The sequence below is a fragment of the Paenibacillus qinlingensis genome (assembly GCF_031455095.1).
Lineage (GTDB): Bacteria > Bacillota > Bacilli > Paenibacillales > NBRC-103111 > Paenibacillus_E > Paenibacillus_E qinlingensis_A.
Genome location: NZ_JAVDSB010000007.1, coordinates 230,686 through 282,118 on the forward strand (window position 1 = coordinate 230,686; position 51,433 = coordinate 282,118).

The window sequence follows — 51,433 nt, forward strand, 5'->3', positions numbered from 1 at the left end:
TGGCTTGGTTTGAATTGATGAGCTGTTGAAGTTCTCCTTGAATTGCACTTAAGTATTTGACTTTAAATTCGTTATCTGTAATTCCGAATGAGCTGCTTCCGCTAAAAGCTTCAAACCCTAAGGAACCATTTTTATTTAATCCTTGCGATTCCACAGCAAGCTTTACATTAGCAACTTCACTTGTCGGTACTTCAATACTTTTACCGTCCGCACTCAAATGATATGGTATTTTGGCTGTATCCAGATATGATTTGATATTCGCAGCATCACTTGGCTGTAATTCTGTATATGCCAATGAATACTCTGTCTTCGACATATTAAAACTTATAATGGCAGCAGTCAAAATTAGTAAGAACACAGTTGCTATGAAAATAATTTTCGTCGTTCGATTATAACGATTCCAGTACTGCTTCACCTTTTCCCAGTACTGGAGCAGGTTCTCGTTCACTCTGTCACCTCATTGACCCAAATTTAGCAGCATCTCTATACTACAGCTGCATTCTCATGATTTCTTGGTACGCCTCAAGCACTTTATTTCTGACTTGAACGGTAAGTTCGAGCCCTAATGAAGCTTTCTCAGAGGCAATTGTCAATTGATGAACATCTGAAAGTTCTCCTTTAATGAAGCTTTCGTTCAATTGATCGACTTGCTTTTGTTGAACAGTTAGATTAGTCATGGCATCATTCAGGAATGAACCAAATTTCTTGCCAAGATCATCCGCACCCTCACCCGTATTATCCTTCGGAGTAACGGAACTCATTATATTTAACGGACTATAATTAATTTTATCAATCATCCTGCAACCTCCTATCTACCGATTTCCAGTGCTTTGCTAATCATCGATTTACTCGCATTTAATGCCGTAACATTGGCTTCATATGAACGCGTTGCCGAGATCATGTCGACCATCTCTTTGGCAATGTCAACGTTTGGCATATAAACAAATCCATTCGAATCCGCATCTGGATGTGAAGGGTTATATACTTGTTTTAATGGCGAGTTATCTTCAAAAATTTTATTCACTCGCACCCCTTCGCCCGTGCCATCTGCCATTGCTGAATTTAGTTTTTGAGCGAAACTCGGCTGCGATTTCGTCTCGAATGAAACTAACTTCCTCGTATACGGCACCCATTTACCATCCACAAACCTTGCTCGCGTTGTATCCGCATTGGCGATATTGGATGACACTACATCCATACGAAGCCGTTGTGCAGTCAATGCAGATGCACTGATGTCAAATCCGTTTGTAAGTCTCATCGTTTATTACCTGCCTCCAATGACCGCTCGAATTTTTTTGAAGTCGCTGTTCATCTGCTGAATCATCGTGTTGTATTTCAGTTGATTTTTTGCCATCAATGCCATTTCGTAATCCATATCTACATTGTTAAGGTTGGTGTTAATTGCTGTCGAATTATCTGATTTAATCTCAGCATTTGGTAATTTTGTTGATTTTCCAATAACAAAATGCCTTGGGTCTGTTCGAAAACCATCTATTGAGGGGGTACCCGCATTCATTTGTCCTTGTAAGAGTTCTTCAAATGCAACATCGGAACGTTTAAAGTTAGGAGTATCCACATTGGCAATGTTATTCGCTACCACTTTTTGTCTTAGCGTCGATGCATCCAGCGATCGCTCCATCATATTCCAACTAGGCTTGTCTAATAAAGACATAAACGATTCCCCTTCACTCTAAAATAATCAGATACTACTTCAACATCGTGAGAATTTAATCCTTTTTATTTCGACATTATTCTCATTTCCCGATACAAAATAGTTCTATATGTAGAAAAATGTAAACCTTTGACTGATAACTCTATCATCTAAGATATTAGGTTAAGTTACAATAAGAAAAAAGCCCTATCTTTTTACAAGATAGGGCCTTCCTATTTTTATAACTTAGACTTCATCTGTTCAATGCTCTGCATTAATTGTTCATTTAGAATACGGATATAAGTGCCTTTCATACCAAGTGATCGCGTTTCAATGACGCCAGCACTTTCAAGTTTACGTAGGGCATTTACAATAACTGAACGCGTTATACCTACTCGATCAGCAATTTTACTCGCCACTAACAAGCCTTCTTTACCATCTAGCTCTTCGAAAATATGTTCGACAGCTTCCATCTCACTGAAAGATAATGAGCCAATAGCAACTTGAACAACTGCTTTACTGCGGGCTTCTTCTTCAATTTCTTCCGCACGTTCTCTTAATATCTCCATTGCAATTACGGTTGAACCATATTCAGCCAGCACCAAATCATCATCAATAAAGTGCCCTTCGCTTCGACTCAAGATTAATGTCCCTAACCGATCTCCCCCGCCAATGATAGGCACTAAAGTCGTATGAGTAGCAGGAAACATATCTTTCATTTGATCCGTGTAATAGAAATACGGGCTATCAGGCTCCGATGTGGAGGAAGTCTCCTCAATTTTAAGTAACAAATTATTCGATTCAATAGGAAATCTGCGTTCAATTAGAATCGTTTGATTCATTTCAGGCGAAACAGGATCATTTGTTACCGCATAACCTAAGATTTTCCCCTTACGGCTCACAACGTAAATATTTGCAATAACTACATCTCGAAGAACTTCTGCCATATCCATAAAGCTAACCGCATTACCCGCTTCTTTTTGGAGTAATCGATTCAGCCTTCTTGTTTTATTTAATAAACTCATGTAACTGCCTCCTACTAACTGCAACCTGCTTGGTTCTTATAAAATATACTGACTTAAATCTCGATTCTGAACAATGCTGCTCAGCTTCTCGCGTACATAAGCCGGATTTATAACAATAGACTCTAATGTGATTTCCGGTGCTTCATAGGATAGATCTTCCAACAATTTTTCTAAAATTGTATGTAAACGACGAGCTCCGATGTTTTCTGTTTGTTGATTAACTTCTACAGCAATACGAGCGATTTCATGAATAGCTTCCTCCGCAAACTCAACAGTTATACCTTCTGTTTGCAATAAAGCTGTATATTGTTTAGTCAAAGCATTTTTAGGCTCCGTCAATATCGACACAAAGTCTTCTAACGTTAAATCGCTTAGTTCCACTCGAATGGGGAATCTGCCTTGCAACTCTGGAATGAGATCCGAAGGTTTAGCAATATGGAAAGCTCCGGCGCCAATGAATAAGACATAGTCAGTTTTGACAGGGCCATACTTCGTCACAACCGTAGAACCTTCAACAATTGGCAAAATATCTCTTTGAACACCTTCGCGCGAAATATCCGGCCCGCTTCCACCGCGGCTGTTACTTGCTATTTTATCAATCTCATCGATAAAAATAATGCCACTTTGCTCCGCACGGTTAATTGATTCCTGGATCACGTCATCCATATCAATTAATTTCTGAGCTTCTTCTTGTGTTAGAACTTTTCTCGCTTCTTTCACAAGTAATCTGCGTTTTTTTGTCTTTTTGGGCAGGAGACTACCGAACATTTCTTGCATATTCATGCCTGCTTGCTCGTTGCCTTGACCACCTAACATATCTAACATAGAAGGCGCAGTGTCTTCTACTTCAATTTCGACATGATCATTTTCTAATTTACCATTGGATAATTGCTCGGCGACTTGAGCTCTTTTAGAAGCCAGATTAGAATCAGGCGGCGTCTCTTCTTGCTCATCTTTATTTTGCCCGCCAAACAACATCTCAAGCGGGTTACGCTGCGTTTTCGCGCGAGTTGGACTTGGCGCTAATAAAGAAACTAATCGCTCATTAGCAAGCTTCTCTGCACGATCCTTGACCTTCTCCATACGTTCAGCTTTGACCATACGAACAGCCGTTTCAACCAAGTCACGTACCATGGATTCGACATCACGTCCCACATAGCCTACTTCGGTGAATTTCGTTGCCTCCACTTTAATAAAAGGGGCTCCAACCAACTTCGCAAGTCTGCGTGCGATTTCTGTCTTGCCCACTCCAGTTGGTCCAATCATAAGGATGTTTTTGGGAACAATTTCATCTCTCATGCTTTCATCGACTAGATTTCTCCGGTAACGATTTCTCAAAGCAATAGCAACGGATTTCTTCGCTTTCTTTTGACCCACAATGTATCGATCTAATTCATGGACAATTTGTTTAGGTGTTAGAGAGCTGTTTGCCATATGTGGTCCCCCCTTAAATGTAGGCTAAAGCCAATTGATCAATGATGAGCGCGTGCTCATTAACTTAGAAACAAACGTCCTAGTCTATTCAATTTCTTCTACAATAATATTATGGTTGGTAAACACACATATTTCAGCAGCTGTCGTCAAAGCCGCGTGAGCAATTTCCTTCGCACTTAGCTGAGGTGCATGCCGATGAAGTGCTCTACCTGCTGATAAAGCAAAACTCCCACCTGAACCAATAGCCAAAATGCCATCATCGGGTTCAATGACTTCTCCATTGCCTGAAAGCAGTAGTAATCCAGAAGCATCCATGACAATCATCATAGCTTCAAGTCTTCGTAAGACACGATCTTGGCGCCAATCTTTGGTCAGTTCTACAGCAGCCCGCTGAAGGTTACCATGATGTTCTTCCAGCTTTCCTTCAAACTTTTCAAACAGTGTGATCGCATCAGCTACGGAACCAGCAAAACCAGCAATGACTTTCCCTCTATGTAAACGCCGTACTTTTTTGGCCGTGCTTTTCATGATCATACTATTGCCAAATGTCACTTGACCGTCGCCAGCAATAGCTCCCTTACCTTGATGACGGATCGCAAATATCGTTGTCGCATGAAACGTAGCTTGATTGGGTTCCATTTCAATTCACCCCTCTATAAGTATCGTACCCGTTATGAAGATCTCACCATGCCTTTGAGTCGCAAAAATGAGAGAAACCTCTAGCGAGGTCTGAAAGTTAAGAAGACCGCATCTAGAGGTAAATGTATGATCAAACCAATGAAAAATGCAATAAAACATTAATTTATAGTAACATACCGGATCATCCGATTACAACTTATTCAACAACTGTTTTCACAAAATTCTGAATACTCTCCAATGCACGATTGGCGAGCATTTCATATTTTTCCTTTTTGTTACGAATCCGCTCTGGTAATGCAGGAAGCAATCCAAAGTTCGCATTCATCGGTTGGAAATGCTTGGAATCCGCTGTCGTGATGTACTGTGCCATGCTGCCTAAGGTCGTTTCAGCCGGCAAGACTATGCAAGCTTCACCTTTTGCCATTCGACCAGCATTAAGACCAGCTATCAAACCAGAGGCAGCCGATTCTACATACCCCTCTACGCCAGTCATTTGACCTGCAAAGAAAAGATTCTCGCGACGTTTGTATTGATAAGTTGGTTCAAGCAGCTTAGGCGAGTTAATGAATGTATTGCGATGCATAACCCCATAGCGAACGAATTCCGCTTGTTCTAGACCAGGGATCAGCTGAAGCACACGCTTCTGTTCCCCCCATTTTAAATGCGTTTGGAAACCTACTAAATTATACAAAGTACCTGCAGCATTATCTTGACGAAGCTGTACAACAGCATGAGGCATTTTACCCGTATGCGGGTTAATTAAACCTACTGGCTTCATCGGTCCGAATAGCACCGTCTGTTTGCCGCGTTTCGCCATAACTTCCAAAGGCATACAGCCTTCGAAATAAATTTCTTTCTCGAATTCCTTTAATTCTGCGACTTCAGCAGTAATTAGTGCCTCGTAGAATACATTGAATTCTTCCTCCGTCATCGGACAATTCAGATAAGCGGCTTCTCCTTTATCATAACGTGAAGCCAAATATACCTTATTCATATCGATGGAGTCTTTCTCTACAATAGGTGCAGCAGCATCATAGAAGTACAGATACTCTTCGCCCATTAATGCTTTTAGCTCCGCTGCTAAATCAGGAGAAGTTAGAGGCCCTGTAGCCACAACCGTAATACCCTCAGGAAGCGTCTGAAGCTCTTCATTGCGCACCTCAATTAAGGGGTGATTGCGCAACGTATTCGTCACTGATTGTGAAAATCCGTCGCGATCAACCGCTAAGGCGCCCCCAGCAGGCACTGCATGCTCGTCAGCGCAAGCTAGAATAAGAGAGTCCATTCGTCTCATTTCTTCTTTTAGAACACCAACTGCATTCGTTAAACCGTTAGAGCGTAGTGAGTTACTACAGACAAGCTCAGCAAATTGATCCGTGATGTGAGCTGGCGTTTTTCGTTTATTACGCATTTCATATAAAGTAACAGGCACGCCTTGACGGGCTATTTGCCACGCAGCTTCACTGCCTGCCAATCCTGCGCCGATGACTGTTACTCTTTGATTTTCTGGCAAAATCAGACACCTCAATCTTTCATATCATCTGTGTGATCGGAATCTTCAACTGCCTCTTCCTTATGATCACATTGTGTACATTGTATCATAACGCCATTTTTGCTCCGCTTCTCTATCATCATAGAACTGCAAACAGGGCATGGCCGATTGACGGGTTTATCCCAAGAAACGAAATCGCAGGTTGGATATTGATCACAACCGTAGAATACGCGCCCCTTTTTACTTCTACGTTCTACAATTTTCCCAGTGTGACAAGTCGGGCAAGTAACACCGATGTCTTTAATGATGGGTTTCGTATTCCGACAATCCGGGAAACCGGAGCATGCAAGGAATTTACCAAAACGTCCCATTTTATAGACGAGATGTTTGCCACATTTTTCACAAATCTCATCAGAAACTTCATCTTGAATCTCAATTTCTTTCATTTCTTCTTCAGCAAATTCTAATCGCTTTTCAAAGGAAGTATAGAAGCTATCCAGAACTCTTACCCAATCCTCTTTCCCTTCTTCGACAAAGTCCAACTCTTCTTCCATATGAGCGGTAAACTCGATATCTAGAATTTCCGGGAAAAACTCTTGCATTAATTGGATAACAAGCTCGCCTAGTTCCGTTGGTACGAATTTCTTCTCTTCGATCGCCACGTAACCACGTTTCTGGATCGTTTCTAATGTAGGAGCGTAAGTACTTGGACGCCCGATTCCCATTTCCTCAAGTGCACGAACTAAACGTGCTTCCGTATACCTTGGTGGTGGTTGCGTAAAGTGTTGCCTCGGCTCCACACTTTGTTTCGGCAATGAATCTCCTTTGGACAGAGGAGGCAGCAATTTATCTTCTTCTGTCGTTCCGTCATCATTGCTTTCTACGTACACTTTCATGAACCCAGCGAATTTCATCTTGGATCCGTTCGCTCTAAATATGGTCTCTCCTGCGTTTAAATCAATCGTCATCGTATCCAAGATCGCGGACGCCATTTGGCTTGCAACAAAGCGATCCCACACTAGCTTGTACAATCGGTACTGATCTTTACTCAAGAACGCTTTCATTTGATCAGGTTCACGAAGTACGGAAGTTGGTCGAATTCCCTCGTGCGCATCTTGTGCATTCGCATTTTTCTTCAAATATTGACGAGGTGTCTCAGGATAAAAAGTTGGTCCATATTTCGTCATAATAAAGTCTTTGGCTTCTTCTTGGGCAATTGGAGAAATCCGCGTAGAATCCGTACGCATATACGTAATTAAACCAACGGTACCTTCCTTACCCAAATCAATACCTTCATATAATTGCTGCGCCACTGACATGGTCTTGGATGCACGAAAATTAAGTTTTCGCGCTGCCTCTTGTTGCAAGGAGCTTGTAATAAAAGGAGGGGAAGGATTACGCTGGCGCTCTTTCTCTTTCACTTCTTTTACTGTAAACGGATCGTTACCCATTGCAGCAAGTATCAAATCAACATCTTGTTGCGAATTCAGTTCTTTTTTCTCACCATTATGACTATGATACTTAGCTTCAAATACGGTTTTGCCTGCATCAAGAACGGCTGTAATTGACCAGTACTCTTCTGGTTCAAAAGCTTTTATTTCATTTTCCCGGTCTTGAATCAATTTCACCGCGACGGATTGTACACGACCTGCTGACAGTCCTTTCTTCACTTTTTTCCAAAGTAACGGACTGATTTTGTAACCAACAAGTCGATCTAGTATTCGGCGCGCCTGCTGAGCATTCACTAAATCTTGATTGATCCGGCGAGGCGTTTTAAATGCATCCTTAACCGCTTCCTTCGTTATCTCATTAAAGACAACACGACAAAGCTCTTCTGGACCAACATCGAGGTAGTGTGCTAAATGCCATGCAATGGCTTCCCCTTCGCGATCCGGATCCGCCGCTAGATATATTTTTTTTACTTTTTTACTTGCGTCTTTGAGTTCTTTAAGGATCGAACCCTTTCCACGAATCGTTATGTATTTAGGCTCAAAGTTACGGTCGACTTCTACGCCAATTTGGCTTTTCGGAAGGTCGCGAATATGACCCATCGAGGCTTTTACGATGAACTTACTGCCTAAATATTTGCCGATGGTTTTGGCTTTTGCTGGTGACTCAACAATGACTAACGAATCTGCCATGGTTCGTCCTTCCTCCCCTCTTGGTTTCAAGGTAAAGTTTACTTGGCGAGAAGCAAAACTTCGTGATTAGCCTATGCTCGAATGTAAGTTGAACCCGGAAGCTGTTTAATCGCCTTTTTCAATACCAAAGATAACAGAACTGCATGCAAATGTCCAAACGTAAATTGACTGTCTTCTAATAAAGTGTCTATTGAGATTGGTTCATCTGTCAACTTTCGAACAATTTCGATTTCATCATCAGTGAGTTCGAAGCTCGGTTTATGCTGTAAGGCTACATTTATTTCATCCACATTGATCATGTGTTTATACTCTTCGACAATTTCCTCCACGCACGTGACTAATTTCGCGCCATCCTTCAAAAGTTTGTGTACACCACTGCTTTGGCGTGAGTGTATTGGCCCTGGAACGGCAAAAACATCACGTGAAGCATCTAATGCAAACTCAACTGTGATCAGTGACCCGCTATCTTTCGCAGCCTCAACAACGGTAACTCCCATGGATAATCCAGCAATAATACGATTCCGCTGCGGAAACATGCCCGGGTGCATGCTGGTGCCAATTGGGTATTCTGAAATAATGACGCCTTGCTGCTCGATATTGCGATATAACAGCGCATTTTCTCGTGGATAGATCACATTAATCGCACATCCAAGCACTGCTACTGTCTTCGCCTTACCTTGAAGTGCCCCTATATGAGCTTTGCTATCTATGCCTCTCGCTAATCCACTGACGATACCAAAACCTGCTCTGGAAAGTGAAGCTGCCCACTCTTCAGCGATTTTCTTCCCATAAAGCGTTGGCGTTCGCGTTCCTACAATCCCAAGTAATCGACCGTTTAAATATGACGGATCACCTTTCACATATAGCACCCAAGGTGGCTGAGCAATCTCCTTTAGGTTCAACGGATAATCCTCATCGTAAAGAGTCATTACTCGAATGGATTGACTTCTATATAAGTGTAGCTTTTGTTCAATAAAGTCAGGGGTTAATCGTGTCGCAATTAGTTCTGCGATAGCCGAACGTATTCCACAAGAAGCAATTTCACTTGCAGATCGTCCAATTAATGCACGAGGCTCAGAAAATCGATTTAAAAGCTGGTGTATAGTTTTCCACCCAACTCCCTCAAGCTCGTGCAAGCCAATTAAACAGTTGCGATTATCCATTAGTATATACACTCCTTCCATGAATGACAAATCTATGCATCTAAATAGAAATAAAAAAACCTCCCAATTCCCAATTAAGGGAAATGGAAGGTTGCTTACCTTCGTGAAACGAAGCTTATTTTTTAGTGATAACTTTATCAAGCATACCTTTTTCTTCAAGTACGCTAACAAGAGTTGAACCCATTTCGGATGGTGTAGCCGCTACGCGGATGCCACATCTTTCCATTGTTGCAACTTTCTCTGCAGCTGTACCTTTACCACCGGAAATGATGGCACCAGCATGGCCCATACGTTTTCCTGGAGGCGCCGTTTTACCACCGATAAAACCAACGACAGGTTTCGTCATGTTCGCCGCTACCCACTCCGCTGCTTCTTCTTCAGCCGTTCCGCCGATTTCACCAATCATGATAACTGCGTACGTATCTGGATCTTCGTTAAAACGTTTGAGGATGTCGATAAACTCGGATCCTTTAACAGGGTCTCCACCGATACCAACTGCGGAAGATTGTCCAATTCCACGAGTTGTCAATTGATGAACAGCCTCGTAAGTCAATGTTCCAGAGCGAGAAACAACACCTACGTGTCCTGGTGTATGGATGTAGCCTGGCATAATACCGATTTTGCACTCACCTGGTGTGATTACACCCGGGCAGTTTGGTCCGATAAGAACCGTATTCTTACCTTCTAGGTAACGCTTAACGCGTACCATGTCAAGGACAGGAATACCTTCTGTGATACAGATAACCAATTCAAGCTCAGCTTCAATCGCTTCGATGATGGATTCTGCAGCAAATGCTGGTGGTACATAAATAACGGATGCTGTTGCACCTGTTGCTTTTTTCGCTTCTACAACTGTGTTGAAAACAGGCAACTTAACAAGCTCGCCATTTTCCAACGTAATATCTACAGTAGTGCCGCCTTTACCAGGAGTTACGCCACCCACCATTTGCGTGCCGTAATCAAGACCGCCTTTGGTATGAAACAAACCCGTAGCGCCGGTAATCCCTTGAGTAATGACTTTTGTATCTTTATTGACCAAAATACTCATGATCGATTGTTCACATCCTTATCTATTATTAAAACCGCTCTGGTTTATTACTTTACTAGTGCAACGATTTTTTGCGCACCGTCAGCCATGGAATCAGCAGCAACGATGTTCAAGCCGGATTCGTTAAGAAGCTTTTTACCCAGCTCAACGTTCGTACCTTCAAGACGTACAACAAGCGGACGGGAAAGTCCTAGCTCTCTAGCTGCAGCGATAACGCCCTCAGCGATAACGTCACAACGCATAATACCACCGAAAATGTTAACAAAAATCCCTTTAACTTGCTCGTCAGAAAGGATGATTTTGAAAGCTTCAGTAACTTTCTCTTTCGTAGCACCGCCCCCTACGTCTAGGAAGTTAGCAGGGTCTCCGCCGTAGTGCTTGATAATGTCCATAGTGGCCATAGCAAGTCCAGCGCCGTTAACCATACAACCGATGTTGCCATCAAGTGCGATGTAGCTAAGGTCATATTTGGAAGCTTCGATTTCTTTTGCATCTTCTTCTTCAAGGTCACGAAGTTCAACGATGTCTTTATGACGGAAAAGAGCGTTAGAATCGAAGTTTAATTTCGCATCAAGTGCCATAACGTCACCAGAACCAGTAACAACCAATGGGTTGATTTCTGCAATGGAAGCGTCTTTCTCAACGAATGCTTTGTAAAGAGCAAGCATGAACTTAACTGCTTTGTTTACAAGTTCATTCGGGATGTTGATAGCATAAGCAAGTCTACGTGCTTGGAAGGATTGAAGACCGATTGCTGGGTCAACCACTTCTTTGAAAATTTTCTCTGGAGAGTGCTCAGCTACTTCTTCAATCTCCGTACCGCCCTCTTCGGAAGCCATTAATACAACGCTACCTGTTGCACGGTCAACAACAACACCTACGTAGTATTCTTTCTTAATGTCACAGCCCTCTTCGATCAAAAGGCGTTTAACTTCTTTACCTTCTGGACCTGTTTGGTGAGTGACAAGTACTTTACCTAGAATTTCGCTAGCATATGTACGAACTTCATCGAGGCTTTTGGCTACCTTAACGCCACCCGCTTTACCGCGACCTCCGGCATGAATTTGCGCTTTTACTACGACAACGGATGTTCCAAGCTCTTTTGCTGCTTCAACAGCCTCGTCAACTGTAAAAGCAACCTTTCCGTTAGGAACGCTGACTCCGTACTGTCTCAGGACTTCTTTGCCTTGGTACTCATGGATATTCATTTCCTAAATCCTCCTATCAGTATGGACTTTCTATACGTGCTATACAGGGAAAAGTGTAATTTCCAATTGACGTTGTGCACGAGAATATATCTTGCTACCGGAATTAGTATCACACTTCTTCGCAAGCCCTAACCATTGTAACACATTATTTTCGACAGTTTCTTTATTTTTTTCATGAAGCCCTTCAAATTTTCCTTTCACAGTGAAAAACTTTCCCTATCACTTCACAAAATAAAAAAACGTATTTTCCATTATCTGAAAAATACGTCGAACTTCAACTTAGCTAAAAAAACGAAGTTGGTGGCATATTGACCCGTGGTTCACGCTCTGCTTGTTTAATAAACCGCATTTCATTCGCAGAGAAGTTGCAAATTAAACACTGAATGGTTGGCTCTGGCTCAGGTATGACACCTGGATCATGGAATTCGGTAATATCCCCGGACAGTGCATCTTTCAGAAATGACTGCGAATAGCTCGTAATAACGTTAAATTTAATACGATTTGACCGACAATTGGGACAAAAATATGGTTTTTCCTGCATATCATCACCTCATCTTCCAGTATGTGCATGTCGAACATTTTTAAAACGTAAATATCTCTCGACACGATTTGCTTAAATTTACCATTTGCGATTATAATAAAAGTAATAAATAGGATCAATAAGGAAGCACCTTTTATCCCAATCGAACTCAGTTCTTGCGACTGTGAATTCTATGGAGAAGAAGGTGTTTTTTTATGTATGGCAAAGTCATGAGCGCTTGTTTACAAGGGATTGAAGGACGAACGATCGAAGTAGAGGTCGATATTTCAAGTGGCTTACCTCAAATAAATCTGGTAGGGTTACCCGACTCTGCGATTCGTGAATCCGTGGAACGCGTACGTTCATCAATTAAAAATGGTGGTTTCACCTTCCCTATGGACCGGATTACGGTGAATCTCGCTCCGGCTGACTTGCGAAAGGAAGGGTCATCTTTCGATCTTGCGATTGCTGTTGGTATTCTCATCACGACAGGCCAAGTGCATGTTGAAAGCTATGCAACCACATTATTTCTAGGTGAACTGGCGCTAGACGGCTCTCTTCGCCCTATTCCTGGGGTCCTTTCTATGGTTCATGCTGCTAAAAAGGCTGGGATTAAGCGTGTATTCCTATCAATGGCGAATGCGCAAGAAGCTACCCTTATTGAGGGAGTAGAGGTTTGTGTGCTAACGAATCTCTCTGACCTCAAGAAATCGAACACATGTTCTATTGACGAATTTATTTATCAAAATGAAGACCATGACACCAACGCCTTTCCCAACACCTTCAATAACTTCCCTGGTTATGTTGAAGATTATGCCGACGTTAATGGACAGCATCAGGTAAAGCGAGCCATGATGATCGCTGCCGCAGGCATGCATAATATCCTGCTTCTTGGTCCTCCAGGTACTGGAAAAACGATGCTTATCAAACGACTGCCTACCATTCTTCCTCCTTTAACTGACCGGGAAGCTCTTGAGGTTACGAAGATTTACAGTGCATCCGGTAAGTTAACTGACCGTTCCACACTGATGCGAGCAAGATCGTTCCGCGCCCCCCACCACTCTATCTCAGCTGCCGGCCTAGTTGGCGGAGGAACCATTCCCAAACCTGGTGAGGTGAGTTTGTCTCATCGAGGGATTCTTTTTCTGGATGAGCTGCCAGAGTTCACACGAAACGCCCTTGAAGTGCTCAGACAACCACTCGAAGATCGCTATGTCATGATTGCAAGAGCAAGGGCAGTGTATACGTTTCCTTCTCATTTTATTTTGGCCGCTGCTATGAATCCTTGCCCCTGCGGCTATTATGGAGCTGAAACAGAAGCTAATGCTTGCATCTGCAGTCCCTCCAAAATCGTCCAATATCGCTCCAAAATTTCCGGTCCTCTGCTTGATCGAATCGATCTCCATGTTGAAGTCCCAAAACCTAGCTACGCCCAACTCAAAGACAATGCTGCAAATCTATCATCTGGCGAAATGCGAAATCAGGTGATGCAGGCTCATATCAGACAGCAACAACGTTACGCTGGAACAGATATCCAGCATAACAATGAGTTAAGTGGTAGATTAATGCGAGAAATTTGTCGATTAACGCCTGAAGGAGAACAACTGTTGCGTAATTCATTCGAGGCATTGGGATTAAGTGCACGCGCACACGATCGAATTTTGAGACTTGCACTTACGATTTCAGATCTAGACGGCTGTGATCTCATTCTCCCTTCCCATCTTGCGGAAGCCATCCAATATCGAAATTTAGATAAAAACCAGCGCATGGATGAGATCGTGATATAGGTTCCCTTTATGGTGACATTACTGAACATGAAAAGCCCTTTGACGAATCATGGTTTACATGATTATCAAAAGGCTTCTTGTATATGTATGATTCTCGGATCCGGGTCACTATCCGACATTTCAACTGTGATAACGTCGAATTGAATGGATTGCTCATATTTGTGAAAGCGATGCATGTAAAATTGTGCGATCTCACGAACCTTTGCCTGCTTGCGGAAGTTCACGGATTCTACGGCTGTTCCGAAACGATTAGAAGGACGTCTCGTTCGTACCTCAACAAAAATGAGCTTGTTCGACTTCTCTGCAATGATATCGATCTCGCCCGAACGACAGCGCCAGTTCCGCTCGATAATCCGATACTCCTGCCGTACGAGATAATTGAAAGCCAGCTCTTCACCTTGTTTGCCCAGCATTTTACGATCATCTTTATGTAACTTGCTCATTCATCCATGCCTCGCGAGGGTCTCATCCGTTGATCGGATCGATAAATAAAACTAAGCACTTCCGCTACTAATTGATAAAGCTCTGGCGGTATTTCTTGATCTAGATCAAGCTTAGACAGCACCTCTACGAGCGATTTATCTTCTTGAATAGGAATGCCACTGTCTTTTGCTTTTTGCAAAATAGCTTCAGCTATGTGCCCTTTCCCTTTGGCAACTAGGGTTGGGGCTTTCTGTGCTTCTGGTGAATAGCGAAGCGCTACCGCTTTCTTTATTGGAGTAAACTTGGTTTCGTCAGGCTTATTATTAGGAGGGCTCATGCGCGAACATCAACCCCTTTGTAGGTTCTAGGTTGATACAGCTCCCTTAAATCTACGCGTCCATCTAAGGAGCCTAGTTTCGTCGCGTCTTCTTTACCTTCTTGCATGTCAAGCGGCTTGGGATATGGCGAACATTTTAATGAGATAAACTGATACCCCACACCATTCATAGCTGCTGCAATTTCTTCCTTCGACGCTTCCATTAATTCAGCTAGAGCTGGATGGTCATTGTGAATGTTCAATGAAACAATTTTGTTCACAACATGAACATCCAATAACGTATTTCCCATCACCTTCATTTGTAAATCAAATAAAAGCCTACAATTGCTCGCATCTACTTCGCCACGACTGCCTTTGCGGGATTGAATATGAATGGCTGCTGTTTGCTGACCCGAATTGTCCAGGAAGGGAACGAACATGGTCATTTGCGTAAACATAGCGTTCTTGTCATTCGTCAGCATTAACTGCTGCCCTGTAATTTGACTGACTGCTTGCTGGGCAGCTTCTTTCAGTGGCGCTGGCGTATCAGCAGATGTTGTGAGCTGAAGTAATAAGCTTTTCAGTGTCTCTGCAGTTGCTGGTTTTCCCGCTTCTCCTTTTTGATCAAACGTGTTGACCCCATTCTGCACAAACATATCCGCAGCGGCCTGTTGGCGTGCAGGCATTGGAACGCCACGCTCGTCCAGCTTGGCGGCAACTTGCGATTCATGCTCAATGCCAACAGCCTTGAGCATCTTGCTGATCCAGTTTGTCTCTGGATCAGCATTCTCGAGAGGCGCACTAACTTGCGCCTCTCGAGGGGCCAGCCCACCCTCCTGCTTCGCAGGGAGGGCTGGCACAGGCGCTGGCGAACCCGCTTGCAGCGGTTCGCCTGGCTTGACAGGCGCCGCGCCAGCAGCCGGCGCCACAGGTTCTTCGCCCGCTGCTGGCGCGGCGGGCACGGGGCTCCCTGCAGCGGCCGCAGGCACGCTGCCACGCTGCGCAGCCGCGGTAGTGCCACCAGCCTGCGCAGCTGCTGGTGTGCTAGGGGCCTGCGGCGGCGCAGCCGCAGGCTCGTCCGATGCGGAGGCTGGCGCAGCCGGCTCCGCAGGACGTACAGCTGCGGCCGTAGCGCGCAGCTCTTTGAGCAGCGACACAACCTGCTTGGCGGTATCCGCCGCAGGGTGTGTCGGGTCTTGCTCAAGCAGCGCAGTCGCTTGCTGCTCGAGCTTCTCTAACACCTGGCCCGCCGGAGGGCCGCTCGTTACTTGCTTAAGTGCATCCACGGTCGTCGGAGTAAGCGGTAACCCCTTCTTCGAAGCAAGTATAGCCGCTTGCAGCCACTCTTCTTTATTCGTACCCTGCGGCATTTGACTCATCACAACCTCAAATGCTTTTACATTTTCCTTCGATACAGGAATACCTTCCTGCTGTAATTGCTGAACCATTTGACGATTGCTTGCTGTATTCTTTACATCAAAGGCTTTAAGCAGATCTCCTAATGAATCATCAGCAATCCATACATCAGAAGCAACAAGTGGCTTCAGTATGATTTGTCCGGCTTTTGATTCTGGCTGAACCTGCAGCATCGTAACGTCACCTTGTTTAAGAGGTGTTTCCAATTTGGCACGCACTTGCGTGCCGCCTATATTAAGTAGTGCTTCCTGATCACTAAGGAGCTGAAGCACGACACCTTTAATAATTTGTCCAACCTTTAATTCGAGAATCTTTGGATCAGTTGCTGTTAAATCCCCAACCAAATTTCGAATTAATCCACTAATATTCAAACAGGTCACCTCAAATCTGATTACACGTATGTATATTATCGGCCTCAGATGCCTTTTTCGTTACATCTTAATGTTTAGATAAAGTCGAATAATAGCTGTTCGCTGTGCACTTCGTTCTCTTGCGCTTCAAGCTGAGCCATAATTTTGCGAATAAATAATTTCCTATGTAGCGGTGTAGGTCCGTATTTCAAAAGCATCTCTCTATGGTGTTTCGTCGCATATCCCTTATGTACAGCGATTCCGTAAGTTGGATATAACTCATCCCATTCCACACACTTACGATCTCTCGTCACTTTAGCAATAATGGAAGCTGCTGCGATGGATTGGCTTAATGCATCTCCATGTATAATGGCTTGTTGAGGTAGGTCTATCGCCACATTCTCTGCGTCTACGAGTAAATAGTCAGGCTTTAAAGCTAATTTTTCAACAGCTTGTTTCATCGCAAGTCTTGAAGCTTGTTTGATATTAAAAGCCTCAATGCCGTCGACATCTACAATGCCAATCCCAACCGAAATCGCTTCTTCCATAATCTGATCATAAAGCACTTCTCGCTTCTTTTCTGATAATTTCTTAGAGTCATTGATCCCCTCAAGCACATGTCCCATTGGGAGAATGACAGCTGCCGCCACTACATCCCCAAAGAGACATCCTCGACCAACCTCATCAATACCTGCTATCGCCGTGAAACCTTGGTCCCATAGGTCTTTCTCGTAATCTAGCACGTGTCTCGCCCCTTTTCCATGCCTTCATTATATAGGATCGACACTTCTTCAAGCCACACCCATTTATTTCTTCCTTTTTCTCCAAAAAAAAGAAAGACCCAAGGCTATGCCTCAGGTTCTTCCTGATTCAACGTATTAAAATGGTCTTTCCAAGGAAATTCGGCCCATTTTACCTGCTCTGAGATCACGAATAATAATGAGGGAAGCTTTATCCAGATCCACCTTGCCCCCACTTACTATGGCACCGCGCTTACGCCCGATCGCCTCCATGACTTTAACCATTTCCTGAATATTATCCATATCATCTGGCAGCTCTTGAACACCGAACCGTTCTTGAATGCCAGCACCATAATGCTGAACCATATATTTAATGGTAAACAAAGCGACATCATCTAAATGCAGAAGCTCTTCCTTGATGGCTCCAGTTGCAGCCAAACGCATGCCAACCATCTGGTCTTCGAATTTAGGCCACAAAATCCCTGGCGTATCCAGCAGATCCATTTCAGTGCCAACCTTTATCCATTGCTGGCCTTTCGTCACACCAGGCTTATCCCCAGTTGCAGCGATTTTCTTACCAGCCAACTGGTTAATCAAAGTGGATTTCCCTACGTTCGGGATCCCTACTATGAGCGCTCTAATTGCCCGGGGGTTGATCCCTTTACGGAGCATCGTCTCAATTTTATGAGCCCAGAGCTGTTTGACTCGAGGCAAAATCTCTTTCACGTGCGTTCCGTTGGCAGCGTCTATCGGCAAGGCAGGCAATCCTTGATCTGCAAAGTACTTCACCCATTCAGCTGTTACTTGTGGATCAGCAAGATCATTCTTGTTAAGCAATACGAGACGTGGCTTGCCTTTCAAAATCTCATCAACCATCGGGTTCCGGCTGGATAGCGGGATGCGGGCATCCAAGAGCTCAATCACGACGTCAATCAGTTTTAGCTTTTCTTCAATCTGTCTGCGAGCCTTGGTCATGTGACCGGGAAACCATTGAATGGTCATTTCTCTTCACCTCAAAAATGTATGAAACTAATTTTCTTCACCGGCCAGAAAATCACTTCTGCGCGGCCTACGATTTTATTGTAAGGTACGAAACCAACACTTTTCGTACGACTATCTTTGGAATTTGGTCGATTGTCACCAATGGCAAAAATCTCACCCTCAGGGACTTTCGTTTCAGGGAAATCCAGTAATGTATTGTACGGATGTCCTTCTTTCACTGCTTGATCGATCGCTTCTTGAATATACGGTTGAGCCAATTCTTCTCCGTTAATGTACACCTTGTCCCCTGTAACCTTCACGGTTTCTCCTGGAAGTGCAATGACACGCTTAATATAATCCTTGCCCTCAGGCGCATGGAATACGATGACTTCGCCACGCTTCGGATCACGAATATCGTACACAATTTTATTGACGATCAATCGCTCACCCGTAAAGAAATTCGGATGCATCGAATCTCCATCAACAATAAATGGGGAGAAGAGGAACCAACGAATAATAATAACAAGTACTCCTGCAATTACTAGCGCTTTAATCCATTCCCACGTTTCACTTTTTGTTTGCGCGGTCTTTGCTGGTGCAGCATTGATCGGCTGATTAGGTTGCATTTGATCGTTATGTTCCATCACTGACGGCCTCTCTTCCAGTTTTGGTATGATCTCTATTATGTCCTATTATGTACAGAAAAAATGAAAAGGAGACTTGACTGAACAAGCCCCCCATTTTACTATCGAATTTCTTTAATTCTTGCTGCTTTACCGCGAAGACCACGCAGATAATAAAGTTTCGCACGACGAACTTTACCACGGCGAGCCACTTCAATCTTGTCAATCTTCGGAGAATGGAATGGGAAAGTTCTTTCCACACCCACACCGTAAGAAATTTTACGAACTGTAAACGTTTCGCTGATTCCACCGCCGTGGCGTTTGATAACAACACCTTCGAACAGCTGAATACGCTCACGTGTACCCTCGATAACTTTTACGTGTACTTTAAGTGTGTCTCCTGGACGGAAATTAGGAATATCCGTACGGAGTTGCTCTTTCGTAATCTCTTGAATAAGATTCATAGTTGACTCCCTCCTTCCACACAGGTGTTCATTCCGCTAATAGTTAGTAAATCTAAGTTGTTATGCGTAGAGGACCACCAGACTCGAACTGTTGAAAAAATCACAACAGAATATATAATATCATAGTCCCAGAATTAATTCAATAGAGAAGTCTCCGAGAACTTATTTCTCTTGTTCCTGTTTCTGCTTTTTCCATTCAGCAGCCCAGACCTTTTCCTCTTTGGACAAAACACGCCCCTCAAGTAAATCGGGCCGGCGCTCCAACGTGCGGATTAGCGATTCTTTATTCCGCCATTTCTTCACATTGGCATGATGGCCTGACAGCAGCATCTCTGGTACTTCCCACTCTCTGAACTTAGCAGGTCTTGTGTAATGCGGATACTCCAGAAGCCCCGTTGAGAATGAATCCGTCACCGCAGACATCTCGTTCCCGAGCACACCAGGCAATAGCCTCACTACGCTGTCTATAATGACCATAGCGGGCAATTCACCACCGGTTAGTACATAATCACCAACGGAGAGCTCGTCCGTCACCAGGTACTGCCTAATCCGTTCATCATAGCCCTCATAATGACCACAAATAAATACAAGATGCTCTTCACCAGCTAGTTCTTCCGCTTTCTTCTGCGTGAAGGTCTCCCCTTGTGGGCATAACAAGATGACACGCGGCTTTACATCCACTCCTTCAGCGGTTTGATGCGTAGGCAACGCTTCGACGGCACCAAAAATCGGTTCTGGCTTCAGCACCATGCCCCCGCCGCCACCGTAGGGGTAATCATCAACTGTATTGTGCTTGTTCGTGGAATACTCACGGAAATTAACCGTTCCCAGTGAAACGATTCCCTTATCACGTGCTTTCCCCAGAATACTAGAAGAAAATACACCTTCAAACATTTCAGGGAACAAGGTTAAGACATCTATTTTCATTCCAGTAACCCTTCCATCAGATGAATCCGAATCGTTTTATTAGGAATATCAACTTTTAGAATGACATCATCGATCACAGGAAGTAATAGCTGCTTACCCTTAGGCAAAGAAACTACCCAGACGTCATTTGCTCCTGGCGTTAGGATTTCAGAGATCAGCCCCAGCTCTTGCTCATCTTCTGTAACGACTTTACATCCGATGATTTCGCGATAGTAATACTCCCCCTCCTCGAGCGGCTTTTGATTCTTAGCCTCAATTTTAATCAGGGAGCCTTTAAATTTCTCAACATCATTGATATTCGAGAATTGACTGAACAAGACAATAAATACATTCTTATGTAAGCGGGACGTTTTCACCGTCACCGGCGTTTGCTTATTTTGAGAGTCTACAATGATTAATGAATTTCCTACATCGAATCGCTCTGGAAAATCTGTTTCAGGCACGATTTTTAGCTCTCCACGAATCCCGTGGCTATTTACGACTTTCCCAACCGTCACTAATTTCTCCGTCATATGTGCTTGCCCAACCTCCACATTAAAATACCTTCATCTCTATATGCGAAAAAAGGCTAGGAATTGAATCCTAACCTCATTTCTTATGAAACGATTTCTACGGCTACCCGCTTCGTTTCTTTCACAGCTGCCGACGTGACAACTGTACGGAGCGATTTCGCAATCTTGCCTTGCTTGCCAATCACTTTACCGACATCGTCGGGATGAACAGAAAGCCTGTACTCGATCTTGTCCTCTTTCTCCACCACAGCGACACGTACCTCTTCCGGATGATCGACAAGAGCCTTAGCAATAACGGTGATAAGATCCTTCATGAACCCACCCTCCGAAAGATAACAGATTACTTCTGTAATTTCAGCTCGTGAAACTTAGTCATCAAACCTGCTTTTGAGAACAGGCTGCGAACTGTATCGGACGGTTGAGCGCCAGTTTGAAGCCATTTAAGCGCTTTTTCCTCATCAAGAACCACAGCTGCTGGTTCAGCAATTGGATTATAAGTACCGATTTCTTCGATAAAACGACCATCACGCGGGGAACGGGAATCCGAAACCACCACACGGTAGAAAGGAGCTTTATGAGCGCCTACACGTTTAAGACGAATACGTACTGCCATTGAAAAATCACCTCCTACTTAGAATAAACACCATTATTTAAAAGGGAAATTTAAATCCCTTGCCTAACTTCTTCATGCCTTTGGCACCTTTTGGCCCCATCATGCCTGAGAATTGCTTCATCATTTTGCGCATATCATCGAACTGCTTGATGAAACGATTGACTTCCTGCACCGTATTTCCGCTTCCCGCTGCAATCCGTTTGCGACGATTCGCATTCAGCAGCTCAGGCTTACGCTTCTCTTCGGTGGTCATGGATTTCACAATAGCTTCTACACGAGCCATTTGCTTTTCGTCAACCTTCATATCCTTCATACCTTTAATCTTGTTCGCACCAGGCAGCATATCAAGAATCTGGTCAAGTGGCCCCATTTTCTTCACTTGCTCCATCTGCTCAATGAAATCCTCGAAGGTGAATTCGGCGTTGCGCATTTTGCGCTCCATCTCTTTCGCCTTATCCATATCGATGCCAGCTTGCGCCTTTTCAATTAAGGAGAGCATATCGCCCATGCCGAGAATTCTTGATGCCATACGGTCAGGATAAAATGGCTCTAATGCATCCATTTTCTCGCCGCTAGCAACGAACTTGATCGGACAACCGGTTACCGCTTTGACGGATAACGCAGCACCACCGCGCGTATCTCCATCTAGTTTGGTTAACACAACGCCTGATAATTCAAGCTGTTGATGGAAGCTTTCTGCAACATTGACTGCATCTTGCCCTGTCATCGCATCGACAACTAACAAAATCTCATCTGGACTCGTAGCTTCACGAACTTTCTTGAGCTCGTCCATGAGGTTTTCATCAATATGCAAGCGACCTGCTGTATCGATAATGACATAGTCATTGCCGTTGTCCTTCGCATGTTGAAGACCTGCTTTGGCAATCTCGACAGGGTTCACTTTATCACCAAGTGAGAAAACCGGAACCTTCAGTTGTTCACCGAGCACTTCCAACTGCTTAATCGCCGCAGGACGATAAATATCACACGCAACAAGAAGCGGTCTGTGGTTCTGTTTCATCAACATTTTAGCTAATTTACCTGAGGTCGTTGTTTTACCAGCCCCTTGCAAACCAGCCATCATAATAACCGTTGGCGGTCGATTCGAACGCGCTAACTTACTTTGTGTACCCCCCATAAGGGCTGTAAGCTCTTTGTTCACGATATCGATAACAACCATGCCTGGCGTAAAAGATTTCAGAACTTCTTGTCCGATCGCTTGCTCTTTCACCTTCGCGATAAAATCTTTCACAACTTTAAAGTTAACGTCCGCTTCAAGCAGTGCCAATCGTACCTCGCGAAGCGCTTCGCCTACATCTTCTTCCGTCAGCTTACCTTTGCTTCTCAGCTTGCCGAACACATTCTGCAATCGGTTTGCTAATCCTTCAAATGCCATGCGCTTCACCTCCTGCTTCTAAACTAAGGTTTTAATCCATGCCTACTATTGTATCAAAAAGCTCTGTCACTTTCCTCTTTAGCGCTGGATCACAATCACTCAATCCAACATCTAAATCTTGACGCAGCTTCATGCGTTGTTCATGCTTATGTAACAGCTTTAACTTACTCTCATATTCCTGCAGTGTCAATTCCGCACGTTTGATATGCTCATAGACCGCTTGGCGGCTGATCGTAAAGTTCTCAGCAATCTCCCCGAGGGAGTAATCATCATGGAAATACAGTTCAAGAAATGTTCGCTGTTTATCGGTCAACAATGCTTCATAGAAATCAAACAGCAGGTTAATGCGATTCGTTTTCTCCAACATAGGATCGACAGTCATAATCTACCTCCGTAAAGGTTGCACACTTGACACCAGCACAACAGAACCTATCATACTGAATTCCAAGATGATTGTCAAGCATTATACCTTGTCAGTATTTTCACCTATCCATTTACCAAATAGCGCATGCACAAACTGCTCAGAATCGAACGCTTGGAGATCATCCATTTTCTCACCAAGCCCCACAAATTTAACGGGCAGAGAGAGTTCTTGACGGATGGCGACAACGATTCCACCCTTAGCTGTTCCATCCAATTTGGACAGTACTAAGCCTGTTAAACCTGTTTTATCACCAAAAAGCTTCGCTTGGCTAAGCGCGTTCTGTCCTGTTGTTGCATCTAGAACAAGAATAACTTCGTGGGGAGCATCCGGCACTTCGCGTTGAATCACACGATAGATTTTGTTAAGCTCCTCCATCAAGTTCACTTTGTTTTGCAATCGGCCCGCTGTATCGCATAAGAGAATGTCTACACCGCGTGTTTTGGCTGCTTGTACAGCATCATACATCACCGCGGCAGGGTCTGCACCAGATTGTTGCTTAATCACATCAACACCTACGCGCTCACCCCAAGTTTCAAGCTGCTCAATGGCGCCAGCACGAAACGTATCGCCTGCGGCCATCAACACCTTCTTCCCTTGCGATTTGAACATGTGAGCCATTTTACCAATCGTCGTCGTCTTCCCTACACCGTTAACGCCAACGAACAGGATTACGGTTAAACCGTTGGGATTGATGTTCAGTCCTGCATCCGCATCCCCTTTTAGCAACTCAATTAGTTTTTCCGAAAGAATCGGTTGCAGTTCAGCTGGATCTTCAATTTTACGTTTTTTAACCTCAGCACGAAGCTCATCAATCAATTTCAGAACCGTATTCACGCCAACGTCGGCGCCAATTAGAATTTCTTCCAATTCCTCGTAAAAATCTTCATCTATTTTCTTACGGCGGCTAAATAAATCATCGACACGATTCACGAACGCATCGCGCGTTTTCGTTAAACCTTCCTTAAATTTATTGGTTACTGCCTCAGCTTTACCTGAAATACTTTCTTTCAATCGTTTAAAAAAGCTCATAGTTCCTCCTGTTTAACTCCTATAATTTCACGCTATGATGCTGTCATTGTCGCTTCCTCATCCTCTAATCGGACAGAAACGAGCTTGGACACGCCGCCTTCTTGCATGGTAACGCCATACAACACGTCGGCTTCTTCCATCGTTCCCTTACGGTGAGTCACCACAATAAACTGCGTCATTTCCGAGAACTCGCGTAAATACTCAGCAAATCGAGATACGTTGGCCTCGTCTAATGCGGCTTCTACCTCATCCAGTACGCAGAATGGCACTGGTTTCACGCGGATAATCGAGAACAACAACGCAATTGCTGTCAACGCACGCTCACCACCTGAAAGCAGTTGAAGATTTTGCAGCTTTTTACCTGGTGGCTGTGCCACAATTTCAATGCCTGTGTCGAGCATGTTCTCAGGTTCAGACAGAATTAAATCTGCGCGCCCGCCCCCGAACAGCTTAGCAAAGACGACCCCGAAATGAGAGCGAATCGCATCGAACGTTGTTTTGAATCGCTTAGACATCTCCTGATCCATCTCTCGAATAACTTGATACAACGTTGTCTTCGCTTCGATCAAATCATCTTTTTGCGAGCTCAAGAACTCAAAGCGCTCCGATACACGTGCATACTCTTCAATCGCACCTAGGTTCACATCGCCTAGCGAAGCAATCTCGCGTTTTAGCTCACGCACCCTACTTTGCGTGCCTTGAATATCCTCAGGCACAGGGTAGCGCATTTTCGCCAGCTCATAGCTAAGCTCATATTCTTCGGCAAGCTTTTTGAGCAGATTTTCAAGCTCTACATCTAGGCGCGTCACTCGAACTTCCGTCTGATGGAGATTCTCTTCCACTTGTTTCAGCTGAATGCGCTGCGTTCGCGTTTCATTTTCGCCGTGTTCGAGCTTTTGTAACCAGTCTGTACGCTCTGCACGTTTGAAATCTATACTTTCGGAGCATTGCTGCTTCTTCAGTTTCAAATTATTTAACAGCTCAATCTGCCCTACAGTTTCTTGCTCAAGTGTTGCCATATCGCTTTCTAATTGTGTTAATAGACCGCGGTTGACTTCAATTTCACGTTCCACTTCGCTCAGATCCTGCTGCAAGCGTCTTTGTTGATCCTGAAGAGACTGCTTCTCTTGTGAAGTTGAAGCTACCTTGACTTTCAAATCCGTCAACTGGCTTTGAAGTTCTTCTTTCTCGGATTCACTCGCTTTTCGAGAACTCTCAGCATCCCGAATCGCTTGTTGCAAGGAGGCTTCCTCTTCTTGCAGCTGAGCGAGTGCAGCTTCACTTTCAACTTTTTTACGGCTAAATTCCGTTCGCTCTTCCAGTAGGGCTCCTCTGTCTTGACTATCCAGCGTAAGCTGTTCTTCTACTGTACGACTTTCGGATTCCAACGGATTCAATTCCGCACGAATTTGTTGCTCTGTGATACGTTGCCCCTCACCTAATTGTCGAAGCTGTTCAACCTTTAACATTTCATCGGTAATATCACGCTTCAAGGAGCTGGATTGACTGCGCAAACCACTGAGTTGTCCCTCGGATGTTGCGATCTCAGCATCAAGCTCTTCGATTTGACGCTGACGACCTAACAAATTCGTCGACTTCTTCTGCAAGCTTCCACCCGTCATAGAACCACCAGGGTTAACAACGTCACCTTCCAGCGTCACAACGCGATAGCGATATTGCGCTTTGGCCGCGATATGGTTAGCATCTTCTAGACTCTCTGCTACAACGACATTCCCTAGTAAGCTCGAGAATATATTCGTATATGTCGAATCGAAAGACACAAGGTCAACTGCAATCCCAACAAAGCCCTTCGACGATTTCAACGTCTGACTTTCATGATCAGAAATCGAACGTCCTCGAATAACGTTCATCGGCAGGAAGGTAGCCCGTCCCATTTGGCGACGTTTCAAGAAAGCAATCGCTTCCCTACCGCCTGCCTCCGTCTCTACGACGATATTCTGGAGCGCACCGCCTAGCGCAGTCTCGATGGCTGTCTCAACGTTGGCAGGCACTTTAACAAGTTCAGCAACCGCACCACGAATGCCTCGCAAGTCTTTGCGCGATTTCGCTTTAAGCACTTCCTTAACACCTTGCTGAAAACCGTCGTAATCATTAGCCATTTCTTTCATTGTATCGCGGCGGGAAATTAACGCATCCATCTTTTGCTCCCATTTGCGTACCATAGCTTGAGCTTCATCCAGCAACCCTTGCTTACTCTTCAAGGCTTGCGTTAGTTGAACATATTCCTGGCGAGCTCGCTCTATCTCTCCTACCGTATCTTGCAGCTTGACTGAAAGCTCTTGTTTACGACGCAAGATACTCTCACGTTGATCCGCCCACTTCTGACGCTCTTCATCGAGTCTGTCCAAACGACGTCCGATACTTTCGATTTGCTGCTCTGCGTATCGAATTTCATTGCGTGACTGTGCCATACGGTTGAGCGTTTCCAGCAATTCACCCTTCAATTGATCCTCAGGGGAAGAACTGATCCCTCCGCTTACCCCTTGTAAGCGCTGTTCTTCCGCAGTTAGCTTGGCTTGGAATTCGAATAATTGCGCGCCAATTTGAATAATTCTCTCACGCTGCTCGCTCAATTCCGCTTCTTTGTCCAATTTACGCTGCTCCTGCATCGCAATGGACGTAGCTAGCTGCTGATGGTTTGTCACGTAGTTCTTTTTCCGTTCCTTTAGAACCTCACCGTGACCCTCGCATTTCTCGAATTCTTCACTAAGACCAAGCAAACTTTCTTGGAGCGTTTCTAGCTCTTCTTCTAATCTGCGCGTTTCCCAACGATGCTTTTCCAAATGGGCATCATGCTGATTAACAATCGTAGAGAGCTCCGTTTGCTCTTTGGTCAATTTCTCGAGCAGCTGCGTTGCGTCATTCCATGCGACATAAATCTGATCAATCTGATGCACATACATGGAGATTTCACTACTCTTGAGCGTTTCCTTCAACTCTTTGAACCGAATCGCCTTCTCCGCCTGGTCACGCAACGGTTCAACTTGATCCTCAAGTTCAGAGACTAAATCGTGGATCCGCAGCAAATTCTGCTCGGTATCATTCAATTTCTTCTCCGCTTCGCGCTTACGCGCTTTATATTTAACAATCCCCGAAGCTTCTTCAAAGATGCCTCGACGATCTTCGGATTTCGTACTTAGGATTTCCTCAATACGTCCTTGTCCAATAATCGAATACGCTTCTTTCCCGATACCCGTGTCCATGAACAACTCCGTGATATCCTTCAAGCGACAAGGTTGTTTGTTAATCAGATATTCACTATCGCCATTGCGATGTACTCTTCGCGTCACGGTAACTTCATTAAAATCCAAGGGAAGCGACTGTGATGAATTATCTAATGTTAACGAGACTTCACCATAATTCACAGCACGACGTGCGTCACTACCTGCGAAAATAACATCTTCCATTTTACCGCCACGCAAAGACTTCGCGCTTTGTTCCCCTAACACCCACCGGATTCCGTCCGAGATATTACTCTTTCCACTCCCGTTAGGACCTACAACCGCGGTAATGCCTCGCACAAATTCGAGTTCCGTCCGGTCCGCGAATGATTTAAACCCGGATAATTCGATCCGTTTCAAAAACATGGTCTCACCTCAGAAATTATTGTAACATATCGCCTATGAAAATAAGAGAAAAATACAAAAAAGGCAGCAGGAGCTGCCTCTTCTGGTTTTTCCACTATCGTTGTACAGTTACGTTTAACTTGGACAGTGCGCCAGCAGCAGCCTGCTGTTCCGCCTCTTTCTTTGAACGACCAGCACCGGTTCCCAGAAGCTCGCTTTCCATATGCACTTCGGCAACGAACTCGCGCTCGTGTGCGGGACCCCGTTCATTCACAATCCGGTATTCCAACGAACCCATATTATGATGTTGGGTATGCTCTTGCAATTGTGTCTTGTAATCAATCACAAGCAGCTTGCCTTCACTGGATATTTTGGCGAATACATGCTTCTGAAGAAACGCTTTAACGGTATCCAAACCTTGGTCTAGATATAGCGCGCCAACGAAGGATTCAAACACATCTGCCAGCAATGCCGGCCGTGATCGCCCTCCTGTTAACTCTTCCCCTTTACCTAGTAAGACAAACGCACCGAAATCCAAATCTTCGGCAAATGTTACGAGCGAAGGCTCGCAGACAATGGATGCCCTTAGCTTCGTCAATTCACCCTCTGAACGCCCAGGATAAGATTCATATAAAAATTCCGAAACTGTTAATTCAAGCACGGCATCTCCAAGAAACTCAAGTCGTTCATTGTCTTTATGTCCAGCGATTCGGTGTTCATTCACATAAGAGGAATGCGTGAAAGCCTGCTTCAGCAGCTCAGACTTCCGAAATGAGACGCCTATCTGCTTTTGTAAATCCTTAATATCACGGTTCACGCCTTACCTCACCACCCGGAGAAAATGATATTCCGTTATCTTTCGTCGCAGGCATGGGAATTATGCTTGAAATTTCTTCAAAATGATCGTGGCATTATGTCCACCGAACCCGAAGGAGTTCGACATCGCAATATCAACGCTCGCTTCACGCGCTTTGTTGGGTACATAATCCAAGTCGCACTCAGGATCTTGATTGTCCAAGTTAATTGTTGGAGCAATAAGACTGTTCGCGATTGTTAATCCACAAATAACAGCTTCCACACCGCCAGCAGCGCCGAGCAAATGACCCGTCATGGACTTCGTTGAGCTAACAGCAACTTTATAGGCATGCTCGCCTAACGCTTTCTTGATTGCAATCGTTTCTGATTTATCGCCAACAGGTGTTGAAGTACCATGCGCATTAATGTACGAAATCGCATCTGGAGCAATGCCTGCATCCTTGATCGCTTTCGCCATACAACGTGCAGCACCATCTGGATCTGGATCTGTCATATGATAGGCATCACCGCTCATGCCATAGCCGATTACCTCAGCATAGATACGTGCGCCACGCTTCTGAGCATGTTCAAGTGACTCCAGAATGAGTACACCAGCACCTTCACCCATAACAAAGCCATCGCGATCTGTATCAAATGGACGACTTGCCAAATGCGGCTCTTCATTGCGCGTCGACATCGCACGCAGAGCACAGAAACCAGCTACACCAATCGGCGTAATTGTCGCTTCAGCTCCACCACAAATCATAACGTCTGCATCGCCACGTTGAATCATTTTGAATGAGTCACCAATGGAATGCGTACCTGTTGCACAAGCGGTAACCGCTGTGGAGTTCGGACCTTTCGCTCCTGTGACCATCGATACATGACCAGATGCCATATTCGCGATCATCATCGGGATGAAGAAAGGTGAAACCCGTTTAGGTCCTTTTTCCAATAAAATGCGATGCTGCTCTTCCCAAGTGTTCAATCCGCCAATACCTGACCCTACGGATACGCCAACACGTTCTGGATCGGCATCTTCCTTCACATTTAAGTTCGCATCCTTAAGCGCATTTAGCGCGCCTGCAACTGCGAATTGAACGAAACGGTCCATGCGACGGGATTCTTTACGATCCACATAATCTTCAATGTTGAAATCTTTGATTTCAGCGGCAATCCGTGTTGGGTATTCGCTTACATCAAAATTTTCAATCATACCTACGCCAGATTTACCAGAAGTCAGGTTCCCCCAGAATGTGTCTAAGTCTTGACCAAGGGCAGTAACTACGCCCATACCTGTAATTACAACTCTGTTCATTTGTACCACCTTCTATGTAGTCATTCATTTTTTTTATTATTGCCAGGAATGGAGAGAAGTCCCGTCTTTATTAGAAACGGGACTCTGTAGACTATTACGTATGAGATTTTATGTAATTCGTAACTTCTCCTACTGTCGTAATCTTCTCAGCATCTTCATCTGAAATTTCTAAATCGAACTCATCTTCTAATTCCATTACTAATTCAACTACATCGAGAGAATCAGCACCTAGGTCTTCTTTGAAAGATGCTTCGAGGGTGACTTCAGCTTCATCAACCCCTAGACGATCGACTACAATTCGTTTAACACGATCCAATACGTCGGACATCCGGTTCACCTCCTCATTTGGTATTATACGAGAATCTTTAACAGATTGCCAGTAGACAATTTTGAGATTCTCATTTTTAGAAACTTACATGTACATTCCGCCATCTACATGGAGTGTTTGCCCTGTCATGTAGGAGGCATCGTCAGAAGCTAAGAAGCGAACAACCTTCGCAATTTCCTCTGGCTGCCCAAGGCGCTCCAGCGGGATTTGCTTCAGCATGTGTTCACGCATCTCAGCAGACAATTTGTCTGTCATATCGGTTTCAATAAAGCCTGGCGCAACAGCATTCACGGTAATGCCACGCGAGGATAGCTCTCTCGCAGTCGCTTTCGTTAAGCCGATTACACCTGCTTTTGCTGCTACATAGTTAGCTTGACCCGGGTTACCGAGCACACCAACTACAGAAGATATATTGATAATTCGACCGAAACGCTGCTTCATCATTGGACGCGTGACCGCTTTGACACAGTTAAACACGCCTTTGAGATTCGTAGCGATTACTTGATCGAATTCTTCTTCTTTCATTCGCATGATTAAATTGTCTCTTGTTATGCCCGCATTATTCACGAGAATATCAATTTTGCCAAAAACTTCTAGCGTTTGCTTTACAAGATCGTCAGATTCTTGATAGCTGCTCACATCGGCACGCAATTTAATCGCTTTACGACCCATCGCTTCAATTGCAGCTACAACTTCACTAGCAGCGGCTTCGCTCCCAGCGTAGTTCACCACAACATCCGCACCGTGTTCAGCCAAATGCAAGGCAATCGCACGCCCAATACCACGTGATGCACCAGTAACTAATGCTACTTTACCCGTTAACATGCGTGTGTACCTCCTGCGTGTACTTTTCCAATGCTTCAAGACTGCCAATCGACACGGTTTTCACCGTTTTGTCGACCTTTTTGATCAAGCCGGCAAGCACCGTTCCTGAGCCAAGCTCAATGAACGTATCCACGCCTTCGCTGATCAGATACGAGATCGTGTCTTCCCATAATACAGGGGAATACACCTGCTCCACCAGCAAGCCGCGAATATCGCTCGGCTGGGTCACAGGACGCGCCGTAACGTTGGCGACAACGGGCACGGCTGCATCTTTCATCTCGATGGACGCGAGCACCTCTGCGAGGCGCTCCGAAGCTGGCTTCATGAGGGAGGAGTGAAACGGTCCGCTCACCTCAAGCGGGATGGCACGCTTCGCGCCAGCCTCCTTGCAGCGTTCGACAACCGCTGCAACGCCTTCCTTACTGCCCGAGACGACAATCTGTCCCGGGCAGTTCACATTGGCGAGCTCCACGACGGAGCCGCCGCTTGTGATTGCCGTGCAAAGCTCCGTCAGCGCTGCGCGCTCGGCTCCCAGCACGGCTGCCATGGCACCCAGGCCGCCAGGGACGGCCTGCTCCATGAACTCGCCGCGGGCCCGCACGGTGCGGACCGCGTCTTCAAACGCGAGCACGCCGGCTGCGACGAGCGCGCTGTACTCGCCCAGACTATGTCCTGCGACATAGTCTGGCGTGACGCCAGCAGCCTTGAACGCTTCCAGACAAGCGATGCTTGTCGTGAGCAGCGCGGGCTGCGTGTGGTACGTGATCTTCAGTTGGTCCTCTGGACCTTCGAAGATCAGATCAGACAAAGAGAAACCTAGCGCTTCATTCGCGCGGTCGAAATAGTCCTTAGCAGCTGGCAGCGCACCATAGAGGTCAGCTCCCATACCAACGGATTGAGAGCCTTGGCCCGGAAATACAAATGCTATTTTACCCATACGAGAAAAGGATCCCCTTCCACGATATATTCAGTCATTTTTAGCTAGAAATAAGTTCATTTACTGCTCACCCTACCAAACGAGTGCTGTCGCGCCCCACGTCAAACCGCCGCCAAAACCAACTAAAATCAGACGATCGCCTTCGTTTAATCTGCCTTGTTCGGATGCTTCTGCTAGTGCAACTGGGATCGAAGCGGCCGACATATTGCCGTACTTGTCCAAGTTAATCATACATTTGTCTTCAGACAATTCCAAGCGGTTCAATGAGGATTGAATAATACGCATGTTGGCTTGGTGTGGGACAAGCAGATCAATATCAGTTTTCTCCCAACCTGCTTTACGTAAAGCCTCATCCGCAGCATTCCCCATAATACGAACTGCAAATTTGAAAACCTCAGCGCCCGCCATGTAGATGTAGTGTAAACGCTGGTCCAACGAGTTCTGTGATGCTGGATTACGGGAGCCGCCGCCTTCAATTTTCAGAAGAGGACCTCCCGTACCATCAGCGCCTAACTCAAAGGATTTGAAGCCACGTTCCTCAGGCACTTCTCCAATCACAACAGCGCCAGCACCGTCTCCAAATAAAATACAGGTATTGCGGTCGGTGTAATCGGTAATTTTGGACAAGCAATCTGCCCCAATGACAAGTGCGTATTTATATGTACCAGTGGCAATAAAATTAGCGGCGTTCGCTAGCCCATAGACGAAACCTGAGCACGCTGCTGACAAGTCGAACGCTGCTGCTTTTTTAGCACCCAGTTTCTCTTGAAGAATACATGCCGTAGATGGAAATGACATATCTGGTGTAATGGTTGCAACGATTATTAGATCGAGTTGATCTGCAGTGATTCCAGCATTCGACATAGCCACCAAAGAAGCTTCATAGCACAGATCCGACGTAGCTTGTCCATCTGCCGCGATTCTTCTCTCACGTATGCCTGTCCGAGATACGATCCACTCATCGTTCGTTTCAACCATTGTTTCTAGTTCTTGATTCGTTAAAATACGCTCTGGTACATATTTACCCGTTCCGAGTACCCCAACTGGTATTAAGTTCATGTTGTTATATCTCGCTTCCCGCGGCTAATTTCGGCAGATATGGTGCCGACCAAATCATTTTGTAACGCTATTCTAGCTTGACGAACGGCATTCTTAATGGCATTTGCATCTGAGGAACCATGACTTTTAAGTACGAGTCCATCAATACCCAAGAATGGTGCTGCGCCATGTTCATTATAGTCCAGCTTTTTACGGAATTGTGTCAACCCTGGCTTCAACACGGCTGCTGCCAGCTTGCTGAATATGGATTTCGTGAATTCCTGCTTTAAAGCTGAGAAAATGGCGGACGCAGCGCCCTCCAATGTTTTCAACATAATATTCCCAGCAAATCCATCGCAAACGATGACGTCGCATTGCGCGCGCAACACCTGCGAGGACTCCACATTCCCCACAAAATGAATCGGAGCTTGTTCCAGTAAAGGATATGCTGTTTTGGTTAATTCATTCCCTTTGGCCGATTCCGTCCCTACATTCAACAATCCTACACGAGGTTTGTCAACACCATGTACTTTGGAACGATAAATACTGCCCATAATCGCATATTGAATCAATTGCTCAGGCGTCGCATCCATGTTGGCTCCTAAGTCTAATGCCAGCACACCATGGCCATCCATAGTTGGGATCATGGGTGCTAATGCTGGACGTTCAATCCCCGGAATTCTTCCTACTATAAGCAAGCCTGTCGTCATCAGCGCTCCCGTATTGCCTGCAGAAATCATGGCTTCGGCTTCTTTCTCTCGAACCAATCGTCCTGCTACAACCATGGAAGCATCCTTCTTGCGACGAACTGCTTTTACGGGCTCATCCTCGGCTTCAATGACTTCTTCCGCATGGTGGATCGTTAGGTTATCCGGCCTCTCTGTGAGGTGCGCTTCTATCGCAGTACGGTTCCCGACTAGAATGATGTGTACGTCCTTCCACTCTTTGGCCGCTGCGAGCGCACCCTCAACTACGATCTTAGGCGCATGATCTCCACCCATTGCATCAATCGCGATCCGCATGGAGCTTGTCCTCCCTATCTAGATGTTGCTCTTTCTTCGAATGAAAGATGACAAAGTTGCCTCGAAACACGGTCTCTTCACCCACATAAGTGAATACTTCTACTCGTGCTTTCCCTTTAGAAACAGATCGCACGTAAGCTTTGGCGACACACTTCTCTCCCAGCTTCACTGAGCGCACGAATTTGATATCCGCCGAAGCCGTTAACGCAATCGGATCGTCAATGACAGCAACAGCCAACGAGTTGGCCTGTGAGAAGATGTGATGACCTCGGGCAATCTTGGTTCTGGAAAAAATATGATCTTCTTTAATTTCAAAAATCGATATACCGCTCTGATCCAGCTGTAAATCTATGACTTCCCCAATGACTTCATCAATGGGAAGTGAACGCACAGGATCATACGTTTTGACGGCCATATGCTTCATGCGTTCCCGCAGTTCAGGAATACCGAGCTCTAATCGATCCAAGCGGACAGTTTGGATACTGACCCCAAACGTTCGCATCAATTCCTCATCCGTCATAAAAGGGTTCGCTTCAATGGCTTGCAGCAGCCCCTGCTGCCTTTGTCGTTTTGGAAGGCGTTCGATGGTAAGCACCACCTTATCTCGTGAGATCTCATCTTATTACCAGATACTAAACTGTAGTATATTAAATTTAGAACCAAAAAGAAAGCAAAAAAAATAGCACCTCACCTAGGATGAAGTACTATGTCCAATCTTATGCTTTTACGATCTCTCTGCTTTTGTAAGTTCCGCAAGACTTGCACACGTGATGTGCTAGCTTCAGTTCCGCACATTGTTCACATTTCACCATGCCTGGAACTTCCAATTTGAAGTGAGTACGGCGCTTGTCGCGACGAGTTTTGGACGTTCTTCTTTGAGGTACTGCCATATTCAAAACACCTCCTTATACGAATTTCGGCGTTGCCTTATTCTTTGTTAAAAAAGTCCGCGAGACCTGCAAGTCTAGGATCAATCTTATCCTGCTTACAGCCGCAATCACGTACATTGCGATTTTCTCCGCACACGGGACACAGACCTTTGCACGCTTCGTCACAAAGTGGTATGTACGGCAAACCCACCACTACATTCTCTACAACGTAAGGCTCCAAATCTACTTTATCCCCAACCACCAGATGAATATCCTCGTCAAGCTCAGGATCTTCTTCTTCCGGCTCCTGCATAAAAACTTCCTTGAATGGAAGCTTAATTGTTTGGTTCGTGTGCGTTAAGCATCGGGAACAGCTTAACTCCAAGTCTAGCGTTAACGTACCGTTAACTTTAACTACTCCTTCTTCATACTTTGCATGAAGATTTGCATGAACAGGTCCATGGTTTAGTATGTCTTGTCGACCCTCAAAAGGTTCTGTCAAATTCATAACTTCACTCATAGGTACCGATTGTCCTTGCAGAGATAGTTCTCTAAATCGAATTTGCATGATATCACCCCAAACAAACAAAGATTATTATATCCATTATGCATACCATTTGTCAATTGATATTCAATTACTTTTGCTAGATATGACTTATTTCGGAGGGAGTGCTGCTAGATATTTCAAAGCTTCTTCCATCGTTCCAATTTCTACGATTTTCATTTTTGTATTAATTTGCTTTGCTCTTTTGACCGCATCCGAATAGTTCTCGATCTTGGTTCCGTCTTTGTAAGTGATGTTTTTGGGAGCAAAGAAAATATCCGCTTTCTCTCGATCCGCAGCAATAATCTTGTGCTCAATTCCGCCAATTGGCCCTACGGTGCCGTCTGCTTCTATCGTTCCCGTGCCTGCGATACGGTAACCCTTCGTAATATCCTCGGGCACAAGTTGATTGAATATTTCCAATGAAAACATGAGACCAGCTGAAGGCCCGCCAATATCACCAGCCTTAATCGATACTTGTTGATCTTCCTGATCCGCTTTCACCGACTGCATGCCTGCTGGTACAACACCGATTCCTGCCCGCGCCACTGTCTCCCCCTCTTGAAGCGGCAGAGCTCCCAGCGTCAATGTCGTCTGCAATTCCGTTTTCTTTCTCTCATACGTAATAGTGATGCTGTCTCCAGCTTTTTTGCCTGCGAGAGAGTCTAGCAGATCCTGCGCGACCTTCACTTCTTTGTCCCCAGCTTTTAAAAGCACATCCCCTGGCTTAAGCACTTTCTCCCCTGACAACCCGGGGACGGTTTGTAGAACCATGACACCCTCATGATCAATGTGAAAAGGAACTTTAGCCTCGGTATACGCGGCTTGAATAGCACTGGCCTGCGAGGTTAACATGACATATTCCTGACGTTGTGAATACTCTTGTTCGGACTCTCCCTGTTTGAGCACAGCCTTCTTGGGCTGAATTTCTTCATAAGGATGAACGAGACCCACCAAATAATTCACCACATTCGCATCAGCCACGCGAACGGTCGTGAGCATAAGCGTCCCTTTTTCAGAGCCCGTGCTTTTGGCAATCGATACCATGGGTTTAATTTCTTCAGCGGTGCCCGGCATAAACACAAAAAACGGCAGCCGCACAAAAAATAGCAAATATACAATGATAATACCTACTAAGGCAGATATTAAGTAGCGTCTTGTCGCTGAGCTTCGCGGATATCGGTATGAATCATTCGACCATGTACGTATGCTCTCTTCTTCCCTATCCATACAGGTTCCCCTTTCCTGTTGCTTTCTCTTGATGTTTGACCGATCTCGTCACGTTTGAAAGCTTGGTCTAATCGCCTGTCTTCTTGCGTACAATGAAGCATGTTCGATGGACGAGGTGAGGCTATGCCGAATGCAAGATTTCATGCCAAAATCACAACACTAGTGCTGGGAGCTTTGGCCGGACTGGTCGTTATATCTGTTATTCTATTTCCTGACAAAGCTTTTCAGTCTTCTCTCGAAGGGCTGACCATTTGGTGGAAGCTTGTCTTTCCTGCATTAATGCCTTTCCTTATTATGACCGAGCTCTTAATCGGCTTTGGTATCATTCAAGGTACCGGCGTTCTTCTAGAACCGCTGATGCGTGTCATATTTCGCCTGCCCGGTGTTAGTGGTTGGGCACTGGCATCCGGCTTTGTTGTAGGATTTCCAGCAGGAGCTAGAATTACTGCATCGCTGCGCGAAAAAAACCTGTTAACCCGCACGGAGTCAGAGCGTTTAACGGCCCTCTCGCATTTGTGCAGTCCGTTATTCCTGATCATGGTTATCGGCATCGGGTTCCTTCATAACGCCAAACTAGGCATTCTACTTGCCATTGTTCACTACATTTCCGCGATCATAACGGGATTCTTAATGCGACATAGTAAACCAGCAAACGTTCCTGTTGAAGTGAGCGCGCTAGGACATAAACAGAAGAACAAAGGTTCTATTTGGAAATCAGCCCTATTGGCCATGCGGCAAGCCTATTGGGAAGATGGCCGTACTTTCGGTAAACTGCTCGGAGATGCAGTAACCTCCGCTGTTCATACACTGATGCTGATCGGCGGCTACATGATGATATTTTCGGTGCTTATTAACGTCATCTCTATCACGCATGTTGCCGATATGCTTCGTCCTGTCATTCAATTTCTGCTCAGTTTTATGGGTGTTTACACAGATATAACTCCACAATGGATTGATGGGTTGATGGAAATTCATCTTGGTTCTTATGCATTTAGCCAGGCAGGCAATCTCCCTCTTCTGCCGCAAATGGCGCTCCTTAGCGCATTCCTCGGTTGGGGAGGCTTATCCGCCCACGCACAGGTTGCTGGCTTTCATCAAAAAACCGATGCCCGCTATCTATTCTTTTTACAATCCCGCGCACTACATGCCGTACTTGCTTTATTCACAACGATTCTACTGTGGAAACCGTTGCAATTGCTTTTATTAGACACAGAACCGAGCTTTTTACGGTTAGACTTAGCAACTAATGTAGCTGCGCCACCCTTTCCGCTGAACGGCGAATCGGCATGGGGCCTATGGGGACCAATGCTAACGTTATTCCTTTTTATGTTCACCTGCATGCTGCTCATTTCATTTGGTCTACGCCTCTTTCAAAAGGAAAGCGGTGAATTAACCAAACTTTAACCCGAAATTCCTTTGGACCTCACTTTAGGTCTGAGGGAATTTTTTACGTAACTCCTCTTCCACTTCTGCTGGCACTAAATCTTCCACAGGTCCATGAAACTTAGCGATTTCCTTCACGATACTCGAACTCAAATAAGAAAACTGGGGCTTTGATGTCATAAAGAACGTCTCTACATCGGGATTCAGCTTATGATTGGTTGATGCCATTTGCAATTCATATTCAAAATCAGAAACAGCCCGAAGTCCGCGAACGATAAGCCTGACATTCCGAGCTTTCATATAATTCACCATTAAGTCCCGAAAACCGTCAATTTCCACATTAGGAAGATCTGCCGTTACTTTCCGCAACAATTCCATTCTCTCTTCCAAGGTGAATAATGCATTCTTGGACGTGTTGTTCAGCACCGCTACAATTAGTTTATCAAATACTTTCGCTGCTCTATGTATGATATCAAGATGTCCATAAGTAACCGGGTCAAAGCTTCCTGGATATACCGCAACTGTAATACCATGTTCTTGCCTCATCATGTTGTTCATCTCCTTCAATTGCTGACTAATTGCTGACTTCTATGGATGCTGCGTCGCGTTTAAATATAGTCACAGCCGTATCTCCATAGTCTGCTCTACGTAATTGCTTAAATCCGCCTATGGTTTCTTGTAGGATATCCTTGGCATCGTGCTCAACAACAATTGTAGCATCCGCCTCCACTATGGCCTGTTCTTCCATCGTTGTCATCAGCTCTGCGATCCCTTTCATCCGATAGGGAGGATCTAGAAATACAAGCTGGAACTGCTCGGCCCGCTTCGCAAGCACCTTCAGTGCTCTCGCCGCATCCGTACGGTAGATCTCCACTTGATCCTTCAATCTAGCTGCTTCCACATTGGATTGAATCGTGTCGATGCTCTTCTTCTCGATATCAATAAATACCGCCTTATCCATACCGCGGCTTAGCGCTTCAATCCCTAGCCCGCCTGTTCCGGCGAATAGATCAAGCACCTGCCCTCCGTCGAAATAAGGTCCGATCATACTGAAGATCGCTTCCTTCACTTTGTCTGTTGTTGGTCGTGTACTTGTACCGGGTACAGCCTTTAACGACCTGCCTTTGGCCGTGCCTGAAATCACTCTCATCTGTGCGTTTCCCTTCCATGCTGGTTCATTCTGTTGCTATCGTACCACAAGCACTAATCTGACACAAAAATTTTATCCCTACGATGTATAAATTTACCGTAAATCGGTCATGCTTGAACTATCGACATCAGAGAATGTCGTAGACAACCGCGGAGAAGGCTTACGTTTCCCCATAAGCTCTTCATCCGGTTTCTCCTCTCCCATGAGACGGCCTTGCAAAAGGCCGTCGTTATTATTTTATAGGACAGTTTCAGGCAGATATATATGTTGGAAAAGTAAATAAGTGAATAAGTGAATGAAAAAGGAGCTTAGCGGTTTGATACATTGTATCTGCTAAGTTCCTTTTAGTTGCACTCGTAACGTTATTTAAAGTAGTTACGTCATTGAAGGTCTTTTAGGACTGCCCTTGATATATTCGGTTAATAAACTGCACTAATAGATCTTGTAAACTATAGCTTCAAAAACAACAGAAATAGGACTCCTGACAGTTCAGGAATCCTATGAACTTTTGCTCATTTGCCTCGTCCACTTCTCATGAGTTTTATTAATCTCATCCGTTCCGATCGATCAATCTTAAGATCACGAATTGCCACCCTAAATCCATACTTATTAGCATATTCAACGAATATCTGATCTTCATTCAATACTTCGTATCCAATAATTCCAAATGGTTGATTTGTCAACGCTTCATGTAAGAGAATTTTATCCGCACTCATATCACCAATTAACCCCTTAACGTTAACCTAGATTCTTTCACTGCTTTTTAATTTTCATGTACTTTAAAATCAACATAGGGGTTTAAGAGCGACAAATAAATAAGAATGCATGCGAAAAGTAAACCTTTTTCTCTGATACCGACATTGTAGCATACTTAGATGAATATTTTAACTGTCCGTTTATCTTTACCCCCATAGTTGTTATGACTTGATTAAATACCAGAATGTCTACCGTCTTACCAGCCGAGGAAACCATTCCATTAACAAAAAAAGCCGACTGCATAGCAGTCAGCTCTCTTTTGCGGCTTGATGCCGTGCCCTCTATTTCCGTAATTCTTTTCTTTACATCTTAACCTCGGTTTTTGCGGAAGTTTTATCTGGCAAAATTTCATTCTTAAGCTGCAACTGATGAATAATTGCATTTGTGTTGTTCAAGTTTTTTTGTGCCATACGTGTAGCATTAAGCAGACTGATAGCAAATTGTTTCTCAAACTCAGGCATACTTATGCCAGTAAGTTTAAAAGAAAGCAGATTCTTAGTTTGTTGGACATTGCTAAATGCGGCACCCTCACTCTTAATAATAGATAGAAGATCTTCCGAGTTACTCACGGCTTGAGTAAGATTGTGTGCCATTTGGCTGGCCTCATTGTATTGTTTCGTTAAATCGTCAAAATCCACATTCAGTTGATTCGCAAACTCACTGCCATTCGTTAAATTAGCATAGAGCTGAATTTGTTGTGAGAAGGTTAGTATGGCCGTATCTGTATCCTTTAGCCATTGATAGGCATGCAGCAAGCGTTCATATTCTATTTTTGCAGGATCTACTTGCACTGTCGTTGCTGGAGATTGCGGCATTGTCACATTGACACTATATGTATTGGGATTCCAAGTTACGAGTGCCCCGAGTTGTCGCAACATAGCCAGGGGGACTACGGTGTGATCTTTATAAATCATGGCAGGTAGTTCATCAACTTTTAACACTTGTCCATTAGATGTTACTTGTACGATGGGGTTCCCTTCGAAATCTCCATTAACAGTGGCAGCGCCAGCAACTCCAAAAGGGATAGAGAGCATTAATAAAAATAGAATAAACTTTTTCATTGTTCACCTCGTTAGGAAATTGTACTCTTTAGGACTAGTTTGTCGAACCATCGTTGAATTTGGCTATATAGTTACATTCCACACTTAGAGCATACTCTCCTTCTGCTAGGCTTGATCCCCTCTTCCATTTTATGCTATAATCAAAATAAGAACATACATTCCCTATATTTGACAATCCTACAGCCAGAAAAGAAGGTCAGCCATGAAAGATCAACCTGTATTTGAGAATCTGCGTGACAAATATGCCGATGAAGACCGCGCTAAGCTTGTCATGCTACAGTTGCGAACATTGATGGGCCAGAAGCAGAAGAAGAAATGGTACCAGAAATGGAAAACTCCGACGAAAACAAAGCCGACGAGTTGGAATGATTAGAAGGTCCGTCTAGCTTATTTTGCCTTGAAAATAATATAGAGGCTCCCCTTCGTAGGTCATCTACGTGGAGAGCCTCTTCATTTTTAACGGTTTCTTTTGCGTGTATAATATAAAATGCCTAAGTAATGCGCCCCTGTAAATAAGGTTAGTATCCCAAAGAATATCAGGAATCCACCATTCCGGTCACGGAAAAACATTTGTACAACGAATAAGGCAAGGGAAATTTCGGTCCAAAGTAGCGTTCTTTTTTTGAGCTGTGTCAAATCCGCTGTCGATTTACTTATTTTGCGAAGATTCATGTAAGTCAGACCAGCAAGTACGATGATACCAACGACGATTACGAGAATATAGCTTACATTGTCCGACATATGGCTGTGACTCCCCCTAATTCTAGTAGATATTATATCTAAGATACATGGATTGGAATGGAATGTCTATTGAAATTGTCATATGCAAGCAGGTACCTCACTATGCTCGTGGAACATATCCTGACATTTGTCTTCTAATCTTAAGCGAGGTGCCCACATCATGTCTTCCCTACTATTTAAACCATTAGAAACATCCGATATTCCCTTTCTGATGGATATTTACAATCATTTCGTTCTTCACACAACTTACTCTTTCCACACGGAGCCTGTTGCTCTGCCCGAATTCACTGAAAGTGTCATCCACGCCAACCCGCGATATCAGACCTATGTCATTATGCAAAATGAGATGCCTCAAGGCTATGTGCAAATAATGCCACATAAGAAGAAACAAGCCTATGATACAACCGGTGAAGTGACGATTTATCTTCATCCTACTTATGTCGGTAAAGGCACAGGTTCTGCCTCTATTCAATATATCGAAACTTTCGCCAAAGAGCGCGGCTTTCATTCGTTAATAGCGACGGTTTGTGCGGATAATTCCGCTAGCATTCACATGTTCACACGTAATGGCTACCAGCAATGTGCGTACTATCGTGAGGTCGGTTTCAAATGGGGACAATTTCACGATATCGTTACATTTCAGAAAATCATCTCATAAATAATTTCACTTCGTTCAGCGCCCATCTTGACGAGAATATTTCTACTTTTACTATTTCCGTTATTTGCACGGGATAACATTGCTCTCCCTAACAAAACCTAGAGCATAGTCATAAAGCTCGGAGGGGATTGCCATGACCAAACGGCTTTGGTCCTTTAGCATCGTTTGCCTGCTTGTAACTAGCTGCGGTGCACCTTTTTCAAAGCCTTTTCCAGATCAGAGCTCGGCCCATCTCGCCTCTCCACATGTCACTCAGACATCCACTGAGGCTAACAGGGACTTCGAGGAGTCCCATTTCGTTACAGATTCAGATGCAAACACTGCAAATGCCAAGAAGCGAATTAATACGCTGCTACCCGTAAGCACGCCCTCCGCTTCTACGGTACCGTCCGCATCAGCGACGCCTTCACGAGCACCACGTTCCACGGTAACGCCGAGCTCGAAACCTAAGATCAGCTCGAGAAAGCCAGCAACACAAACCGAAGCGTCCAAAAGACCTTCCGTGCCTGTTCAGAAAAACCAAGGGCAAATCCGTATTGCTCAGAAAAAATTAACGCTCTCGCAGCTCGTTGTTAAATACCCAGAAACATTCAAGCTCCGCGGCTCAAGTCAAGAGAAGAAAATCGCTTTAACTTTTGACGATGGACCTGATACGCGTTTCACACCAAAAGTGCTAGATGCCTTGAAAGCGAATCAAGTGAAGGCAACTTTTTTTGTACTAGGTTCTATGGCTGCGATCCATCCCGATATCATTAAACGAATCGCAAATGAAGGCCATGTCATTGGCAATCATTCGTACAGTCATGAAAATCTACCTAAGCTCTCTGTGGATAAATTTCAAAATCAGATTGAGCGCACCGAACATGTGTTGCAGGGCCTCATTGGTTACTCGCCTCGATTAATCCGTCCTCCTTACGGGGCAATCAATGAGGAACAAGTGAAATGGATGGCTGATCATCACTATTTAATTGTGAACTGGAATGTCGACTCTCTCGATTGGAAATCCTTGAGTTCCGATCAAGTCCTTCACAATATCATGCAGCAGACCAAGCCTGGCTCCATTATTCTTCAGCATTCTGGAGGGGCTGACAGTCAGGATTTATCAGGGACGGTACAAGCTATTGGACCGCTAATCAGCAAACTGAAAGCCTCGGGCTACACGTTCGTCACAGTCCCTGAACTGCTCCACGTTACCAAAAGCAGATAGCCTCTAAACCAAAAAAAAGCAGCCTCGCTAGGTAGTACTCCCGCGGACTGCTTTTTCTCCGATGCGCATGTAACGCCAACCTACTCGCTCACCTGAGCGGTAGGCATGGCTGATTTACAATCCGCACAATAGCCAAATATTTCAAACCGATGGCTTTGAATCTCAAAGCTTTCCGGCAAATCCTGCACAAGCTTCATTGGACAGAACTCAAAGGTCACAGTCTTCTCACAGCTGACGCAAATCATGTGATGATGATGGTGTGACAAACAGCTCGCTTTGAACTTCAAGCCATCCGCCAAATGAAATTGCTCCAGAACACCCATCTCGCTCAACAAGCGGAGATTACGATACACGGTATCGAAGCTTATGCCTGGATATTTCATTTTCATATGTTCATAAACATCCTTCGGCGATAAATAACTACCCGATTCTGCAAATAGGGTCGCTAAGCTTCTGCGCTGCTCTGTAATTCGCCAGCCCTTCTGCGACATCGCTCTTAGCATCTCATCGATCGTATCCGTATGCTTACTCACGTGCATTACCCCTCTGTGTTGAAATGTTCTTCTATTATAGTGCAGCAAATAGACCACTTGCGTCAAGTGTAGAACGATGGCGAAATCTGTCCCACGAAAAAATCCTCAACCTATTGTTGAGGATTTACTTGCTCCTGCTCGTTATTTTGCCCTGAAGCAGGCATAGCTTCTAATCTCAGCAATTCCGCCCGAATCGCATCCTTGGCGAAGTTTTCACCAATGAAGACAGCCACGTCTGGCACGTCGCCTTTCGGCGTTATTTTTACAAAATCCATTTCTCTGTACGCATATTGGAATAAGAATCGGCTAGATGTATCCGAGAAGCTTAGAATCCCTTTGGCACGATACACTTCTCGTGGAAGTTTACTGACGAATTCTTCAAATGCGTTGCTATCTACGGCCCGTTCAAAAAAGTGTGTATACGCCATCACATGGTTATGGGAATGGTGATGCTCGTGGCTGTGCGGCTGCGCCTCGTCATTCGTATCAACTTGCTCTACTGCCCTGCCAGACTCCCCCGTGTGCATATCTTCAATCAGCTTGATATCGATCTGACTAAATACGGTATAGTGCATTTCCGCATACGGATTCCATTCCCGTACAAGTTCATGGACTTCTTGAAGCGTCGATTCTTGCAGCAGGTCCGTCTTGTTGAGCAAGAGCAAGTTCGCACAACGAATTTGATCCCGCATAAGCCGGAAGGTTTTGCCGCGACTCGTACGGTTTAACTCGAGCAGCTGCGGTGCATCCACAACTGTAATAATAGCTGAAAGCTCTATCGGAAGTAGAAGTGAAGCATCCGTTATCTCATCAATGACCTCCATGGGATTCGCTATCCCCGTCGATTCGACAAAAATCAAATCTGGCTGCTCCCCCGTCACTAATTCATTCAATGCGGTGCCAAGATCGCCGCGACTCGAACAGCATATGCATCCGCCGAGCAGCTCAGACATAGGTACCTCATTGGCTATTAACTGTCCGTCCAAGTTTACTTCGCCAATTTCATTCATAATCACAGCAGGCTTGCGTCCCGCTTCGGTGAAATAATCGATGGCCTTGGTGAGTAAGGTCGTTTTACCACTCCCCAGAAATCCAGATAAGACATATACGTGAACTCGGTTGTTCGACATTCGTGCTGTTCTCCTCCACTCTTTTGGGCTAATTACGCTCCCTACTGCTCTGTCTGCACTTCAAATTTCGTGGCTAAAATCGGCCATTTCCCAACAATGCCAGCTAAAAAGGGAAAAAGTCTCGCCCATAACAAACTAGTATCTGGATCCGCAGGCTTCAATGGAAGCTCGATGCGCTCGTAGAGGATTCTTGCTCCCTCTCGGACAAGCTCAAGCGCCAAATCTTCAGGCTCATCTTCAGCTATAGCAGCCAATCGCGGCAGGTAGTACTGTGTAATCGATTCTGATAAACGATGCTCCGCTAAATTGTCAGAAGCCATCACTTGGCCCATGCCTATACTCACTAGACGTGCCGTTTCCTCTTCAAAAGCGTGAGGAATGCAGTAGATTTCCAGCGCCAATGCAGCTAGATAGGCTTCTCTAACCAATTCATCTTCCTTCGCCATCGTTAACACGGGAGGAGACAAGTAAGCTAGTATTGCCGGCTGTAGGGTATCCCAGCTATTTTCTATACTTTTCATGGTAAGCTGCATCATCGCTGCCGCCAGCTCCACAGGGGTAATTTGTTTCTTCTCTAACTCTTGCATTCGTGTTAATCCTCTTCTCTATCGTTACTTGTAAAATGAATAATCAGTTCAATAATTTCAGATTGACTGCCTAATCGTATTGGCGGCCCCCAAGTGCCGAAGCCCGAAGACACAATGGCATGGAGATTTCCTTTACGTAGATAGCCCCAATCTAGTTCAAAAATCCGCCTAGTGAATAGATGATTCGGCGTTATTTGACCACGATGCGTATGTCCTGACAGATTCACATCGACACCTGCTGCCGCTGCTACATCTAACTGGTATGGTTGATGATCCATGGCAATAATTGGCTGCGCAAGATCGATCCCCTCAATCAAGGAGACTAAAGGCTTACGTCCTCCAGCCGCATGTTCCGCTGCTTTATCTTTACGCCCCACGAGATATAAGCGTTCTTCGACATGAACAACTTCATCCATCAGCACGCGAATGCCGATTTGTTCCATTTGTTCCACAAAAGCTGGAATATGCCCGCCATGGTATTCATGGTTGCCAAGCACAGCATACACGCCTAACGGCGCCTGCAGCTCTTGCATGGTTTGTCCCATTTGATACCGAATAAAAGGTTTAATATCATCATCTATGACGTCACCAGGCAGCAAAATTAAATCAGGCTTCATCGCTTTCACCTGCTTAACCAGCTTGCGTAAATGACGATTGCCGACGATTACGCCCAAATGAATGTCCGAGGCCACTGCAACCCGAAGTTGTTTCCACTCTCCCGCTTGCTTCGAAATCGTAATCTCATGCTTGCGTACAACCGGCGTGCGTGCATTATAAGAGCCCCACAGCAGAAGTGCCAGCACAACAACAACGTCAATCCATCCCAAAATCGGCACATAGGTCATTGGTGAAACAGATGCGAAATGCAGCACAGCAATCACCAAGTCAGTCAACGGCAAAAGGAGCACGCCGAATTGGATGAGAGCAAACCAGTAGGAACCGATGATTTTAAATAGCCTAGATACACTTGAAGGCAGTACTCGCGATCCAAACCACGCTATTAAATAAGATAAAGCGACTAGCCAAAACACAATCCAATACAACCCAGGGTGAAACGAAGTACCCCCTACATGCGATAGAAAAACCTTCAGGTGCCAGCCAATATAGCCGTTAATCCCCACTACAATCGCGAGTATAAGTATAACTCTTAGTACCATACCATTTCTCATGTTTCTTGACGCTCCTCTTTTCTACTACCCCTACCTTTTAAATCAAAAGACTTATCGGCTCTATGCATAGCTCGTCATCATTGCGCACATTCCCCACGCGATTAGATACCGGATACGCCATCATTAGCTCTGAAGGATAGGGTTGCAACAAGGGACGCAGCTGCTCCACATTCTTCACACCCCGATCTAACCACACAGCTTCCTTCTCCCGTGGCAAAATGACCGGCATCCGGTCATGAATATCCTTCATCATCTCGTTGGACTCAGTCGTGATGACCGTACACGTCGAGATGCGGTTGCCGTCCGGCGACGTCCATGTGTCGTACAGCCCCGCCATGCTGAAAAGTTCTCTGCTGCGCAGCATAATACGCATCGGCTGCTTATGCTTGCCAGTTCCTTTCCAGTCATAGAAAGAATCTGCTGGAATGAGACAGCGTTTACGCTCAAATGGCTTGCGGAAGGCAGGCTTGTCCGCCAAGGTTTCTGAGCGCGCATTGAGCATTTGATAGCCGATCTTCTCTTCTTTAGCCCATTCAGGAATGAGTCCCCAGCGCAGCTCACCTAACTTATTTCGCTGCCCATCATGGATAATAGCCATGATGGGTTGTCCGGGCGCAACATTATACTTGGGGCTATATCTTGGCATAAAAGTATCGTACATATCGTAACGCAGCATCAATTCCTCCAACGTTACAGTAATCGTGTAGCGTCCGCACATAGGTGTACATCCTTCTCCTTCACACGGTTATCCAATTCTCCTCTCTCCATTATGGAAAAAAGATAGGCTTACGTCAATTCGTACAGCCCGAAGAACCATTCTTCTTCAGGCTGTACCGCATGAGGCTTAGCGATAGCTAGGCAGCTTCATGATTTTTTGTTCTTTTCGATCTCCAACACACTCACACGCGGATCCGTGCCATAAATCGTTGTAACTAAACTGTCGGCATATCGGCCGATTCTCGCACCAATTTCAGCACGCATGTAGTCTCTCGTCATCGTAAATCGATCCTCATGCTCACGGCACCGATACCGGTAACGGATCATCTGATCGTCTTTCTCCTCTTCAGCAACGTGCATGTCATTCTCCAGCATATGGCGCTTTACTTTGGCTAAGTCGGCGTGCATGTTTTTGGCCAACACCTGAGCTACCTTCGAATAGAGTGCTCTTAGCATCTCCGAGGAACGCTCTACTTCGCGCGCCCTTCGCAAAACAATCGTATGCATATGCGGCAGCAGAACCGATTCTTTGATAATCCCAATGTCATCTGCTGTCGGGCGTTTTGTGGGTAGCGGTTTGTCATGACGTTGGTTTTGAAAAGCTTCTCGATGCTGGGGAAGCATCATGCGACTGGATTCCCACAACCCGTTATTCTGCAGTTTTTTGCTCATTTATAGTGGCCTCCAATTTTGAGCGAACGCGTCTTTGCTTGACCCGCTGCCGTCAGAGAAGACGCACGAACAATCGCCGCATTACCGAACCGATCCTTAATACTATCCGTCACTTTCTCCAGTTCACGCGCCTTGACTTGATCTTCAAAAAGAGTGAGCTGATACGTCTCATCATCCACAAACTGGCTCAGCATCACACCAGCACGGCGAACAGGCATCGTATCCCAAAATTTATAAAAAAGCTGCTTCACAGCTTGAAAAACGGTACCAGTATGATTCGTTGGGTCCGGCATCTTCATCTGGCGTGAGAAGCCTGTCGGCGCATCAAAGGGACTACACATACAGCTGACAGTCACAATAGAGGCCATATACCCTTTGCGTCGACAGTCACGGCAGACCTCCTCCGTCAATTCCATCAGTATCGTATTCACCTCTGACGATTCCGCATAGTCCCTCGGCAACGTCATCATATGGCCGATCGACTTGGGAGGCGTATCAAACGTCCCTGGCGTAACCGGGCTGTCATCCAAACCATTTGCCGTCCGCCACATGACCTCCGCATGAATATCCGACTGCTTGCCGAAGCGCGCGCGAAATTTCTGCTTCAGCTGCGGCAGCGGTGTTCGTGCCACATCGCCGATGCTATACATACCCAGCTTGGCGAAATGCGCCGTCATCCGCGAGCCAACACCGAACATTTTGCTGACAGGTTGCTCCCACAGTTCCGCCAGATCGGAAGGCAGTAGCGTGAAAATGCCGGTTGCATTCTTTTTGGCCCAAATATCTGTTGCTATTTTCGCTAAGATTTTATTTGTGCTGATGCCGATGCGAATTCTAACACGCGTTTGTTGGAGTACCTTGTGCTGCAAGGTCTCGGCAATGGTCATCGCATCTCCATAATGCGAAATACTTCCAGTTACATCCAGAAATTGTTCATCAATACTAAAAACTTCAACGAGATCCGTAACTTCCTCGTAAATTTGGGTTATTTGTAACGAAACATTAATATAATGCTGCATTCGTGGACGCATAACAATCAGCTCAGGGCACTTCTTTAGCGCTTCGCCCAACCGTTCGGCTGTCGTCACACCATATTCTTTGGCAACAGGGCAGGCGGCTAATATAATACCTGATCTTAACGCAGGGTCTCCTGCAACGGCAACCGGTTTATTCTCTAGACCTGGATGATCAGCCTTCTCTACACTTGCGTAGAAGCTCTGACAATCTGCCAGGAAGATCGTTCGTTCCCCACCCTTGTTCCCCTTGCTCATCGCAATTCCCCCCGCATATTCATCAGCATAGTCATAAGCTCAGCCTTGACCAAACTACGAAGCATCGTGAAATGATGAATGTAACCTCGAACTTTGTATTCAACTTGGATCCCTAAAGCATTCATTTCCGTGTGGATTACCTTGATCTCACGCTGCTTCATCTTGCTTTTCAACTGTTGTAATTCTGGATAAATCCCCATCTCAACCTCTCTGAGATAGAAAAGAATGTGATTATAAACGATTTTATCTTTATAAACCTTAAGCTCCTCCATATCTCTTGCGAGCATATCAAGCAAAATCGGCAACAGTGTGTATTCCTTAATCATTTGAACATCCTCTTCTGTCTCTACTCTTGATGTACTACTCATGTCCTCACCACCATATGCGAACATATATTCGTTTTCCATATTATATACCGAACACGTATTCGTTATGCAAGTGGTTTTTTAGAGATTTTTATACTAATAAAAGGATGAAATACAGTTATTTTCAATTATTTTATCTCTTTTTACCTATTAATTAGAAAATACAGGAAATACTATACGAACACATGCACCCATCTCCTTGAAGTTGCACCCAGACATGTCATATTAAATATTCATTAGTCAGGCGGATGTCCAAGCGTCAGGGTAATTGCCTGCATTAAATAGTTTAGAAACAAAGAAACGGAGGAGGTTTTCTTAACTATGGCATGTGATAATTCCGCAGCTGCGCTAACTTGCTGTTCAGAGAAAAATTTCGTTCAGGATAAAGTATGTGCACCATGGACTGGCACAGTAGTTGCCACGGATGTAGACATTGTCGTTTACACGAATAATATTAATCCCAACCTCATTGGCACAGGATATGTGAAATTTGACACCGGACCTGCCGCTATAACCTTAGATGTATTAAACAGCGCTGGAGCTTCCATCTTAACGGCTCCCGTTTCCATTGCACCTGGAACAAGTCTGGCTTTTACTTACCAACGCTTCGCCACTATACAGATAACACTGGATGGCACAGACGCAGGTTTATATCAGGGCGAATTTTGTATCACAACTCGTTATTCAATTCAATAATGCCATTTGACACCTAAAGGAGGTACTCATTATGTGCTCTTGTAGTAACACAGCTCTTAGTTGTTGTTCAGACAAAACCTATGTGCAGGATAAAGTATGTACGAATTGGTTGATGACCGCAGCAGGTACAACCATTGTTTATACGGATAATATGGCAACTCTGATTAGCGGTACTGGATATATCAAAAATGAAACGGGGACCGCTGCCATTACAGTTGCCTTTCTCCGTTCAGCTGCTCCCGTCATGACCGCTATCACGGTACCAGCAGGAGGCAGCTCCTCATTTACAGTTGGGCGGTTCGATACGATTACGATTACAACGACAGCAGCGGCAACCGGGGAGTTTTGCATAACTGTGCGATACAGCATGTAAAATATACCGCAACATGTAAGGTGGTTTTTCACTTAACCGTGAGAAACCACCTTATTCAGTGCGCCCAGCATGGGCGCTATCTCTAGGGTTCAAGTCCCGAATGGTGAAGGCAGTAGTAACCATAGCTTAAGGCAAGGGTGTCCATCGTG

58 protein-coding genes and 1 pseudogene (1 of these 59 cut by a window edge) are annotated in these 51,433 nt (G+C 45.0%); 7 read left to right on the forward strand and 52 right to left on the reverse strand.

Annotated features, from left to right (window positions below):
* From fliF to J2736_RS19895, 13 genes are all read right to left on the reverse strand, one after another.
* Positions 1 to 448, reverse strand: the 5' end (the start) of a protein-coding gene (gene fliF, locus J2736_RS19835; RefSeq protein WP_310500322.1) for a flagellar basal-body MS-ring/collar protein FliF. The gene continues 1,127 nt to the left of window position 1, outside the view; the window shows 448 of its 1,575 coding nt (coding positions 1–448); it begins with the start codon at positions 446 to 448; the stop codon falls past the left edge of the window.
* Positions 449 to 488: 40 nt separating this feature from the next.
* Positions 489 to 797: a flagellar hook-basal body complex protein FliE gene (gene fliE / locus J2736_RS19840; protein WP_310500323.1), complete on the reverse strand. Its 309-nt coding sequence runs from the start codon at positions 795 to 797 to the stop codon at positions 489 to 491.
* 11 nt (positions 798 to 808) lie between these two features.
* A complete protein-coding gene (gene flgC, locus J2736_RS19845; RefSeq protein WP_310500324.1) occupies positions 809 to 1,258 on the reverse strand; it encodes a flagellar basal body rod protein FlgC in 450 nt (149 codons plus the stop codon).
* Between the two features lie 6 nt (positions 1,259 to 1,264).
* On the reverse strand, positions 1,265 to 1,672 hold the full coding sequence (gene flgB / locus J2736_RS19850) for a flagellar basal body rod protein FlgB (RefSeq protein ID WP_310500325.1): 408 nt from the start codon (positions 1,670 to 1,672) through the stop codon (positions 1,265 to 1,267).
* 218 nt (positions 1,673 to 1,890) lie between these two features.
* Positions 1,891 to 2,676 (reverse strand): GTP-sensing pleiotropic transcriptional regulator CodY, encoded by a 786-nt coding sequence (gene codY, locus J2736_RS19855; protein WP_056624907.1) that lies wholly within the window; start codon positions 2,674 to 2,676, stop codon positions 1,891 to 1,893.
* Positions 2,677 to 2,712: 36 nt separating this feature from the next.
* Positions 2,713 to 4,110, reverse strand: coding sequence for an ATP-dependent protease ATPase subunit HslU (gene hslU, locus J2736_RS19860; RefSeq protein ID WP_310500326.1), 1,398 nt, complete (start codon positions 4,108 to 4,110; stop codon positions 2,713 to 2,715).
* Between the two features lie 84 nt (positions 4,111 to 4,194).
* On the reverse strand, positions 4,195 to 4,749 hold the full coding sequence (gene hslV / locus J2736_RS19865; RefSeq protein ID WP_057315711.1) for an ATP-dependent protease subunit HslV: 555 nt from the start codon (positions 4,747 to 4,749) through the stop codon (positions 4,195 to 4,197).
* A 196-nt stretch (positions 4,750 to 4,945) separates the two neighbouring features.
* A complete protein-coding gene (gene trmFO / locus J2736_RS19870) occupies positions 4,946 to 6,262 on the reverse strand; it encodes an FADH(2)-oxidizing methylenetetrahydrofolate--tRNA-(uracil(54)-C(5))-methyltransferase TrmFO (RefSeq protein WP_310500327.1) in 1,317 nt (438 codons plus the stop codon).
* An 11-nt stretch (positions 6,263 to 6,273) separates the two neighbouring features.
* Complete coding sequence (gene topA, locus J2736_RS19875; protein ID WP_310500328.1) at positions 6,274 to 8,382, reverse strand: type I DNA topoisomerase; 2,109 nt, start codon at positions 8,380 to 8,382, stop codon at positions 6,274 to 6,276.
* 71 nt (positions 8,383 to 8,453) lie between these two features.
* A complete protein-coding gene (gene dprA / locus J2736_RS19880; RefSeq protein ID WP_310500329.1) occupies positions 8,454 to 9,545 on the reverse strand; it encodes a DNA-processing protein DprA in 1,092 nt (363 codons plus the stop codon).
* A 115-nt stretch (positions 9,546 to 9,660) separates the two neighbouring features.
* Positions 9,661 to 10,593 (reverse strand): succinate--CoA ligase subunit alpha, encoded by a 933-nt coding sequence (gene sucD, locus J2736_RS19885; protein ID WP_310500330.1) that lies wholly within the window; start codon positions 10,591 to 10,593, stop codon positions 9,661 to 9,663.
* A gap of 47 nt (positions 10,594 to 10,640) precedes the next feature.
* Positions 10,641 to 11,801, reverse strand: coding sequence for an ADP-forming succinate--CoA ligase subunit beta (gene sucC, locus J2736_RS19890; RefSeq protein WP_065853920.1), 1,161 nt, complete (start codon positions 11,799 to 11,801; stop codon positions 10,641 to 10,643).
* A 283-nt stretch (positions 11,802 to 12,084) separates the two neighbouring features.
* Positions 12,085 to 12,342 (reverse strand): hypothetical protein, encoded by a 258-nt coding sequence (locus J2736_RS19895; RefSeq protein WP_310500331.1) that lies wholly within the window; start codon positions 12,340 to 12,342, stop codon positions 12,085 to 12,087.
* Positions 12,343 to 12,536: 194 nt separating this feature from the next.
* Here J2736_RS19895 and J2736_RS19900 point away from each other — a divergent pair, with 194 nt between their 5' ends.
* Positions 12,537 to 14,108, forward strand: coding sequence for a YifB family Mg chelatase-like AAA ATPase (locus J2736_RS19900; protein WP_310500332.1), 1,572 nt, complete (start codon positions 12,537 to 12,539; stop codon positions 14,106 to 14,108).
* A 65-nt stretch (positions 14,109 to 14,173) separates the two neighbouring features.
* On the opposite strand, the gene J2736_RS19905 is transcribed toward J2736_RS19900, so the two are convergent.
* From J2736_RS19905 to J2736_RS20030, 26 genes are all read right to left on the reverse strand, one after another.
* A complete protein-coding gene (locus tag J2736_RS19905; protein ID WP_310500333.1) occupies positions 14,174 to 14,551 on the reverse strand; it encodes a YraN family protein in 378 nt (125 codons plus the stop codon).
* Positions 14,548 to 14,868: an EscU/YscU/HrcU family type III secretion system export apparatus switch protein gene (locus J2736_RS19910; RefSeq protein ID WP_310500334.1), complete on the reverse strand. Its 321-nt coding sequence runs from the start codon at positions 14,866 to 14,868 to the stop codon at positions 14,548 to 14,550. Before J2736_RS19910 ends, J2736_RS19905 begins: the two co-directional genes overlap by 4 nt.
* Positions 14,865 to 16,634: a hypothetical protein gene (locus J2736_RS19915; RefSeq protein ID WP_310500335.1), complete on the reverse strand. Its 1,770-nt coding sequence runs from the start codon at positions 16,632 to 16,634 to the stop codon at positions 14,865 to 14,867. Before J2736_RS19915 ends, J2736_RS19910 begins: the two co-directional genes overlap by 4 nt.
* Before the next feature lie 74 nt (positions 16,635 to 16,708).
* Complete coding sequence (locus tag J2736_RS19920; protein WP_310500336.1) at positions 16,709 to 17,356, reverse strand: ribonuclease HII; 648 nt, start codon at positions 17,354 to 17,356, stop codon at positions 16,709 to 16,711.
* Between the two features lie 135 nt (positions 17,357 to 17,491).
* On the reverse strand, positions 17,492 to 18,355 hold the full coding sequence (ylqF, locus tag J2736_RS19925; protein WP_310500337.1) for a ribosome biogenesis GTPase YlqF: 864 nt from the start codon (positions 18,353 to 18,355) through the stop codon (positions 17,492 to 17,494).
* Between the two features lie 11 nt (positions 18,356 to 18,366).
* Positions 18,367 to 18,978, reverse strand: a complete 612-nt coding sequence (gene lepB, locus J2736_RS19930; protein ID WP_397341143.1) for a signal peptidase I — start codon at positions 18,976 to 18,978, stop codon at positions 18,367 to 18,369.
* 101 nt (positions 18,979 to 19,079) lie between these two features.
* Positions 19,080 to 19,421, reverse strand: coding sequence for a 50S ribosomal protein L19 (gene rplS, locus J2736_RS19935; protein ID WP_028558249.1), 342 nt, complete (start codon positions 19,419 to 19,421; stop codon positions 19,080 to 19,082).
* 162 nt (positions 19,422 to 19,583) lie between these two features.
* Positions 19,584 to 20,348, reverse strand: coding sequence for a tRNA (guanosine(37)-N1)-methyltransferase TrmD (gene trmD, locus J2736_RS19940; RefSeq protein WP_310500338.1), 765 nt, complete (start codon positions 20,346 to 20,348; stop codon positions 19,584 to 19,586).
* A complete protein-coding gene (gene rimM, locus J2736_RS19945; protein ID WP_310500339.1) occupies positions 20,345 to 20,860 on the reverse strand; it encodes a ribosome maturation factor RimM in 516 nt (171 codons plus the stop codon). Before rimM ends, trmD begins: the two co-directional genes overlap by 4 nt.
* A gap of 83 nt (positions 20,861 to 20,943) precedes the next feature.
* Positions 20,944 to 21,174, reverse strand: coding sequence for a KH domain-containing protein (locus J2736_RS19950; protein WP_028558246.1), 231 nt, complete (start codon positions 21,172 to 21,174; stop codon positions 20,944 to 20,946).
* A gap of 26 nt (positions 21,175 to 21,200) precedes the next feature.
* Positions 21,201 to 21,473: a 30S ribosomal protein S16 gene (gene rpsP, locus J2736_RS19955; protein ID WP_028558245.1), complete on the reverse strand. Its 273-nt coding sequence runs from the start codon at positions 21,471 to 21,473 to the stop codon at positions 21,201 to 21,203.
* 37 nt (positions 21,474 to 21,510) lie between these two features.
* Entirely contained in the window at positions 21,511 to 22,869 is a 1,359-nt protein-coding gene (gene ffh / locus J2736_RS19960) for a signal recognition particle protein (RefSeq protein ID WP_310500340.1), read from the reverse strand.
* A gap of 31 nt (positions 22,870 to 22,900) precedes the next feature.
* Complete coding sequence (locus J2736_RS19965) at positions 22,901 to 23,251, reverse strand: putative DNA-binding protein (protein ID WP_173108413.1); 351 nt, start codon at positions 23,249 to 23,251, stop codon at positions 22,901 to 22,903.
* Positions 23,252 to 23,332: 81 nt separating this feature from the next.
* Positions 23,333 to 24,322: a signal recognition particle-docking protein FtsY gene (ftsY, locus tag J2736_RS19970; RefSeq protein ID WP_057315728.1), complete on the reverse strand. Its 990-nt coding sequence runs from the start codon at positions 24,320 to 24,322 to the stop codon at positions 23,333 to 23,335.
* A gap of 32 nt (positions 24,323 to 24,354) precedes the next feature.
* Positions 24,355 to 27,930, reverse strand: a complete 3,576-nt coding sequence (smc, locus tag J2736_RS19975) for a chromosome segregation protein SMC (protein WP_310500341.1) — start codon at positions 27,928 to 27,930, stop codon at positions 24,355 to 24,357.
* Positions 27,931 to 28,024: 94 nt separating this feature from the next.
* The gene (gene rnc, locus J2736_RS19980; RefSeq protein ID WP_310500342.1) at positions 28,025 to 28,726 is read right to left on the reverse strand and encodes a ribonuclease III; all 702 of its coding nucleotides are present in this window, start codon (positions 28,724 to 28,726) and stop codon (positions 28,025 to 28,027) included.
* A gap of 60 nt (positions 28,727 to 28,786) precedes the next feature.
* Complete coding sequence (gene fabF / locus J2736_RS19985; protein WP_310500343.1) at positions 28,787 to 30,022, reverse strand: beta-ketoacyl-ACP synthase II; 1,236 nt, start codon at positions 30,020 to 30,022, stop codon at positions 28,787 to 28,789.
* Between the two features lie 94 nt (positions 30,023 to 30,116).
* Positions 30,117 to 30,350: an acyl carrier protein gene (acpP, locus tag J2736_RS19990; RefSeq protein WP_028558238.1), complete on the reverse strand. Its 234-nt coding sequence runs from the start codon at positions 30,348 to 30,350 to the stop codon at positions 30,117 to 30,119.
* An 84-nt stretch (positions 30,351 to 30,434) separates the two neighbouring features.
* The gene (gene fabG, locus J2736_RS19995; protein WP_310500344.1) at positions 30,435 to 31,175 is read right to left on the reverse strand and encodes a 3-oxoacyl-[acyl-carrier-protein] reductase; all 741 of its coding nucleotides are present in this window, start codon (positions 31,173 to 31,175) and stop codon (positions 30,435 to 30,437) included.
* Positions 31,162 to 32,112 carry an ACP S-malonyltransferase gene (gene fabD / locus J2736_RS20000; RefSeq protein WP_310500345.1) on the reverse strand — a complete coding sequence of 317 codons (951 nt, stop codon included), beginning with the start codon at positions 32,110 to 32,112 and terminating at the stop codon, positions 31,162 to 31,164. Before fabD ends, fabG begins: the two co-directional genes overlap by 14 nt.
* Positions 32,113 to 32,184: 72 nt before the next feature.
* On the reverse strand, positions 32,185 to 33,171 hold the full coding sequence (locus J2736_RS20005; protein WP_310500346.1) for a beta-ketoacyl-ACP synthase III: 987 nt from the start codon (positions 33,169 to 33,171) through the stop codon (positions 32,185 to 32,187).
* Positions 33,168 to 34,172 (reverse strand): phosphate acyltransferase PlsX, encoded by a 1,005-nt coding sequence (gene plsX / locus J2736_RS20010; protein ID WP_310500347.1) that lies wholly within the window; start codon positions 34,170 to 34,172, stop codon positions 33,168 to 33,170. Before plsX ends, J2736_RS20005 begins: the two co-directional genes overlap by 4 nt.
* Positions 34,156 to 34,770 (reverse strand): transcription factor FapR, encoded by a 615-nt coding sequence (gene fapR, locus J2736_RS20015; protein ID WP_310500348.1) that lies wholly within the window; start codon positions 34,768 to 34,770, stop codon positions 34,156 to 34,158. The genes plsX and fapR overlap by 17 nt, the downstream gene beginning before the upstream one ends.
* A gap of 118 nt (positions 34,771 to 34,888) precedes the next feature.
* Positions 34,889 to 35,062 carry a 50S ribosomal protein L32 gene (rpmF, locus tag J2736_RS20020; RefSeq protein ID WP_056624823.1) on the reverse strand — a complete coding sequence of 58 codons (174 nt, stop codon included), beginning with the start codon at positions 35,060 to 35,062 and terminating at the stop codon, positions 34,889 to 34,891.
* Between the two features lie 37 nt (positions 35,063 to 35,099).
* Positions 35,100 to 35,609, reverse strand: a complete 510-nt coding sequence (locus tag J2736_RS20025; RefSeq protein WP_310500349.1) for a YceD family protein — start codon at positions 35,607 to 35,609, stop codon at positions 35,100 to 35,102.
* Between the two features lie 87 nt (positions 35,610 to 35,696).
* The gene (locus tag J2736_RS20030; protein WP_310500350.1) at positions 35,697 to 36,815 is read right to left on the reverse strand and encodes a SepM family pheromone-processing serine protease; all 1,119 of its coding nucleotides are present in this window, start codon (positions 36,813 to 36,815) and stop codon (positions 35,697 to 35,699) included.
* Between the two features lie 123 nt (positions 36,816 to 36,938).
* Between J2736_RS20030 and J2736_RS20035 the strand changes: the two genes are divergently transcribed.
* Positions 36,939 to 38,219, forward strand: coding sequence for a nucleoside recognition domain-containing protein (locus tag J2736_RS20035; protein ID WP_310500351.1), 1,281 nt, complete (start codon positions 36,939 to 36,941; stop codon positions 38,217 to 38,219).
* Between the two features lie 24 nt (positions 38,220 to 38,243).
* Here J2736_RS20035 and coaD read toward each other — a convergent pair whose 3' ends face one another.
* The 4 genes and pseudogenes from coaD to J2736_RS20055 all read right to left on the reverse strand — a co-directional run bounded on the left by coaD (position 38,244) and on the right by J2736_RS20055 (position 41,165).
* Entirely contained in the window at positions 38,244 to 38,756 is a 513-nt protein-coding gene (gene coaD / locus J2736_RS20040) for a pantetheine-phosphate adenylyltransferase (protein ID WP_397341154.1), read from the reverse strand.
* Positions 38,757 to 38,772: 16 nt separating this feature from the next.
* A pseudogene (gene rsmD / locus J2736_RS20045) lies at positions 38,773 to 39,357 on the reverse strand (16S rRNA (guanine(966)-N(2))-methyltransferase RsmD); the annotation flags it as partial.
* 503 nt (positions 39,358 to 39,860) lie between these two features.
* Positions 39,861 to 40,064, reverse strand: coding sequence for a hypothetical protein (locus tag J2736_RS20050; RefSeq protein WP_310500353.1), 204 nt, complete (start codon positions 40,062 to 40,064; stop codon positions 39,861 to 39,863).
* A 342-nt stretch (positions 40,065 to 40,406) separates the two neighbouring features.
* A complete protein-coding gene (locus J2736_RS20055) occupies positions 40,407 to 41,165 on the reverse strand; it encodes a hypothetical protein (protein WP_310500354.1) in 759 nt (252 codons plus the stop codon).
* Positions 41,166 to 41,367: 202 nt separating this feature from the next.
* Between J2736_RS20055 and J2736_RS20060 the strand changes: the two genes are divergently transcribed.
* Positions 41,368 to 41,538 carry a hypothetical protein gene (locus J2736_RS20060; RefSeq protein ID WP_310500355.1) on the forward strand — a complete coding sequence of 57 codons (171 nt, stop codon included), beginning with the start codon at positions 41,368 to 41,370 and terminating at the stop codon, positions 41,536 to 41,538.
* 83 nt (positions 41,539 to 41,621) lie between these two features.
* Here J2736_RS20060 and J2736_RS20065 read toward each other — a convergent pair whose 3' ends face one another.
* Positions 41,622 to 41,906, reverse strand: coding sequence for a hypothetical protein (locus J2736_RS20065; protein WP_310500356.1), 285 nt, complete (start codon positions 41,904 to 41,906; stop codon positions 41,622 to 41,624).
* Between the two features lie 160 nt (positions 41,907 to 42,066).
* On the opposite strand from J2736_RS20065, the gene J2736_RS20070 reads away from it, so the two are divergent.
* A complete protein-coding gene (locus J2736_RS20070) occupies positions 42,067 to 42,564 on the forward strand; it encodes a GNAT family N-acetyltransferase (protein WP_310500357.1) in 498 nt (165 codons plus the stop codon).
* A gap of 133 nt (positions 42,565 to 42,697) precedes the next feature.
* On the forward strand, positions 42,698 to 43,771 hold the full coding sequence (locus J2736_RS20075; protein ID WP_310500358.1) for a polysaccharide deacetylase family protein: 1,074 nt from the start codon (positions 42,698 to 42,700) through the stop codon (positions 43,769 to 43,771).
* A gap of 80 nt (positions 43,772 to 43,851) precedes the next feature.
* On the opposite strand, the gene J2736_RS20080 is transcribed toward J2736_RS20075, so the two are convergent.
* The 8 genes from J2736_RS20080 to J2736_RS20115 all read right to left on the reverse strand — a co-directional run bounded on the left by J2736_RS20080 (position 43,852) and on the right by J2736_RS20115 (position 50,218).
* A complete protein-coding gene (locus J2736_RS20080) occupies positions 43,852 to 44,274 on the reverse strand; it encodes a Fur family transcriptional regulator (protein WP_310500377.1) in 423 nt (140 codons plus the stop codon).
* Positions 44,275 to 44,414: 140 nt separating this feature from the next.
* Positions 44,415 to 45,434 carry a CobW family GTP-binding protein gene (locus J2736_RS20085; protein WP_310500359.1) on the reverse strand — a complete coding sequence of 340 codons (1,020 nt, stop codon included), beginning with the start codon at positions 45,432 to 45,434 and terminating at the stop codon, positions 44,415 to 44,417.
* A gap of 41 nt (positions 45,435 to 45,475) precedes the next feature.
* Positions 45,476 to 46,021 (reverse strand): hypothetical protein, encoded by a 546-nt coding sequence (locus J2736_RS20090; protein WP_310500360.1) that lies wholly within the window; start codon positions 46,019 to 46,021, stop codon positions 45,476 to 45,478.
* 5 nt (positions 46,022 to 46,026) lie between these two features.
* Entirely contained in the window at positions 46,027 to 47,190 is a 1,164-nt protein-coding gene (locus J2736_RS20095; RefSeq protein ID WP_310500361.1) for a metallophosphoesterase, read from the reverse strand.
* A gap of 37 nt (positions 47,191 to 47,227) precedes the next feature.
* Positions 47,228 to 47,908, reverse strand: coding sequence for an SOS response-associated peptidase (locus tag J2736_RS20100; RefSeq protein WP_310500362.1), 681 nt, complete (start codon positions 47,906 to 47,908; stop codon positions 47,228 to 47,230).
* A gap of 146 nt (positions 47,909 to 48,054) precedes the next feature.
* Positions 48,055 to 48,579, reverse strand: coding sequence for a hypothetical protein (locus J2736_RS20105; RefSeq protein ID WP_310500363.1), 525 nt, complete (start codon positions 48,577 to 48,579; stop codon positions 48,055 to 48,057).
* A complete protein-coding gene (locus tag J2736_RS20110) occupies positions 48,576 to 49,850 on the reverse strand; it encodes a DNA polymerase IV (RefSeq protein WP_310500364.1) in 1,275 nt (424 codons plus the stop codon). The genes J2736_RS20105 and J2736_RS20110 overlap by 4 nt, the downstream gene beginning before the upstream one ends.
* Positions 49,847 to 50,218, reverse strand: coding sequence for a hypothetical protein (locus tag J2736_RS20115; RefSeq protein ID WP_310500365.1), 372 nt, complete (start codon positions 50,216 to 50,218; stop codon positions 49,847 to 49,849). Before J2736_RS20115 ends, J2736_RS20110 begins: the two co-directional genes overlap by 4 nt.
* A 318-nt stretch (positions 50,219 to 50,536) precedes the next feature.
* Between J2736_RS20115 and J2736_RS20120 the strand changes: the two genes are divergently transcribed.
* Positions 50,537 to 50,911: a DUF3992 domain-containing protein gene (locus tag J2736_RS20120; protein ID WP_310500366.1), complete on the forward strand. Its 375-nt coding sequence runs from the start codon at positions 50,537 to 50,539 to the stop codon at positions 50,909 to 50,911.
* Between the two features lie 31 nt (positions 50,912 to 50,942).
* Entirely contained in the window at positions 50,943 to 51,284 is a 342-nt protein-coding gene (locus J2736_RS20125; RefSeq protein WP_310500367.1) for a DUF3992 domain-containing protein, read from the forward strand.
* The last annotated feature ends 149 nt before the right edge of the window (positions 51,285 to 51,433 follow it).

What these genes read in the sequence shown, in the direction of transcription:
- fliE (WP_310500323.1), bottom strand. Translation starts at nt 797, where the DNA reads ATGATTGATAAAATTAATTATAGTCCGTTAAATATAATGAGTTCCGTT.
- flgC (WP_310500324.1), bottom strand. Translation starts at nt 1,258, where the DNA reads ATGAGACTTACAAACGGATTTGACATCAGTGCATCTGCATTGACTGCA.
- flgB (WP_310500325.1), bottom strand. Translation starts at nt 1,672, where the DNA reads ATGTCTTTATTAGACAAGCCTAGTTGGAATATGATGGAGCGATCGCTG.
- codY (WP_056624907.1), bottom strand. Translation starts at nt 2,676, where the DNA reads ATGAGTTTATTAAATAAAACAAGAAGGCTGAATCGATTACTCCAAAAA.
- hslU (WP_310500326.1), bottom strand. Translation starts at nt 4,110, where the DNA reads ATGGCAAACAGCTCTCTAACACCTAAACAAATTGTCCATGAATTAGAT.
- hslV (WP_057315711.1), bottom strand. Translation starts at nt 4,749, where the DNA reads ATGGAACCCAATCAAGCTACGTTTCATGCGACAACGATATTTGCGATC.
- topA (WP_310500328.1), bottom strand. Translation starts at nt 8,382, where the DNA reads ATGGCAGATTCGTTAGTCATTGTTGAGTCACCAGCAAAAGCCAAAACC.
- dprA (WP_310500329.1), bottom strand. Translation starts at nt 9,545, where the DNA reads ATGGATAATCGCAACTGTTTAATTGGCTTGCACGAGCTTGAGGGAGTT.
- sucD (WP_310500330.1), bottom strand. Translation starts at nt 10,593, where the DNA reads ATGAGTATTTTGGTCAATAAAGATACAAAAGTCATTACTCAAGGGATT.
- sucC (WP_065853920.1), bottom strand. Translation starts at nt 11,801, where the DNA reads ATGAATATCCATGAGTACCAAGGCAAAGAAGTCCTGAGACAGTACGGA.
- J2736_RS19895 (WP_310500331.1), bottom strand. Translation starts at nt 12,342, where the DNA reads ATGCAGGAAAAACCATATTTTTGTCCCAATTGTCGGTCAAATCGTATT.
- J2736_RS19900 (WP_310500332.1), top strand. Translation starts at nt 12,537, where the DNA reads ATGTATGGCAAAGTCATGAGCGCTTGTTTACAAGGGATTGAAGGACGA.
- J2736_RS19905 (WP_310500333.1), bottom strand. Translation starts at nt 14,551, where the DNA reads ATGAGCAAGTTACATAAAGATGATCGTAAAATGCTGGGCAAACAAGGT.
- J2736_RS19910 (WP_310500334.1), bottom strand. Translation starts at nt 14,868, where the DNA reads ATGAGCCCTCCTAATAATAAGCCTGACGAAACCAAGTTTACTCCAATA.
- ylqF (WP_310500337.1), bottom strand. Translation starts at nt 18,355, where the DNA reads ATGACCATTCAATGGTTTCCCGGTCACATGACCAAGGCTCGCAGACAG.
- lepB (WP_397341143.1), bottom strand. Translation starts at nt 18,978, where the DNA reads ATGGAACATAACGATCAAATGCAACCTAATCAGCCGATCAATGCTGCA.
- rplS (WP_028558249.1), bottom strand. Translation starts at nt 19,421, where the DNA reads ATGAATCTTATTCAAGAGATTACGAAAGAGCAACTCCGTACGGATATT.
- trmD (WP_310500338.1), bottom strand. Translation starts at nt 20,348, where the DNA reads ATGAAAATAGATGTCTTAACCTTGTTCCCTGAAATGTTTGAAGGTGTA.
- rimM (WP_310500339.1), bottom strand. Translation starts at nt 20,860, where the DNA reads ATGACGGAGAAATTAGTGACGGTTGGGAAAGTCGTAAATAGCCACGGG.
- J2736_RS19950 (WP_028558246.1), bottom strand. Translation starts at nt 21,174, where the DNA reads ATGAAGGATCTTATCACCGTTATTGCTAAGGCTCTTGTCGATCATCCG.
- rpsP (WP_028558245.1), bottom strand. Translation starts at nt 21,473, where the DNA reads ATGGCAGTACGTATTCGTCTTAAACGTGTAGGCGCTCATAAAGCTCCT.
- ffh (WP_310500340.1), bottom strand. Translation starts at nt 22,869, where the DNA reads ATGGCATTTGAAGGATTAGCAAACCGATTGCAGAATGTGTTCGGCAAG.
- J2736_RS19965 (WP_173108413.1), bottom strand. Translation starts at nt 23,251, where the DNA reads ATGACTGTCGATCCTATGTTGGAGAAAACGAATCGCATTAACCTGCTG.
- ftsY (WP_057315728.1), bottom strand. Translation starts at nt 24,322, where the DNA reads ATGAGCTTTTTTAAACGATTGAAAGAAAGTATTTCAGGTAAAGCTGAG.
- smc (WP_310500341.1), bottom strand. Translation starts at nt 27,930, where the DNA reads ATGTTTTTGAAACGGATCGAATTATCCGGGTTTAAATCATTCGCGGAC.
- fabF (WP_310500343.1), bottom strand. Translation starts at nt 30,022, where the DNA reads ATGAACAGAGTTGTAATTACAGGTATGGGCGTAGTTACTGCCCTTGGT.
- acpP (WP_028558238.1), bottom strand. Translation starts at nt 30,350, where the DNA reads ATGTCCGACGTATTGGATCGTGTTAAACGAATTGTAGTCGATCGTCTA.
- fabG (WP_310500344.1), bottom strand. Translation starts at nt 31,175, where the DNA reads ATGTTAACGGGTAAAGTAGCATTAGTTACTGGTGCATCACGTGGTATT.
- fabD (WP_310500345.1), bottom strand. Translation starts at nt 32,112, where the DNA reads ATGGGTAAAATAGCATTTGTATTTCCGGGCCAAGGCTCTCAATCCGTT.
- J2736_RS20005 (WP_310500346.1), bottom strand. Translation starts at nt 33,171, where the DNA reads ATGAACTTAATACCAGTTGGGGTACTCGGAACGGGTAAATATGTACCA.
- plsX (WP_310500347.1), bottom strand. Translation starts at nt 34,172, where the DNA reads ATGCGGATCGCGATTGATGCAATGGGTGGAGATCATGCGCCTAAGATC.
- rpmF (WP_056624823.1), bottom strand. Translation starts at nt 35,062, where the DNA reads ATGGCAGTACCTCAAAGAAGAACGTCCAAAACTCGTCGCGACAAGCGC.
- J2736_RS20025 (WP_310500349.1), bottom strand. Translation starts at nt 35,609, where the DNA reads ATGCAAATTCGATTTAGAGAACTATCTCTGCAAGGACAATCGGTACCT.
- J2736_RS20030 (WP_310500350.1), bottom strand. Translation starts at nt 36,815, where the DNA reads ATGGATAGGGAAGAAGAGAGCATACGTACATGGTCGAATGATTCATAC.
- J2736_RS20035 (WP_310500351.1), top strand. Translation starts at nt 36,939, where the DNA reads ATGCCGAATGCAAGATTTCATGCCAAAATCACAACACTAGTGCTGGGA.
- coaD (WP_397341154.1), bottom strand. Translation starts at nt 38,756, where the DNA reads ATGAACAACATGATGAGGCAAGAACATGGTATTACAGTTGCGGTATAT.
- J2736_RS20050 (WP_310500353.1), bottom strand. Translation starts at nt 40,064, where the DNA reads ATGAGTGCGGATAAAATTCTCTTACATGAAGCGTTGACAAATCAACCA.
- J2736_RS20055 (WP_310500354.1), bottom strand. Translation starts at nt 41,165, where the DNA reads ATGAAAAAGTTTATTCTATTTTTATTAATGCTCTCTATCCCTTTTGGA.
- J2736_RS20060 (WP_310500355.1), top strand. Translation starts at nt 41,368, where the DNA reads ATGAAAGATCAACCTGTATTTGAGAATCTGCGTGACAAATATGCCGAT.
- J2736_RS20065 (WP_310500356.1), bottom strand. Translation starts at nt 41,906, where the DNA reads ATGTCGGACAATGTAAGCTATATTCTCGTAATCGTCGTTGGTATCATC.
- J2736_RS20070 (WP_310500357.1), top strand. Translation starts at nt 42,067, where the DNA reads ATGTCTTCCCTACTATTTAAACCATTAGAAACATCCGATATTCCCTTT.
- J2736_RS20075 (WP_310500358.1), top strand. Translation starts at nt 42,698, where the DNA reads ATGACCAAACGGCTTTGGTCCTTTAGCATCGTTTGCCTGCTTGTAACT.
- J2736_RS20080 (WP_310500377.1), bottom strand. Translation starts at nt 44,274, where the DNA reads ATGCTAAGAGCGATGTCGCAGAAGGGCTGGCGAATTACAGAGCAGCGC.
- J2736_RS20085 (WP_310500359.1), bottom strand. Translation starts at nt 45,434, where the DNA reads ATGTCGAACAACCGAGTTCACGTATATGTCTTATCTGGATTTCTGGGG.
- J2736_RS20090 (WP_310500360.1), bottom strand. Translation starts at nt 46,021, where the DNA reads ATGCAAGAGTTAGAGAAGAAACAAATTACCCCTGTGGAGCTGGCGGCA.
- J2736_RS20095 (WP_310500361.1), bottom strand. Translation starts at nt 47,190, where the DNA reads ATGAGAAATGGTATGGTACTAAGAGTTATACTTATACTCGCGATTGTA.
- J2736_RS20100 (WP_310500362.1), bottom strand. Translation starts at nt 47,908, where the DNA reads ATGTGCGGACGCTACACGATTACTGTAACGTTGGAGGAATTGATGCTG.
- J2736_RS20105 (WP_310500363.1), bottom strand. Translation starts at nt 48,579, where the DNA reads ATGAGCAAAAAACTGCAGAATAACGGGTTGTGGGAATCCAGTCGCATG.
- J2736_RS20110 (WP_310500364.1), bottom strand. Translation starts at nt 49,850, where the DNA reads ATGAGCAAGGGGAACAAGGGTGGGGAACGAACGATCTTCCTGGCAGAT.
- J2736_RS20115 (WP_310500365.1), bottom strand. Translation starts at nt 50,218, where the DNA reads ATGAGTAGTACATCAAGAGTAGAGACAGAAGAGGATGTTCAAATGATT.
- J2736_RS20120 (WP_310500366.1), top strand. Translation starts at nt 50,537, where the DNA reads ATGGCATGTGATAATTCCGCAGCTGCGCTAACTTGCTGTTCAGAGAAA.
- J2736_RS20125 (WP_310500367.1), top strand. Translation starts at nt 50,943, where the DNA reads ATGTGCTCTTGTAGTAACACAGCTCTTAGTTGTTGTTCAGACAAAACC.